The 57315-nt window shown below is 70.4% G+C and carries 54 protein-coding genes (1 of these 54 only partly in view); 26 read left to right on the forward strand and 28 right to left on the reverse strand.

The window, feature by feature from the left end; translation table 11 throughout:
- From H577_RS15605 to H577_RS0108095, 3 genes are all read left to right on the forward strand, one after another.
- A partial coding sequence (locus H577_RS15605) for an IS256 family transposase (RefSeq protein WP_036284210.1) occupies positions 1 to 267 on the forward strand: 267 nt, incomplete at its 5' end.
- Positions 268 to 587: 320 nt separating this feature from the next.
- Positions 588 to 1208 carry a trimeric intracellular cation channel family protein gene (locus H577_RS0108090; RefSeq protein WP_029145539.1) on the forward strand — a complete coding sequence of 207 codons (621 nt, stop codon included), beginning with the start codon at positions 588 to 590 and terminating at the stop codon, positions 1206 to 1208.
- 7 nt (positions 1209 to 1215) lie between these two features.
- On the forward strand, positions 1216 to 1938 hold the full coding sequence (locus H577_RS0108095) for a DUF72 domain-containing protein (protein ID WP_029145540.1): 723 nt from the start codon (positions 1216 to 1218) through the stop codon (positions 1936 to 1938).
- Positions 1939 to 1942: 4 nt separating this feature from the next.
- Here the strand turns inward: H577_RS0108095 and H577_RS0108100 are convergent, their stop codons facing one another.
- The 4 genes from H577_RS0108100 to H577_RS0108115 are packed head-to-tail and all read right to left on the reverse strand — an operon-like array spanning position 1943 to position 5860.
- A complete protein-coding gene (locus H577_RS0108100; RefSeq protein WP_029145541.1) occupies positions 1943 to 2359 on the reverse strand; it encodes an arsenate reductase ArsC in 417 nt (138 codons plus the stop codon).
- 53 nt (positions 2360 to 2412) lie between these two features.
- On the reverse strand, positions 2413 to 3057 hold the full coding sequence (locus tag H577_RS16990) for an SGNH/GDSL hydrolase family protein (RefSeq protein ID WP_051191866.1): 645 nt from the start codon (positions 3055 to 3057) through the stop codon (positions 2413 to 2415).
- 10 nt (positions 3058 to 3067) lie between these two features.
- Entirely contained in the window at positions 3068 to 4792 is a 1725-nt protein-coding gene (ctaD, locus tag H577_RS0108110; protein WP_029145542.1) for an aa3-type cytochrome oxidase subunit I, read from the reverse strand.
- A 39-nt stretch (positions 4793 to 4831) separates the two neighbouring features.
- Positions 4832 to 5860, reverse strand: coding sequence for a YeiH family protein (locus H577_RS0108115; protein ID WP_029145543.1), 1029 nt, complete (start codon positions 5858 to 5860; stop codon positions 4832 to 4834).
- 95 nt (positions 5861 to 5955) lie between these two features.
- Here H577_RS0108115 and H577_RS15615 point away from each other — a divergent pair, with 95 nt between their 5' ends.
- On the forward strand, positions 5956 to 6921 hold the full coding sequence (locus tag H577_RS15615) for a LysR family transcriptional regulator (protein WP_051191868.1): 966 nt from the start codon (positions 5956 to 5958) through the stop codon (positions 6919 to 6921).
- Between the two features lie 63 nt (positions 6922 to 6984).
- Here the strand turns inward: H577_RS15615 and H577_RS0108125 are convergent, their stop codons facing one another.
- Together H577_RS0108125 and H577_RS0108130 are read right to left on the reverse strand one after the other, a co-directional pair.
- On the reverse strand, positions 6985 to 7947 hold the full coding sequence (locus H577_RS0108125; protein WP_029145544.1) for an acetylxylan esterase: 963 nt from the start codon (positions 7945 to 7947) through the stop codon (positions 6985 to 6987).
- A 14-nt stretch (positions 7948 to 7961) separates the two neighbouring features.
- The gene (locus H577_RS0108130) at positions 7962 to 8672 is read right to left on the reverse strand and encodes a FadR/GntR family transcriptional regulator (RefSeq protein WP_245570362.1); all 711 of its coding nucleotides are present in this window, start codon (positions 8670 to 8672) and stop codon (positions 7962 to 7964) included.
- Between the two features lie 255 nt (positions 8673 to 8927).
- On the opposite strand from H577_RS0108130, the gene H577_RS0108135 reads away from it, so the two are divergent.
- The 7 genes from H577_RS0108135 (at position 8928) to H577_RS0108165 (ending at position 17146) form a co-directional block, all read left to right on the forward strand.
- Entirely contained in the window at positions 8928 to 10526 is a 1599-nt protein-coding gene (locus tag H577_RS0108135; protein WP_029145546.1) for an ABC transporter substrate-binding protein, read from the forward strand.
- 90 nt (positions 10527 to 10616) lie between these two features.
- Positions 10617 to 11573 (forward strand): ABC transporter permease, encoded by a 957-nt coding sequence (locus H577_RS0108140; RefSeq protein WP_029145547.1) that lies wholly within the window; start codon positions 10617 to 10619, stop codon positions 11571 to 11573.
- Between the two features lies 1 nt (position 11574).
- Positions 11575 to 13647 carry a dipeptide/oligopeptide/nickel ABC transporter permease/ATP-binding protein gene (locus H577_RS0108145; protein ID WP_029145548.1) on the forward strand — a complete coding sequence of 691 codons (2073 nt, stop codon included), beginning with the start codon at positions 11575 to 11577 and terminating at the stop codon, positions 13645 to 13647.
- On the forward strand, positions 13644 to 14450 hold the full coding sequence (locus H577_RS0108150) for an ABC transporter ATP-binding protein (RefSeq protein ID WP_029145549.1): 807 nt from the start codon (positions 13644 to 13646) through the stop codon (positions 14448 to 14450). Before H577_RS0108145 ends, H577_RS0108150 begins: the two co-directional genes overlap by 4 nt.
- An 87-nt stretch (positions 14451 to 14537) precedes the next feature.
- Entirely contained in the window at positions 14538 to 15470 is a 933-nt protein-coding gene (locus tag H577_RS0108155; protein ID WP_029145550.1) for a dihydrodipicolinate synthase family protein, read from the forward strand.
- Positions 15471 to 15479: 9 nt separating this feature from the next.
- The gene (locus H577_RS15620) at positions 15480 to 16460 is read left to right on the forward strand and encodes an ROK family protein (RefSeq protein ID WP_084515987.1); all 981 of its coding nucleotides are present in this window, start codon (positions 15480 to 15482) and stop codon (positions 16458 to 16460) included.
- Positions 16457 to 17146, forward strand: a complete 690-nt coding sequence (locus tag H577_RS0108165) for an N-acetylmannosamine-6-phosphate 2-epimerase (protein WP_029145551.1) — start codon at positions 16457 to 16459, stop codon at positions 17144 to 17146. The genes H577_RS15620 and H577_RS0108165 overlap by 4 nt, the downstream gene beginning before the upstream one ends.
- Positions 17147 to 17158: 12 nt before the next feature.
- Here the strand turns inward: H577_RS0108165 and H577_RS0108170 are convergent, their stop codons facing one another.
- Both H577_RS0108170 and H577_RS0108175 read right to left on the reverse strand, forming a co-directional pair.
- Complete coding sequence (locus H577_RS0108170; RefSeq protein WP_029145552.1) at positions 17159 to 17854, reverse strand: MgtC/SapB family protein; 696 nt, start codon at positions 17852 to 17854, stop codon at positions 17159 to 17161.
- 112 nt (positions 17855 to 17966) lie between these two features.
- Positions 17967 to 20183 (reverse strand): ATP-binding protein, encoded by a 2217-nt coding sequence (locus H577_RS0108175; RefSeq protein ID WP_156876590.1) that lies wholly within the window; start codon positions 20181 to 20183, stop codon positions 17967 to 17969.
- 410 nt (positions 20184 to 20593) lie between these two features.
- Here H577_RS0108175 and H577_RS0108180 point away from each other — a divergent pair, with 410 nt between their 5' ends.
- The 3 genes from H577_RS0108180 (at position 20594) to H577_RS16995 (ending at position 25120) form a co-directional block, all read left to right on the forward strand.
- Complete coding sequence (locus H577_RS0108180; protein ID WP_029145554.1) at positions 20594 to 24268, forward strand: DUF7507 domain-containing protein; 3675 nt, start codon at positions 20594 to 20596, stop codon at positions 24266 to 24268.
- 144 nt (positions 24269 to 24412) lie between these two features.
- A complete protein-coding gene (locus H577_RS0108185) occupies positions 24413 to 24703 on the forward strand; it encodes a hypothetical protein (protein WP_029145555.1) in 291 nt (96 codons plus the stop codon).
- 120 nt (positions 24704 to 24823) lie between these two features.
- Entirely contained in the window at positions 24824 to 25120 is a 297-nt protein-coding gene (locus tag H577_RS16995) for a hypothetical protein (RefSeq protein ID WP_029145556.1), read from the forward strand.
- On the opposite strand, the gene H577_RS0108195 is transcribed toward H577_RS16995, so the two are convergent.
- Positions 25117 to 26094: an FUSC family protein gene (locus H577_RS0108195; protein WP_029145557.1), complete on the reverse strand. Its 978-nt coding sequence runs from the start codon at positions 26092 to 26094 to the stop codon at positions 25117 to 25119. The genes H577_RS16995 and H577_RS0108195 overlap by 4 nt on opposite strands.
- Before the next feature lie 205 nt (positions 26095 to 26299).
- On the opposite strand from H577_RS0108195, the gene manA reads away from it, so the two are divergent.
- Together manA and H577_RS0108205 are read left to right on the forward strand one after the other, a co-directional pair.
- Complete coding sequence (gene manA / locus H577_RS0108200) at positions 26300 to 27460, forward strand: mannose-6-phosphate isomerase, class I (protein ID WP_036284215.1); 1161 nt, start codon at positions 26300 to 26302, stop codon at positions 27458 to 27460.
- Positions 27461 to 27691: 231 nt separating this feature from the next.
- The gene (locus tag H577_RS0108205) at positions 27692 to 28900 is read left to right on the forward strand and encodes an FAD-dependent oxidoreductase (RefSeq protein ID WP_029145559.1); all 1209 of its coding nucleotides are present in this window, start codon (positions 27692 to 27694) and stop codon (positions 28898 to 28900) included.
- Between the two features lie 22 nt (positions 28901 to 28922).
- Here H577_RS0108205 and H577_RS0108210 read toward each other — a convergent pair whose 3' ends face one another.
- The 11 genes from H577_RS0108210 to coaBC all read right to left on the reverse strand — a co-directional run bounded on the left by H577_RS0108210 (position 28923) and on the right by coaBC (position 35711).
- A complete protein-coding gene (locus H577_RS0108210) occupies positions 28923 to 29204 on the reverse strand; it encodes a hypothetical protein (protein WP_029145560.1) in 282 nt (93 codons plus the stop codon).
- Between the two features lie 177 nt (positions 29205 to 29381).
- The gene (locus H577_RS0108215) at positions 29382 to 29816 is read right to left on the reverse strand and encodes an Imm61 family immunity protein (protein WP_084515989.1); all 435 of its coding nucleotides are present in this window, start codon (positions 29814 to 29816) and stop codon (positions 29382 to 29384) included.
- Between the two features lie 82 nt (positions 29817 to 29898).
- Positions 29899 to 30150, reverse strand: a complete 252-nt coding sequence (locus H577_RS0108220) for a hypothetical protein (RefSeq protein WP_029145562.1) — start codon at positions 30148 to 30150, stop codon at positions 29899 to 29901.
- Complete coding sequence (locus tag H577_RS0108225; protein WP_029145563.1) at positions 30147 to 30587, reverse strand: glycohydrolase toxin TNT-related protein; 441 nt, start codon at positions 30585 to 30587, stop codon at positions 30147 to 30149. Before H577_RS0108225 ends, H577_RS0108220 begins: the two co-directional genes overlap by 4 nt.
- Before the next feature lie 32 nt (positions 30588 to 30619).
- The gene (locus tag H577_RS0108230) at positions 30620 to 30913 is read right to left on the reverse strand and encodes a hypothetical protein (RefSeq protein ID WP_029145564.1); all 294 of its coding nucleotides are present in this window, start codon (positions 30911 to 30913) and stop codon (positions 30620 to 30622) included.
- Between the two features lie 119 nt (positions 30914 to 31032).
- Positions 31033 to 31473: a hypothetical protein gene (locus H577_RS0108235; protein WP_029145565.1), complete on the reverse strand. Its 441-nt coding sequence runs from the start codon at positions 31471 to 31473 to the stop codon at positions 31033 to 31035.
- Positions 31470 to 32048 (reverse strand): hypothetical protein, encoded by a 579-nt coding sequence (locus H577_RS0108240; protein ID WP_029145566.1) that lies wholly within the window; start codon positions 32046 to 32048, stop codon positions 31470 to 31472. Before H577_RS0108240 ends, H577_RS0108235 begins: the two co-directional genes overlap by 4 nt.
- A gap of 6 nt (positions 32049 to 32054) precedes the next feature.
- Positions 32055 to 33497, reverse strand: coding sequence for an ADP-ribosyltransferase (locus H577_RS17000; RefSeq protein ID WP_029145567.1), 1443 nt, complete (start codon positions 33495 to 33497; stop codon positions 32055 to 32057).
- A complete protein-coding gene (locus H577_RS15635; RefSeq protein WP_036284217.1) occupies positions 33497 to 33814 on the reverse strand; it encodes a hypothetical protein in 318 nt (105 codons plus the stop codon). The genes H577_RS17000 and H577_RS15635 overlap by 1 nt, the downstream gene beginning before the upstream one ends.
- A 2-nt stretch (positions 33815 to 33816) precedes the next feature.
- A complete protein-coding gene (locus H577_RS15640) occupies positions 33817 to 34206 on the reverse strand; it encodes a YbaB/EbfC family nucleoid-associated protein (RefSeq protein WP_051191869.1) in 390 nt (129 codons plus the stop codon).
- A 296-nt stretch (positions 34207 to 34502) separates the two neighbouring features.
- Positions 34503 to 35711: a bifunctional phosphopantothenoylcysteine decarboxylase/phosphopantothenate--cysteine ligase CoaBC gene (gene coaBC / locus H577_RS0108260; RefSeq protein ID WP_029145568.1), complete on the reverse strand. Its 1209-nt coding sequence runs from the start codon at positions 35709 to 35711 to the stop codon at positions 34503 to 34505.
- 29 nt (positions 35712 to 35740) lie between these two features.
- Here coaBC and H577_RS0108265 point away from each other — a divergent pair, with 29 nt between their 5' ends.
- The 4 genes from H577_RS0108265 (at position 35741) to H577_RS0108280 (ending at position 41757) form a co-directional block, all read left to right on the forward strand.
- A complete protein-coding gene (locus H577_RS0108265) occupies positions 35741 to 36466 on the forward strand; it encodes an NRDE family protein (protein ID WP_036284219.1) in 726 nt (241 codons plus the stop codon).
- 283 nt (positions 36467 to 36749) lie between these two features.
- The gene (locus H577_RS17005) at positions 36750 to 39713 is read left to right on the forward strand and encodes an exo-alpha-sialidase (protein WP_051191870.1); all 2964 of its coding nucleotides are present in this window, start codon (positions 36750 to 36752) and stop codon (positions 39711 to 39713) included.
- Positions 39714 to 39896: 183 nt separating this feature from the next.
- Positions 39897 to 40646: a FadR/GntR family transcriptional regulator gene (locus H577_RS0108275; protein WP_029145570.1), complete on the forward strand. Its 750-nt coding sequence runs from the start codon at positions 39897 to 39899 to the stop codon at positions 40644 to 40646.
- 103 nt (positions 40647 to 40749) lie between these two features.
- Positions 40750 to 41757, forward strand: a complete 1008-nt coding sequence (locus H577_RS0108280) for a CE1 family esterase (RefSeq protein ID WP_051191871.1) — start codon at positions 40750 to 40752, stop codon at positions 41755 to 41757.
- A gap of 235 nt (positions 41758 to 41992) precedes the next feature.
- On the opposite strand, the gene H577_RS17010 is transcribed toward H577_RS0108280, so the two are convergent.
- Positions 41993 to 43087, reverse strand: coding sequence for a TM2 domain-containing protein (locus H577_RS17010; protein WP_084515993.1), 1095 nt, complete (start codon positions 43085 to 43087; stop codon positions 41993 to 41995).
- A 186-nt stretch (positions 43088 to 43273) separates the two neighbouring features.
- The gene (locus H577_RS0108290) at positions 43274 to 43906 is read right to left on the reverse strand and encodes a hypothetical protein (protein WP_029145572.1); all 633 of its coding nucleotides are present in this window, start codon (positions 43904 to 43906) and stop codon (positions 43274 to 43276) included.
- 188 nt (positions 43907 to 44094) lie between these two features.
- On the opposite strand from H577_RS0108290, the gene H577_RS17015 reads away from it, so the two are divergent.
- Genes H577_RS17015 through H577_RS0108305 form a run of 4 tightly spaced genes read left to right on the forward strand, consistent with a single transcriptional unit; the run spans position 44095 to position 49402 of the window.
- A complete protein-coding gene (locus H577_RS17015; RefSeq protein ID WP_051191872.1) occupies positions 44095 to 46137 on the forward strand; it encodes a hypothetical protein in 2043 nt (680 codons plus the stop codon).
- Between the two features lie 10 nt (positions 46138 to 46147).
- A complete protein-coding gene (locus H577_RS0108300; protein ID WP_029145573.1) occupies positions 46148 to 47788 on the forward strand; it encodes a class I SAM-dependent DNA methyltransferase in 1641 nt (546 codons plus the stop codon).
- Positions 47781 to 48896, forward strand: coding sequence for a restriction endonuclease subunit S (locus H577_RS17360; protein WP_084515995.1), 1116 nt, complete (start codon positions 47781 to 47783; stop codon positions 48894 to 48896). Before H577_RS0108300 ends, H577_RS17360 begins: the two co-directional genes overlap by 8 nt.
- 32 nt (positions 48897 to 48928) lie before the next feature.
- Complete coding sequence (locus H577_RS0108305) at positions 48929 to 49402, forward strand: hypothetical protein (RefSeq protein WP_029145574.1); 474 nt, start codon at positions 48929 to 48931, stop codon at positions 49400 to 49402.
- Positions 49403 to 49407: 5 nt separating this feature from the next.
- Here H577_RS0108305 and H577_RS0108310 read toward each other — a convergent pair whose 3' ends face one another.
- Entirely contained in the window at positions 49408 to 49821 is a 414-nt protein-coding gene (locus H577_RS0108310; RefSeq protein WP_029145575.1) for a type II toxin-antitoxin system VapC family toxin, read from the reverse strand.
- A complete protein-coding gene (locus tag H577_RS15665) occupies positions 49818 to 50105 on the reverse strand; it encodes a type II toxin-antitoxin system Phd/YefM family antitoxin (protein WP_036284222.1) in 288 nt (95 codons plus the stop codon). The genes H577_RS0108310 and H577_RS15665 overlap by 4 nt, the downstream gene beginning before the upstream one ends.
- Before the next feature lie 132 nt (positions 50106 to 50237).
- On the opposite strand from H577_RS15665, the gene H577_RS15670 reads away from it, so the two are divergent.
- The gene (locus tag H577_RS15670; protein WP_036284225.1) at positions 50238 to 53423 is read left to right on the forward strand and encodes a type I restriction endonuclease subunit R; all 3186 of its coding nucleotides are present in this window, start codon (positions 50238 to 50240) and stop codon (positions 53421 to 53423) included.
- A 106-nt stretch (positions 53424 to 53529) separates the two neighbouring features.
- Here H577_RS15670 and H577_RS0108325 read toward each other — a convergent pair whose 3' ends face one another.
- The 3 genes from H577_RS0108325 to H577_RS0108335 form a co-directional block, all read right to left on the reverse strand.
- A complete protein-coding gene (locus H577_RS0108325; RefSeq protein WP_029145576.1) occupies positions 53530 to 54102 on the reverse strand; it encodes an ATPase in 573 nt (190 codons plus the stop codon).
- 3 nt (positions 54103 to 54105) lie between these two features.
- Positions 54106 to 54465 carry a TA system antitoxin ParD family protein gene (locus tag H577_RS17020; protein ID WP_029145577.1) on the reverse strand — a complete coding sequence of 120 codons (360 nt, stop codon included), beginning with the start codon at positions 54463 to 54465 and terminating at the stop codon, positions 54106 to 54108.
- 130 nt (positions 54466 to 54595) lie between these two features.
- Positions 54596 to 55210, reverse strand: a complete 615-nt coding sequence (locus tag H577_RS0108335) for an FMN-binding negative transcriptional regulator (RefSeq protein WP_029145578.1) — start codon at positions 55208 to 55210, stop codon at positions 54596 to 54598.
- 291 nt (positions 55211 to 55501) lie between these two features.
- Between H577_RS0108335 and H577_RS15680 the strand changes: the two genes are divergently transcribed.
- On the forward strand, positions 55502 to 56713 hold the full coding sequence (locus tag H577_RS15680) for a cation:proton antiporter (protein WP_036284227.1): 1212 nt from the start codon (positions 55502 to 55504) through the stop codon (positions 56711 to 56713).
- A gap of 125 nt (positions 56714 to 56838) precedes the next feature.
- Here H577_RS15680 and H577_RS15685 read toward each other — a convergent pair whose 3' ends face one another.
- On the reverse strand, positions 56839 to 57315 hold the final stretch of the coding sequence (locus tag H577_RS15685; RefSeq protein WP_051191874.1) for an MDR family MFS transporter. 1158 nt of this gene lie beyond the right edge of the window; the window shows 477 of its 1635 coding nt (coding positions 1159-1635); the start codon falls outside the window, past its right edge; the stop codon is at positions 56839 to 56841.

A 57315-nucleotide genomic window follows, 5' to 3' on the forward strand; every position in this document is an offset into this window, starting at 1 on the left:
CTACCGCGCGAGCACTGGCAGAAGGTGTGGTCGAACAACCCGATCGAGCGCCTCAACCGGGAGATCAAGCGCCGCGCCGACGTCGTCCAGATCTTCCCCGACCGAGACTCCGTGACCCGCCTGATCGGCGCCGTCCTGCAAGAGCAGCACGAGGAATGGTCCTACGGGGAACGCCGCTACTTCTCCGACACCTCGATGCGCAAACTCGTCCACACCCTCCACGACCACGCCGAACCCGCACGCCCCGAGCTCTACCTCACCGCCTGACCACCACCCCCAGGAAGCAACCAAAATGACACCACCCCACGGGACTTGACCGCGAGATCAGGATGATTCCGCACAACGTCTCCTGAGCCGGCGATATCTCCTGTGCCCGTGCGTGCGCCGGGGGCCGGTGCTCGTGCGCGCAGCCGGTGCCGGTACCCTGCGGCCCGGCCGCGCGGGAACAGGAGGACACCGCGAGATCAGGACGATTCCGCGCAAAGTCTCCTGAGCCGGGGATGTCTCCTGTGCTCGTGTGTGCGCCCGGGGTCGGTGCCCTGCGGCGGGCCGAGCGGTCGGTACACTGCGACCGAGGGGGGTGGCGTGTGACGTGGGGGCTGGTGCTCGATCTGCTCGGCACGTTCTTCTTCGCGATCTCGGGCAGCCTGCTCGCCGCGCAGCGGGGGTTCGACATCGTCGCCTCGCTGCTGCTGGGGTCGCTGACCGGACTGGGCGGCGGCGTCATCCGTGACCTGATCATCGGCGTTCCGCCGGTCGCGTTCGCCGAACCCGTGCACCTGATCCCGCCGGTGGTCGCGGCGGTGCTGGTGTACTTCCTCAGCGGCATCGTGCAGCGCTACTCGCGCACGCTGCTCGTGTTCGACGCGGCGGGTCTGGCCGTGTTCTGCACCACCGGCACGGTCACCGCCTTGACCGCGCAGATGAACCCGATCGCGGCGGTGCTGCTGGGCGTGACCACCGGCGTCGGCGGCGGGCTGCTGCGGGATGTCGTGGCCAACCGCGACCCGCAGCTGTTCAACCCGCACGACCTGTACGCGGTGCCCGCGTTCCTCGGCGCCGCCCTCATCGCCGCGCTCGCCTGGGCCGGATGGCTGAACGTCGTGACGCTGTACCTGGCGGCCCTCGTCGTGTTCGTGTTCCGGGTGCTGTCGCTGCGGCATCACTGGCACATCCCCCACGCGCAGGGGCCGTGGCCCCGCGGATAGGTGCGACATGACGCACGTGCGGATCGGGACGTCGGGCTGGAGCTACGACCACTGGCGCGGCGTGCTCTACCCGCCCGGCACGGCGGCCGGCCGCCGGCTCGACGTCTACGCCGCCGAGTTCGACACCGTCGAGCTGAACGCGAGCTTCTACCACTGGCCGCGGGCCGCGACGTTCGCCGGCTGGCGCGACCGCGTGCCCGCCGGGTTCGTGTTCTCGGTCAAGGCTCCCCGCGGGCTCAGCCACGGGCGCGGCGACCCGGACGCGTGGCGCCCGCGGCTGGCCGAGGGCATGCGCGCGCTCGGCGAGGCCGCCGGGTTCCTGCTGATGCAGCTGCCGGCGCAGGCCGAGCGCGACGACGACCGGCTGCGCGCGCTGCTGAAGGCTGTGCCGCCCGGGGTGCGCGCTGCGGTCGAGCTGCGGCATCCGTCCTGGAACGTCGACGACGTCTACGCGATGTTGGAGCGCAGCGGTGCCGCGTATTGCATCACGCACGGGGCCGGCCTGCCGTGCGTGCTGCGGGTGACGACGGATGCCGTGTACCTGCGCCTGCACGGACCCGATCCGGAGCGGCTCTACGTCGGCTCGTATTCCGACGCCGAGCTGCGGCGCTGGGCGGGGCGCATCGACGAGTGGCGCCGGTCGGGCCACGACGTGTGGGTGTACTTCGACAACGACGGCGAGGGCGCCGCGGTGCGCGACGCGCGGCGGCTGCGCGAGCTCGTGGGGTGAGCCCTCATGCTGCCGGACCTGCGGGGAGGAGTTCTGCGATGAGAGTCTCGACACGGACACGGATCTCGTCTCGGATGGGTCGGACCTCGTCGATGCTCCGGCCGGCAGGGTCGTCGAGCTGCCAGTCCTCGTAGCGCTTGCCGGGGGAGACCGGGCAGGCGTCTGTGCAGCCCATCGTGATCACGACGTCGGACTGGCCGACGGCGTCGACGGTGAGCAGTTTCGGGGCGCGCCCGGCGACGTCGATGCCCTCCTCGGTCATCGCCGTGACGACGACCGGGTTGATCAGGTCCGCCGGCTCGGAGCCGGCCGAGAGCACCTCGACCCGATCACCGGCGAGAGCCTGCAGGTAACCGGCGGCCATCTGCGACCGGCCGGCGTTGTGGACGCAGACGAACAACACGATGGGCTTCTCGCTCATGACGGGTTTCGCCCTCCCTTTCTGAGGCAGCGCGCGACGCCGCATGACTGTCGTCAGGCCACGCCGAAGTGCGTGGCCAGCCGCGGTCCGATCGCATCAGCGAGGACGGCGTGGCCGGCGTCGTTCGGGTGGACGCCGTCCTCGCCGAAGCGCAGTCCGTCGTGCAGCGCCGGCGCGCCAGCGTCGATGAGCGGGATGCCGCGGTCCGCGCAGGCGGGAACGAGTTCTGCACGCACCCCCAACCATCCCGGCGGCTCGCCGTCCCCGGGCGGAAAGAGCCGGTACAGGTCGAGCACGGCCAGTCGCTCGTGTCCGAACCGGTCCAACAACAGGTCCAGGTCGCGCCTGATCGCCCGGCGTATCTGCGGCGCCCAGTGCTGTGCGCCGCTGTCGAGGCCCTCTCGGATCAGTGCCGAGTCGTTGCAACCGAGCGCCAGCACACAGGCTGCGGCATCCGACTCCAGCACGTCCCGCAGTAGACCGAGGGGCTCACCCGTGCTCTGCCGCATCTCGCCCTCGGCGGGCCGCTCGCCGCGCCAGCGCACGAAGCCCATCCCCCCGCGCGCGTGGTTGCGCTCGATCCACCCGTACCGGGCGCACACCCGCGCCGTCCAGCGCTTGTCGGGGGAAGTGATCGATCTCCACCCGGTCGTGATCGAGTCGCCGTAGAAGGCGATGGCGGCGTTCGGCGGCAGCACACTGCCGATCCTAGAGCGGCCCCGCGACAGTGCTCGGCACCGGCTCGTCCTGGGCGGCTTCGGGGTGGTTCAGGTCGAACGCGGGCCGCTCGCTGCGGATGCGCGGGATCGACGTGAAGTTGTGCCGCGGCGGCGGGCAGCTGGTCGCCCATTCCAGCGAACCGCCGTAGCCCCACGGGTCGTTCACCGTCACCTTCGGCGCCTTGCGCGCGGTGATCCACACGTTCAACAGGAACGGGATCATCGACGAGCCCAGCAGCATCGCACCGATCGTGGACACCTGGTTCATCCAGGTGAACCCGTCCGACGGGGCGTAATCGGCGTAGCGCCGAGGCATCCCCGCCACCCCGAGCCAATGCTGCACGAGGAAGGTGGTATGGAAGCCGATGAACAGCATCCAGAAGTGCACCATCCCGAGCCGTTCGTTGAGTATCTTGCCGGTCCACTTCGGCCACCAGAAGTAGAACCCCGAGAACATCGCGAACACCACGGTGCCGAACACCACGTAGTGGAAGTGCGCGACGACGAAGTACGAGTCGGTGACGTGGAAATCCAGCGGCGGCGACGCGAGGATCACGCCGGTCAGCCCGCCGAACACGAACGACGTGAGGAACCCGATCGCGAACACGAGCGGGGTCTCGAACGTCACCGAGCCGCGCCACATGGTGCCGATCCAGTTGAAGATCTTCACCCCCGTGGGGATCGCGATCATCATCGACATCAACGAGAAGAACGGCAGCAGCACCGCCCCCGTGGCGTACATGTGGTGCGCCCACACCGACACCGACAGCGAGGCGATCGCGATGGTCGCATAGATCAGCGTGCGATAGCCGAACACGGGTTTGCGACTGAACACCGGAAAAACCTCGGTGATGATGCCGAAGAACGGCAGCGCGATGATGTACACCTCGGGATGCCCGAAGAACCAGAACATGTGCTGCCACAGCAGCACCCCGCCGTTCGCCGCATCGAACACGTGCGCGCCGAGGATGCGGTCGGCCGCCGCCCCCAGCAGCGCCGCCGCGAGCACCGGGAAGGCCATCAGAATCAGGATGCTGGTGAGCAGGGTGTTCCACGAGAAGATCGGCATGCGCCACATGGTCATACCCGGGGCACGCATCGTGACGATCGTGGTGATGAAGTTCACCGCACCCAGGATGGTGCCGAACCCACTGATGGCAAGGCCCATGAACCATAGGTTGCCGCCCGCGCCCGGCGAGAACGTGGCGTTCGCCAGCGGCTGGTAGGCGAACCACCCGAACGCCGCGGCGCCCTGCGGCGTCAGGAAACCCGCCGTGGCGATCGTCGAACCGAACAGGAACAGCCAGAACGCGAACGCGTTCAGCCGTGGGAACGCCACATCAGGGGCACCGAGTTGCAGCGGCAGGATCGCGTTGGCGAACCCGGCGAACAGCGGCGTCGCGAACATCAGCAGCATGATCGTGCCGTGCATCGTGAACAGCTGGTTGAACTGTTCGGCCGTGGGCAGGATCTGCATGCCGGGGTCGAACAGTTCGGCGCGGATGATCAGCGCCATCACGCCGCCGAGCATGAAGAACATCACCGACGAGATCAGGTACATGTACCCGATGGTCTTGTGATCGGTGGAGGTGACCCACCGCACGACGATGCTGCCCTTGGGCTCGGTGCGGGTTTCGGTGAGGAGGGCGGCCTGGCGAGGCGGGAGAGGAGACGTCTTCGTGTCCGTCAGGTCGACCGGTGAGATGGTCGACATACTCGGATTTTACATGGTTTGCACAGTATGGGGAGGGGGTCAGCTCCCCAGGCCCCCCATCGCCCAGATGACCAGCACCGAGGTCACCGTCACCAGCACCCACAGGATCGCGCCGAGCGCCAGCGGTCGCCATCCGGCGCGGCGCAGGCCCGCGGCATCCGTCGACAGCCCGATGCCCGCCAGCGCCACGGCGATGAGGAACACGCTCGCCTGCACCAGGAACCCCTGGGCCGCCGAGGGGATCCAGCCGAGCGAGTTGACCACGGCGACCACGAGGAACCCGATGAGGAACCACGGCACCAGGTGCCCGATGCGCCGGGCGTCGATGCGGGTGTCGCCGACATGCCGACGCGCTTCGACCGCGGCGAGGGTCACCGTGATCGGGATGATCATGAGCGTGCGCACGAGCTTGACCACCACGGCGAAACCGAGCGCGGACGCGCTGAACACACTGGCGGTGGCCACCACCGAACTGGTGTCGTTGACGGCGGTGCCGGCGAACAGCCCGAACGTGTGCGGATCCATCTGCAGCAGGTGGCCGATCGCGGGGAAGATCAGCACGGCCAGCACGTTGAACAGAAAGATCGTCGAGACCGCGTAGGCGATCTCGGCGCTGACCGCCCCGATCACCGGCGCGACCGCGGCGATGGCCGAGGCCCCGCAGATGCCGGTGCCCACGCCGATCATGGTGCGCAGCCGTGGCTCGATTCCCATGAGTCGGCCGAGCAGCCATGCCGCCCCCAGGCACACTGCCAGCGACGACAGCATCACCGGAAGCGACTCCAGCCCGACCTGGAAGATGCTCACCAGCGACAGCTGCGCACCCAGCAGCACGACCGCGCACTGCAGCAGGAACTTCGAGCTGTACCCGATGCCCGCGCGCAGCCGCTCGGCCGGCCGGCGCACCAGCGCGACCACCACCCCGATCACGATCGCCGGCACCGCCGCGCCCAGCACCGGTACGAAATGACCGATGACGCTGGCGGCGACCGCGATCAGCACGCACACGACGACGCCGGGCCAGACCTCGAGGGCGCGGGTACCGAGGCGGTGGGGCAGAGTGGTCACAGGCGTCAGATGCACGGTGTCCATGCTGACGCACGGCGCGGCCGGCCCGGTAGCAGGCGATACGCTGTGGAGACACAAGCAGAGGTTGTGATGCGATGCACCGTCGAGTGCCCGACCTGGTGGGCCTGGAGATGCTGGATGCCGTCGCCCGCACCGGATCGATGTCGGCGGCCGCGCGGGAGTGTCGGGTGAGCCAGCAGGCGATCTCGACGCGCATCCGGGCGATCGAGCAACTGACCGGGGCCCGACTGTTCATCCGTTCGCCGCGTGGCGTGCGCATCACCGCCGACGGCGAATCGGTCGTGGCGTGGGCGCGCGACGTGCTCGCCGCCGCCGCGCGCATGGGCGCCGCACTCGACCTGCTGCACGGCACCGCCGCACGCACCCTGGTCGTCGGCGGCAGCCAGACCATCGCCGCCCGGCTGCTGCCGGGGTGGATGCTGCGACTGCGCGACGCGCAGGCGGCATCCGGGCGTCGCCCCACCACAGTGCGCCTGCGCACCGGCAACAGCGCCGAGATCGTGCGGCTGGTGCGCGAGGGGGTGCTCGACGTGGGATTCATCGAGAGCCCGGCGCTGCCCGCCGGACTGGGTACGGCGACGGTCGCCGCCGACCGGCTCGTCGTCGCCGTGCACCCCGAGCATCCGTGGACCGGCACGGTACCGCTGGGCGAGGTGGCCGCGACCGCCCTGGTGGCGCGCGAGCCCGGCAGTGGCACACGACTCGCCTACGAGGTCGCGGTGCGCGAGCAGCTGGCGGCCGAGCCTGTCGAGCCCGCGCTCGAGCTGTCGACGACGGTCGCCGTGCTCCAGGCGGTGGCGGGCGGGCTGGCACCGGCGGTGCTCAGCGAGTTGGCCGTGGCCGACGACGTCGCCCTGGGGCGGGTGCGCCGTGTCGAGATCGCCGGGGCGACGGTGACCCGTCCGCTCACCGCGCTGTGGCGCGGCGGCGCCGGCGACCTGCACGGCGCCGCGCGTGAGTTGGTCGAACTCGCCGCGGGGGCGGACCCAGGCGCATCCCGTCCAGAGCAGGACATTCCGGCCGCAGCAGGAGAATCCTGACGGGAATCTCCTGCGCTCGGCGGATTCTCCTGCGCTGGCCGATTTCCCGGGCCCAGGCGGGGCTCAGGTCAGCGCAGCGCGCATCCGGTCCAGGGCCAGCACGTCGTCGTCGACCCCGCCGCCCTCGTGGCCGTTGTAGGTCCACTCGGTGATCTGCTTCGGCCCGGCGTACGCGTTGAACGCGGCGTACACGGTCGACGGCGGACAGATCGGGTCCATCAGCGCGACGGTGAAGGATGCCGCCGCCTGCGCCCTGCGCGCGAAGTTCACGCCGTCGAAGTACGACAGCGTGCGCGCGACCTCGTCGGCACGGTCCCGGTAGTGGGCGAGGTACGCGGTGATCTCGTGGTAGGGATCACGGTCGGTGAGGGTGATCGCACGGGGAAAGTCGCACAGGAACGGCACCCGCGCCACCACCTGGCGCAGCTGCGGCACCAGGCCCGCCACCGCCAGCGAGATGCCGCCGCCCTGGCTGATGCCGTGCACGCCGACCCGGTCGGCATCGACCATCTCGAGGGCGCGGGATGCCTCGACCGCACGCACCGCGTCGGTGAACACGCGGCGGTAATAGTAGGTGTGCGGGTCACGGATGCCCCGGGTGACGAACCCCGGCATGTGCGACTCGCCCACGCCGGTGTCGGCGGTCGCCCCGCGCGAGCCGCTCCAGCCCTGCCCGCGGGTGTCGAGCTCGACGTGGCAGAACCCGGCCGACGCCCACAGCAGGTTCTCGATCGCGTCGCCGCGTCCGCGCCCGTAGCCGTGGAACTGCACGATCGTCGGCAGCGGCCCGGTGGCGCCGCGCGGGACCCGCACCCAGGCGGCGACCTCTTCGCCGTCGTACCCGCCGAAGCGCAGGTCGTACACGTCGAGCGTGGCAAGTCCCACCTCGACCGGGGTCAGGCTGCGCACCAGCGGGAACGTCCGCGCTGCATCGAGCGTGCTCTGCCAGAACGCGTCGAAATCGGCGGGGTCGGTCTGCGTGCTGCGGTGCGCGCGCAGCTCGTGAAGCGGCAGGTCGAGGAACATCGGCGCCTTTCGGGTCAGGATGCCTGTGCGATGGAGCGCTGCAGTGGGGCGTAGTGCTCGATCACGGCGGCGCGGTAGGCGTCCACGTCGCCGGCGCGCGCGGCGCGCAGCATGTCGCCGTGCGCGCGGGCGGTGTCGAGGATGTCGTCGGGCAGGGCGATGCCCAGTTGCGGGGCGACCGCGGTGTGCACGTCCCAGAACGCGCCCACCAGCTGACCGACCAGCCGGTTGTCGAGCGTGGCCAGCAGCATGGTGTGGAAGGCCCGGTCGGCCTCGAGGAACGTCTCGCCGCGCTGCGCACGCTGCTCCATCTGGTGCACCAGGTCGTCCAACTCGGGGGAGTCGTGCTCGGCGATCGCTTCGACGACCCGCTCGGCCAGGGCGAGATCGAGCGCGAGCCGCACCTCCACCACGTCGCGCAGGGCGGTGAACGCGCCGCGCGGGGCGAGCACGCCGCGGAACACGAGCGCCTCGACCATGGGGTCCAGCGACATCTGGCCGACGAAGGTGCCGTGCCCATGCCGCACGTCGACGATGTCGAGGGTCGACAGCGTGCGCATCGCCTCGCGCACCGACGACCGTGACACGCCGAGTGTCTCGCACAGCTCCGCTTCGGTGGGAAGGGGGTCGCCGGGGCGCAGGCCGCGCGTGAGGATGAGCTCCTTGATCTGATCCGCCACGGTCGCGCGTCGCATCCGCGTCGCCCGCGGGTCCGCTGTCGTCATCTGCACTCCGTTGTCGTGGGCGGGTTGTTGGGGCCGGGTTGTTGTGGGCGGGTCGTTGTGGCCGCGTTGTCGGGGCCGGGTCGTTGTGGCCGGGTCGTTGTGGCCGGGTCGCCGTGGCCGGGTCGTCAGGGGCGGGCGAGCCGGATGTCTCGATCCGGTCACGGATATTGTCTCGCGCTCCCGGGTGTGGTTATAGTACATCAGATGTCTGACGTCAGTCGATATCGTTCCCCATCCCACCTAGGACGGAAAAACATGTTCCAGCTCATGAACCGACGGCGCAGAGCAGCGCGCGTCAGCGCGGTCGCCGCCGGCGTTCTCGCCGCGGCCCTCGCCTTCACCGGGTGCTCCGGGTCGAGCACACCGACCGACACCAAGGCCGCCAGCGGCGACATCGACCCGAATGCCACGATCGAGGCGGGCATCTCGTACTCGCTCGGCGGCAGCTTCGACCCGATCCTCGCCTCGGGCGCGGTCACGGTCGCGGCGAACTGGCACATCTTCGAGGGCCTGCTCGACCTCGACCCGGTCACGCACAAGCCCGTCCTGGGTCTGGCCGCCGAGATGCCCAAGAAGGTCGACGACACCACCTACGAGGTCACGCTCCGCAAGGACGCGAAGTTCTCCACCGGCGACCCGGTGACCGTCGACGACGTGATCTACAGCATCGACCGCACGATGGATGCCGACAAGTCGGGCTTCTTCGCCAGCTTCGTCTCGTTCATCGACAAGGCCGAGAAGGTCGACGATTCGACCGTCAAGATCACCACCAAGTACCCGTTCTCGCTGTTCAACGAGCGTCTGGCCGTCGTCAAGGTGGTGCCGAAGGCGCTCGTCGAGAAGAACGCCGAGGACTTCGGGGCGCACCCGGTGGGCTCCGGCCCGTACACGCTCGAGTCCGCCGTGCCCGACGACTCGCTGGTGTTCAAGAAGAACCCGAACTACAACGGCACCCGCCCGGCCAAGGCCGCCGGCATGAAGTGGGACCTGCTGTCCGACCCGGCCGCCCGCGTGACCGCGATGCAGTCCGGCACCATCCAGGCGATGGAGGACGTGCCCTACATCGACATCGACACGCTCAAGAACAGCGGCGTCGACGTGAAGAGCGAGCAGTCGTTCGGTCTGCTGTTCATGATGTTCAACCAGGCCGTCAAGCCGTTCGATGACGTCCGGGTGCGTCAGGCGTTCTTCTACGCGCTCGACATGGACAAGATCATCAAGACCGGCATGCTCGGCAACGCCACCGCGGCCACCTCGTTCCTGCCCAAGAACAACCCGGGCTACCACGAGGCATCCACCGTCTACACCTACGACCCGCAGAAGGCCAAGGACCTGCTGAAGGCCGCCGGCGTGAACGACCTGTCGATCACGCTGCTGACCACCGACACCGGCTGGGTCAAAGAGGTCGCCCCGCTGGTCAAGGAGTCGCTGGACGCCGTCGGCATCAAGACCAAGCTCGACATCGGCCAGTCGCCCGCGCAGTACCAGAAGGTCGACTCGGGTGACTACCAGGTGCTGCTGGCCCCCGGTGACCCCTCGGTGTTCGGCAACGACCCCGACCTGCTGATGAACTGGTGGTTCGGTGACAACGTGTGGCCCACCACCCGCATGCACTGGGCCGACTCGCCCGAGTACAAGCAGCTCACCGATCTGCTCAACGCCGCTCAGCGTCAGTCCGGCGACGAGCAGCAGGCCACGTGGAACAAGGCGTACGATCTGATCGCCGAGCAGGTGCCGATGTACCCGCTGTTCCACCGCAAGCTGCCCACCGCCTGGAACAGCCAGAAGCTCGTCGGCTTCGAGCCGGTGAACACCACCGGTCTGTCGTTCCTCGACGTGGGCGTCGCGAAGTAGCAGATCGACCGCCGGGACGGGACCCGAACCCGTCCCGGCGGTTCCTCCCGCGCATCGCCGCGCGGACATCCCCCCAAGGAAGGAGGAGCGGTGTCGAACACGCTCCGCCTCATCGGCCGCAGACTGCTGCAACTGCCGGTGATGATCCTGGGCATCACATTCCTCGTCTTCTTCGTGATGTCCTTCTCGAACGTCGATCCGGCCCGGATCGCGCTCGGTGAGAACGCCGACCGCGCCGAACTGGAGGCCTGGCGCGACCAGCGCGGCCTCAACGACCCCCTGCTCGTGCAGTACTTCCGCTTTCTGGTGGGCCTGATCCACGGCGACCTGGGCACCTACTCGGCCCGCCAGCTGCCGGTCAACGACGCCATCGCGCACGCGTTCCCGATCACCATGCAGCTCACCCTGCTGGGCCTTGTCATCGCCGTGATCGGTGCCGTCGTGCTCGGCGTGGTCGCCGCCTTGTACCGCGACCGCTGGCCCGACCAGATCATCCGCATCGTCTCCATGGCATCGCTGTCGATGCCCTCGTTCTGGCTGGCGGTGCTGCTCATCCAGCTGTTCACGCTGCAACTGCACCTCGTCCCCGCATCCGGGCCGCTGCCGCATTTGACCGACGACCCCGCCGGCTGGTTCAACCGGATGCTGCTGCCGGCGATCGCGCTCGCGGTGCCGGTGATCGGCCAGCTCAGCCGGGTCGTGCGCACCGCGATGGTCGAAGAACTCGACCGCGACTACGTGCGCACCGCGATCGGCGCCGGCATCCCGCGCCGGGTGGTCGTCTCGCGCAACGTGCTGCGCAACGCCCTGATCACCCCGGTCACCGTGCTCGGCCTGCGGGTCGGGTACCTGCTCGGCGGCGCCATCGTCATCGAGGTCATCTTCGCCCTGCCCGGCATGGGCATGACGATCTTCCAGGGCGTCACCGCCAACGAACCGAATCTCGTGCAGGGCGTGACCCTCGTGGTCGCGCTGGCCTTCGTCGTGGTCAACATCATCGTCGACCTGCTGTACGTGCTCATCAATCCGCGGATCAGGTCGGTGTGACATGCGACGCAAACTGACTCAGAAGCTCTCCACGCCGGGCCTGCGCCTGGGCGCGCTGCCGGCATCCGCGTGGATCCCGCTCGCGTTCATCGTGATCGTGGCGCTGGTCGCGATCTTCGCGCCGCTGGTGGCCCCGTACGACCCGTTGCAGTCCGGTCCGCCGGTGCAGGCCCCGAGCGGCGAGCACCTGTTCGGCACCGACCGGCAGGGCCGTGACATCCTCTCGCGCCTGATGTTCGGTGCCCGCTACTCGCTGATCATCGGTCTGGGGGCGACCGCGGCCGCACTGGTGGTCGCAGCCCTGTTGGGTGCGATCGCCGCCACGGCGCCGAACTGGCTCAGCGAGACGATCATGCGCATCCTCGACATCGTCATGTCGTTCCCCGGGATCGCGCTGGCTGCCGTGTTCATCGCGGTGTTCGGCCAGTCGCTGCCGGTGTTGGTGCTGACCATCGCGTTCCTGTACACGCCACAGCTGACCCGCGTGGTCAGGGCGAACATCCTCGACCAGTACGGCGAGGACTACGTGTCGGCGGTCAAGGTGATGGGTGCGGGCACCTGGCGCATCATCACCAAGCACGTGGTGCGCAACTGCATGGCGCCGGTGCTCGTGTTCGCCACCATCCTCGTCGCCGACGCGATCGTGTTCGAGGCGTCGCTGTCGTTCCTGCAGGCCGGCGTGCCCGCCCCCGAGCCCAGCTGGGGCAACGTGATCGCCGACGGGCGCAACCTGGTCATGGCCGGTGCCTGGTGGGCCACGTTCTTCCCGGGCCTGCTCATCCTGGTGACGGTGCTGTGCCTGAACATCTTCGCCGAGGGTCTGACGGATGCCATGATCTCGCCGCGTGCGCGCAAGCTCACGCAGGATGCCTCCGCGGCCGACGAGGCCACCCACGACCTCGAGGCCGCGCAGGCGCCCCTGGTCGCGGGCGCCACGGGCGAGCAGGTGGCCGCCGGGGTCGACGAGCTCGCCACCGTGGACGCGGCGGCGGTGCCCGACGTGACGGCGGCGGTGCCGGTGTCGGTGCCGGTGGTGCCGCTGGAAGAGCGCCTGGCGCAGCTGCGCGAGCGCGAACTGAGCCGCCGCGACCGGCTGGTCTACACCGGCGACGACGCCCCGCTGCTGCAGGTCGAGAACCTGTGCATCTCGTTCCCGCGGCACGGCACCGTCGACGTGGTCGACCACGTCACCTTCGACGTGCGCCCGGGCGAGACGATGGCGCTGGTCGGCGAGTCCGGCTGCGGCAAGTCGATCACCTCCCTGGCGGTGATGGGCCTGCTCGACGCGAAGGCGAACGTGCGCGGCCGCATCCTGTTCGACGGGCAGGACCTGCTGACCATGTCGTCCCGGCAGCGCAACGCGCTGCGCGGCCACGACATTGCGATGATCTACCAGGACGCGCTCAGCTCGCTGAACCCGGCCATGAAGATCAAGGCGCAGATGAAGCAGCTCACCTCGCGCGGCGGCACCCGCAGCGCCGAAGAACTGCTCGACCTGGTGGGCCTGGACCCGCAGCGCACCCTGGCCTCGTACCCGCACGAGCTTTCGGGCGGGCAGCGGCAGCGCGTGCTGATCGCCATGGCGTTGACCCGCGACCCGCGCCTGGTGATCGCCGACGAGCCGACCACGGCGCTGGATGTCACCGTGCAGAAGCAGGTGATCGAACTGCTCGGACGGCTGCAGCAGGAGCTGGGCTTCGCCATGCTGTTCATCTCGCACGACCTTGCGCTGGTCGCCGAGCTCGCCCACCGCATCACCGTGATGTACGCGGGTCAGGTGGTCGAGCAGGCGCCCACGGCCGAGCTGCTCACGCAGCCGGTGCACGAGTACACCCGTGGCCTGCTGGGCGCGGTGCTCTCGATCGAGTCCGGTTCGGCCCGGCTGCACCAGGTGCCCGGGGTGGTGCCGTCACCGGCGGACTTCCCGCCCGGCGACCGGTTCGCGCCGCGGTCGTCGGACCCGGCGCGCAACGCCGGGGTCACGCCGGTGCGCCGACGCATCGACGGAACCGACCACTACTACGCGGGGCATCCCGACGACGCCCCCGTCGAACCATTGGGGGCCAGGCGATGAGCGACGTCGTCATCGAACTGCGCGACGTGCACGTGCGCTACAAGGCACGCACCTCGACGCTGTTCCACCGCCGGTACTTCGACGCCCTCGACGGCGTGAGCCTGCAGGTGCGGCGAGGACGCACCCTGGGCATCGTGGGAGAGTCCGGATCGGGCAAGTCCACCACCGCGAAGGTGCTCGTCGGCCTCGAGAAGCCCACCAGCGGCCAGGTGGTGTTCGCCGGCGACGAGGTGCGCTCGTTCACCCGGTCGGTACGCCGCCGCATCGGCCGCATCCTCTCGGTCGTGTTCCAAGACCCGGCCACCGCGTTGAACGCGCGGATGACCGTGCACGACACCCTGCTCGACCCGATGCAGGTGCACCGGATCGGTTCACACGCCCAGCGCGAGGCCAAGATCCGTGAGCTCATCGGGCTTGTCGGCCTGCCCTCGTCGGTGCTGGATGCTCTGCCCGGGCAGCTCAGCGGCGGGCAGCGGCAGCGCGTGGCGATCGCCCGCGCGCTGGCGCTGGACCCCGAGGTGATCGTCGCCGACGAGCCCACCAGCGCCTTGGACGTGTCGGTGCGGGCGCAGATCCTGAACCTGCTGACCGACCTGAAGAACGAGCTCGGCCTGGGCATGGTGTTCATCTCGCACGACATCCAGACCGTGCGGTACCTGTCCGACGAGATCGCCGTCATGAACGCCGGCCGCATCGTCGAGCGCGGCGAGGCCGCCGCGGTCTTCGACAACCCCACCGACGAGTACACGCGCAGCCTGCTGGGCGCCGCCCCGTCGCTGCTGCACCCGCACCTGGTGGCCTGACCCCGACACCCGCCCACACCCACACCACGGCCCACCCGGCCACACGGCTGGCCCGGCCGCCGCAAGACACACGGAAGAACGAACGACATGACCGCATCCACCCCCGCACTGTTCACCGGCGTCGTCCCGCCCGTGGCCACCCCGCTGCTGCCCGGCGGCGAGGTCGACACCGCATCGCTGCGCCGCCTGGTCGACCACCTGATCGCCTCGGGGGTCGACGGCCTGTTCGCGCTGGGCTCGACCGGTGAGACCGCCTACTTCACCAACGCGCAGCGGGTGCAGATCCTCACCACGATCGTGGATGCCGCCGCCGGCCGGGTGCCGGTCATCGCGGGGGCGATCGAGTTGACCGCCGGTCGGGTGATCGAGTGCGCACGGCAGCTGGTGGATGCCGGTGCCGACGCGATCGTCACCACCGGGCCGCTCTACACCATCAACTCGCGCGACGAGGTCGCCGACCACTTCCGCACGATCGCCGCCGCGCTGCCGGTGCCGCTGTGGGCCTACGACGTGCCGGTGCGCGTGCACTCCAAGCTGCCGCTCGAGATGGTGATCGAGCTCGGCCGCGAAGGCGTCATCTCGGGCATCAAGGACTCCTCGGGCGATGACGTCGGGTTCCGCCGGCTGATCGCCGCCAACCAGGCCGCCGGGCACCCGCTGCAGGTGTTCACCGGGCACGAGGTCGTCGTCGACGCCATGCTGCTGGCCGGCGCCGACGGCGTGGTGCCGGGCCTGGCCAACGTCGAGGCCGCCGGGTATGTGCGGCTGTGGCAGGCCGCGCAGCGCGGCGACTGGGAGACCGCGCGCACCGAGCAGGAGCGCATCAACCGGCTGTTCGAGATCGTGTTCCAGCCGCACGGCCGCTCGGGCGATGCGGCGGGGGTCGGCGCGTTCAAAACGGCGATGGCCGAACTCGGCCTCATCGACCACGCGGTGCTGGCCGCCCCCGTGCAGCCGCTGGACGCGGCCACCGTCGCCAAGGTGCGCACCATCCTGCGCGACCTCGAGCTCGTCGCCTGAGGGGGGCCGGTGTCCACTGATCCGGATGCCACGCCCCGGCCGGTCGCGTCGGAGCCCGGGGTGGTCGTCGCCGTCGACATCGGCGGCACCAAGACGGCGGTCGCGCTGGTCGACCGGTCGGGTCGGATCGTCGCCCGCGACGAGGCGTCGACGCCGGGGCAGGACGGCCCCGACGCGATCCTCGGCACCGTGCTGCGCCTGGCGCACGCGCTGATCGCCGCCGCGCCGGGGCCGGTGCGCGGGGTCGGCGTGGGCACCGCGGGGGTCGTCGACACCACGACCGGCCGCATCGTGTCGTCCACCGACACCCTCGCCGGCTGGCCCGGCACCGACGTGGCCGGGGCGCTGCGCGCCGGCCTGACCGCGGCGATCGGCCCGGTGCCGGTGCACGTGCAGAACGATGTCGACGCGTTCGCGGCGGGCGAGGTGCGGTACGGCGCTGCGACCGGATGCCGCAGCGCACTCGTGCTGGCCGTCGGCACCGGTGTCGGCGCGGCGGTCGTGCTCGACGGGCACGTGCGACGCGGCGCGCACCATGTCGCCGGCGAGATCGCGCACGCGCCCGTCGCCGGCGCCGACCACCTGCGCTGCCCGTGCGGACGGTACGGCCACCTCGAAGCGATCGGATCGGGCGTGGGCCTGCACCGGCACTTCGCATCGCTGGGCGGGTCGGCGGGCGACGGCCGCGAGGTCGCGCAGCGCGCGGCATCCGGCGACCCGCTGGCCGTGCGCGCCGTGACCGACTCGGGCGCGGCCGTCGGCCGGGCCATCGCGGCCGCGGTGACCGTGCTCGACCCGGAGTGCGTGGTCGTGTCGGGAAGTGTGGCCGTGGCCGGCTCGCTGTGGTGGGATGCGATGGATGCCGCGATGCGGGCGCAGCTGGTCGACGTGCTGCACGATCTGCCGCTGCGACCGGGTTCGCTGGGTGCGGATGCGCCGCTGCAGGGGGCCGCGGCATCCGTCTGGGACTGTGTGGAGGAGGACGCGTGAGGTTCACGCGGGAAGAGATCATCGCGCGGCTGCGCGGCGGGCTGATCGTGTCGTGCCAGGCGTACCCGGGCGAACCGATGCGCGACCCGCGCACGATGGCGCAGATCGCCCGGGCCGCCGTGATCGGCGGAGCCGCCGGCATCCGGTTGCAGGGCATCGCCGACATCCGCGAGGCCGCAGACCTCGACGTGCCCGTGATCGGGCTGTGGAAGGACGGCCACGACGGCGTGTTCATCACCCCGACGCTCGGACACGCCCGCGCCGTCGCCGAGGCCGGCGCCGACATCGTCGCCCTCGACGGCACACGCCGCCCGCGGCCGGACGGGCTGAGCCTCGCCGAGACGATCGCCGGGCTGCGCGCCGACCACGACGTGCTGGTGATGGCCGACTGCGGATCGCTCGCCGACGCGCGCGAAGCCGAGCGGGCCGGCGCCGACATCCTCGGCACCACCCTGTCGGGCTACACCGGCGAGCGCGAGAAGACCGCCGGCCCCGACCTGGAGCTGATCGGACAGATCGCCGCGGTGTGCCATGCGCCGATCGTCGCCGAGGGGCGCATCCATTCGCCGGCGGATGCCGCGGCCGCGCTGTCGGCGGGGGCGATGGCCGTGTGCGTGGGGACCGCCATCACCCACCCGACCACCATCACCGGGTGGTTCGTCGACGCTGTGCGCGCCGAGCGCTGACGCCGCGGGCGCTCACTCCAGCTCGTTCTCGCGGAACAGCTGCACGTCGCGCACGCCGTCGATGGCGCTGAGCTCGGCGACGATCCGCTGCGGGTCGCGCGCGCCTTCGAGTTCGAGCGTGACCGACACGGTGTCGCCGGTGTGCTCGCCGCGTTGCTCGGCGCGCTGCACCGACCAGCCATCGCCGGTCACCGTCGCCAGAACCCGGCGCAGCAGACCGCGACCGTCGTCGTAGACGACCTTCACCTGGATCTGTGCGTCGGCGCCGCCCGGCAGGTGCCGGCCGAGCAGCTGGAAGCCGAATGTGATCACGAAGTGCAGCACCGTCACCGCGACCGCCAGCACCCACAGTCCGGCGCCGGCGGCCATGCCGATCGCCGCAGTCTCCCACACCGATGCCGCCGTGGTCAGGCCGCGCACGGCACCGCGCCGGGTGAGGATGAGCCCCGCCCCCAGAAAGCCGATGCCGCTGACCACCTGTGCCGCGACCCGGGACGGGTCGAGCGTCACGTGCTCGCCCAGCACGTCGCCGAACCCGTACTTGCTCACCAGCACGAACAGCGCCGCCGAGGTGCCGACGATCGCCTGGGTGCGCAGGCCCGCGCTGTGCCGGCGCAGCTGCCGTTCCAGTCCGACCAGCGCGCTGAGCGCGAACGCCAGCACCAGCTCGCCGACCTGCAGCCAGCCCTGACCGGCGAACACGCTCATCGATTGCGGCATACCCAGGAACCTACGCCGGAACTCCCGGCCGTGCGAGAATCGCCGGCCACCGCCGCTGCGCCGCCGGCCACCGCCGGCTGCGCCGCGGGCGCCGCTCGAATCAGCGTGCCGGGCCGGACGCGGGCGACGTGAAGACGGCAGCCGGGTCGGGATGCGCGGCCCACGCGGCGATCTGCGCGCGGGACGAGACGCCCAGACCTGCCATCAGCCGGGCGATGTGCCCCTCGACCGTCTTGGGCGACAGGCCCAGTTCGACCGCGATCTGCTTGTTCGCCCGGCCGGCGCGGATCAGGTCCGCCACCTGCAGCTGTCGGGGCGTGGGCGCCCACCCGTTCGTGCGGCGTACCGCGAACGCGAGCGCCTCGCGCGCACTCATGCCCGCCCCCGTTCTCGCGGCCGCCGCGTACCGCCGCAGGCGTGCCACCGGTTCGGCGAGCTCGTCGGTGCCCAGCATCGCCGGCTGCAACCGCACCCGGTCGGTGGTGCCCGCGGCCGCCATCAGGGTCGCCGCCACCTGCGGATCGCCCCAGCGCTCCTCGATCAGGCCGGCCACGCGCAGCAGATCGGCGTTCTCGGGCCGGTCGGCGAAGTCGATGCTGCCGTGCAGAGCGCGATCCAGGTGTCCTCGCGCGGCCTCGGCGTCGCCGCGGCGCCAAGCACGCAGCGCGAGCATCTGCTCGGCGAAGGCGCGATAGTAGTCCTCGCCGGCGTGCTGTGAGATCGCGAGCATCTCGTCACAGGTCTCGGCCGCGTTGCGGCGCAGCCCGTTGCACGCGAACACGAGCAGCTGCCGCGACCGCAACTGCATCCGCACGAGCGCCGGCTCGGCATCGGCCACGGCGATCCCCGCCCGCAGCACGTCGACCGCCTGCTCGAGCTCGCCGTGTTGGATGAGTCCGAACCCCGCCGCGAACGCCCGCGCGCCGACGGCGTAGGCGCCCGGCAGCGCCAGCGCGTCGAGCTCGGCGAGGTACGCGTCGCCGTCGTCCAGCTTCCGGGCCGCGTACGCGAACGTGGCGGCGAGCATCAGCAGACGCCCGCGCAGACCGTCCGGCTCCCGATGCGCGCCGAGCGCCCGGGCCAGCCAGTACCCGCCCTCGTCGATGCGGCCGGTCGTCCACCACAGCTCAGCCGCGGGCAGCGCCACCAGGTCGTGCAACAGGTCGGTGTGCCGTCCGCTCGAGATCACGTGGTCGGCCGCCGCCCGCAGGTTCGCGATCTCGGCATCCGCGCGGCGCAGCCGCTCGGCCTGCCCCGGCCCCACCCAGCCGAGCTCGAGATCGGCGCCGATGCGCGCATACCAGCGTGCGTGCGCGTCGCGCACGGCGGGCTCGCGGCCGTGCCGGGCGAGCTCGGCTCGGCCGAACGCGGCGAGCGTCGCGAGCAGCCGGTAGCGCATGGCACCCTCGCGGGGCACGGTCATCAGGATGGACTGGTCGACGAGGGCGCCCAGAAGCGCATGCGGCTCGCCGTCGGCTGCGCTCGCAGCCAGAATCATGGATGCCTCGTCGACGCCGAAATCGCCGGCGAAGACCGACAGCGCCGCCCAGGCTTGCTGCTGTGCGGGCGTGCACAGCCGGTGACTGGCGGCGATGGCGTCGGCCAGCGGACGCTGTGCGAGCCGGGCACGCTTGGGAGCATGAGGCAGCGCCTGCAACGGCTCGTCGAGCAGACGGGCGAGACGCTCCACGCCGAGGTGGCGCACCTGCGCCGCCGCCAGCTCGATCGCCAGCGGCAGCCCGTCGAGCTGCTGGCACACGGCGCGTGCGGCGTCGCGTGTCGCCCGATCGTCGTCGACGGCGGCGCCGTCGGAGCGTGCCCGGTCGAGGAACAGCGCCACCGCCGCGCCGTCGACGTCCAGGGGCGTCAGCGGCAGAAGGTGTTCGCCGGCGAGGCCGAGGCTGACCCGTGATGTCACGAGAACGTGCAGTCCCTCAGCCGCCTCGGTCAGACGCAGGACGATCTCGGCGGTCGCCTCGCGCACCTGCTCGCAGTTGTCGAGCACGAGCAGCGCACGGGCGCCGCCCAGGCGCCGCGCGAACACGGCGGCGGCCTCGCCGTCGAACACGGCGGAGTCGACGGCGGCCAGCACGGTGGTCTCGACCAGGGCCGGCGCCGACACGGCGGTCAGGTCGACGAACCAGCATCGACCGTCGAACGCGGCGTCCAGGTCGGCGGCGATCTCGACCGCGAGCCGGGTCTTTCCGACACCCGGCGGCCCCGTCACCGTCACGAGGCGGTGGCTCGAGACCTCGGCGCATCCGCGGCGGCGTTCGTCTTCTCTCCCGATGAACGAGGTGAGCGGGCGGGGGAGCATGATCACCTCGCGGTCGGTCGTCCTCGCCTCGGGTGGCGATCCGCCAGACGCCGAGCGCACCACCGGCGGTGGCACCCCCTCAGCGTACGACCGCTCGATCGGTCGGACGTGATCGGCCGGGAACGTTTCGACGGCTCCGGCGACCGTGACGACACGTGACGACACGCGATGACACAGGGGAATCCCCCGTTGAATCGCCCCGATGACGCGTGCAGGATGGCGGGACGGGATTGTGTGCACGTCTCGGTCGTGCGCGCCGTGTGCGCGGTGTCGGACGCGCCGCGTGCGCGCGATGAGAGGAGAAGCTCATTTCGCAGCTGCAGCGCGCGGCGGACCGGTTCCGCCGCGGACGGAACAGACGTCCGGCCGGGGCGCACCGCCGCCGCATCCGCATCGGCGGGCCGGCCGCGGTGCTGGCCGCGATCTGCGTCATCGCCCTCGGACTGCCGGCGGCACCGGCCGTCGCGGCCGAGCAGGCCGACCTCGAACTCACCCAGACCGCCACCCCCGACCCGGTGGGGGTGGGGATGGACCTGACCTGGCACATCGTCGTCGCCAACAACGGCCCCGGCACCGCGACCGGCGTCGCCGTGAACGACAACTTCAACGAGTTCGGCACCACGACCCAGTTCGTCTCGCTCGAGATCGAACGCGGCAGCTGCACCCACACCGACTCCACCTTCTACTGCGAGATCGGCACCATGTCCCCGAACACCACGGTCGCAATCGACCTGACGGTCACGGTGCGCAAGACCTCATCGATCACGAACGTCGGCGACGTCAGCAGCGGCACCGGCGACCCGGACTGGGGCAACAACCACATGGTCGGTACCGTCGAGTCGGGCCGAGCCACCGACCTCATCCTCGCCAAGACCGCCGACACCGCCGAGGCCGCCCCCGGCGACCGTGTCTCGTATACGCTCACCGCTCGCAACGACGGCCCCGAGGCCGCGGCGGGCGTGGTCATCGCCGACCGCCTGCCCGCGGGTCTCGTCGACGTCGCGGCGGACCCCGCCGACGACTGCACCGTGACCGGCTCCGTCGTCTCCTGCACAGCAGGGTCGCTGACCCCCGGTGCCCAGTTCACCGCGACCGTGACGGCGCGCATCGATCCGGCCTTCACCGGCGACACGCTCGTGAACACGGCGACCGCCACCATGACCACCCCCGACTCGAACCCCGCGAACAACACCGCACAGACGACGATCGCCGTGGCCGCGGCATCCACCGACCTGTCGGTCGTGACGACGCTCGACACCGCGCCGGTCGCCGGCGAGCCGGTGCGCTACACCCTCACCGTCGCCAGCGCGGGGCCGGGCGACGCGGCCGACGCGACGCTCGACGACACCCTGCCCGCGACGATCACCGACCCGGCGGTGAGCACCGAGTTCGGCGCGTGCGAGCTGACCGGCAGCACCGTGCACTGCGGGTTCGGCACCGTGCCCGCCGGTGCCCGGTTCACCGTCACGGTCACCGGCACACTGGCGCCGGATGCCGCGGGCACGCTCACGAACACGGCGACCGTCGCCACGACAACCGCCGACACCGACCCCGCCAATGACACGTCGACGGCCGCCGCCACGATCGGCCGGCACGCCGATCTCGCCCTGCTGAAGACGGCCACGCCCGCCGACGCGCACAGCGGCGAGGCGGTGCAGTTCCATCTGCGCGTGGTCAACCACGGCCCGTCCGACGCCGCCGGCGTGGTCGTCGAAGATCCGCGGCCCGCCGGCCTCGAGGTCCCGGGCGCGTGCACGACCCCGCAGGGCACGTGCGCGATCGACGCCGCCGGCACCGTCACCTTCGCGCTGGGCACCGTTCCCGTCGGCGGTGTCGTGGACGTGGCGTTCACCACCGCCGTCGCCGCAGACGCCGGCGACGCGCAGATCGTCAACACCGCCACCGTCCACCACGACGGCACCGACCCCGAACCGGCGAACGACACCGCCTCGTACCTCGTGAACAACAAGGGCGGTGCCGACCTCTCGCTCACCAAGACCGTCGCCCCGAACCCGGTGATCGCGGGCGGCACGGTCGCCTTCACCCTCACGGTGCACAGCGCCGGGCCGGGCACCGCCACCGACGTCACGCTCGACGACACCGTCCCCGACGCCGTCGACGTCACCGCGGCCACGCCCGCCGGCGGCGACTGCACCGTCACCGGCCAGACGGTGTCGTGCACGCGCCCCGAGCTGGTCCCGGGCGCCGACTGGACCGTCACCGTGACCGGCACCGTCGCCGCCGACACGCCGCCCGGCCTCGTGCGCAACACCGCCCGCACCGGCAGCGCCGTCGCCGACCCGACCGCCTCGAACAACCGCGACACGGCCGTGGTCCGCGTCGTCGCCCGCGCCGACCTCGACCTCGCCAAGACCGGTCCGGCCACGGTGGTCGCCGGTGAGCGGATGACGTACACGCTCTCGGTCGCGAACGCCGGACCGTCCGCCGCGCACGACGTCGTCGTGCTCGACGAGCTGCCCGCGGGCGTGCGGTTCGTCTCGGGCGGGACGCCCGGCATCCCCTGCGCGGCCGATGACCGCACCCCTCGCCTGGTGCGCTGCACCCTCGGCACGCTCGCCCCCACCGCGTCCCCGCTCACCGTGCCGCTGACCGTCGCCGTCGATCCCGCCGTGCCGGCCGGTACCACCCTCGTGAACACCGCGGGCGTCTCATCGACCACCCCCGGGGTCGCGGCCGGACTCGTCGCCTCGGCGAGCACGACCGTCACCGCGAGCGCCGACCTCGGCGTCGTCAAACTCGTCGAGCCCGGGGCCCTCGTCGCCGGAGGACCGGTCGCCTACGTCATCCGCGTGCACAATTCCGGGCCGTCGGATGCCGCCGACCTGCGCGTCGACGACGACCTGCCCGCCGGGGTGCACATCGACGACGCGCTCCCCGCCGGTGGAGAGTGCACGCTCACCGCCGACAGCCTCGTCTGCACCCGGGCGGCCCTGGCCGACGGTGCGACTTGGACGATCGTGCTGCACGGCACCGTCGACCCGGCGCAGAGCACGCCGGTGACCAACACCGTTCGGATCAGTGCGGGCACCGACGACCCCGATCCGGGCGACGACAGTGCCTCGGCGACCGCGCAGGTTCAGGCATCCGCCGACGTCGGCATGATCAAGACCACGCCGTTCCCGCAGCGATCGGCCGGGCAGAGCACGGTGTTCTTCCTCAGCGTCGTCGGACGCGGCCCCTCGACCGCCACCGACGTGAGCGTCACCGACGTGTTCCCCGGCGGGGTGATCCCGACCGCGGTCACGCCGTCGGCCTGCCGCATCCAGGGTCAGCGGGTGCTCTGCGCATACGACGCCGTCGCCCCCGGCCAGGTGCGCACCGCCGTGGTCACCGCCACGGTCGCCGCCGACCCGCCCGCCGGGCGGGTGGTGAACACCGCGACCGTGTCCGCGGCCACCTCCGATCCCGAGCCGGGCAACGACTCCGCGTCGGCCGCGGTGACGCTGACCCCGGTCGCCGACCTGTCGCTCGGCAAGCAGATCGACCCCGCCGCCGCGCACCGGGGCGACACCGTCACGGTCACCCTCACGATCGACAATGCCGGGCCCTCCACCGCCCGCGACGTCGAGCTCACCGACCCGTTCCCGGCCGGCCTCGTGCCGCAGGCGGTGACCGCCGACCCCCCGCTGGACTGTGCGATCACCGGACAGGCACTGCGCTGCACTGCGGCCGCGCTGCCGGTCGGCTCCAGCCGGGTGCGGGTGACGGCACGGGTGGATGCCACGCCCGGAACCCTCGTGAACACCGCCGCCATCGCCTCCACCACCGACGACCCCGACGATGCCGACACCGCCGCCTCCGCCCGGCTCGAGGTGCGCGCGCCCGAGCAGCCGCTGCCGCCCGAGCCCGGCCCGCCGGAGCCCGGACCCGGAGGCAACGGCGGCACCGGACCCGGAGGCAACGGGGGCACCGGCGGCAGCACCGGCCCGGGCCTCGCGTTCACCGGCGGCGGCGTGTCCGTGGCCGCGGCGCTGCTCGGGGTCATCGCGCTTGCCGCGGGCCTGGTCGTGGCCGCCGTCGACCGCAGACGGGCGGCGGGCGCAACCGAAAAGACGCCCCGGTGAGCGGCGCACCGGCCCGCGGCCGGGCGCCGAGCCGGTGCATCGCACCCTGAGCAGGCGGTGGGCACGGCCTCTCCGATCGTGCCGGCGGCCGCCGTGCGAGAATGACCTGACTGCGGCATCCCGCCACCCGAACCGAAGGTGCACATGATCGACACGCTGTCCCAGGGACTGATCGCCCTGTCGACCTGGGCGTGGCTCGAGGTGCATGCCAGTTCGTTCGCGATCGTGCTGGCGACGCTGCTGGCCGTGGCGGTGCTGGCCGTGGTGGCCGCAGCGCTGCTGGCGACACTGCTGCGGCGCTGGGGCGCGGCATCCCTGCCGTTCCCGGTCCGTGCGCCGGCCTTCGCGCTGGCGACACCGCCGCGGACGGTGCCGCGACCGGTCGGCGGACGCGGCCCCCGGGCGCCGGAGGCGGCTTTCGGCCGCCTCGCCTGACACTTCTCGACCACACGACGAGGCGGCACACGTTCCCGTGCCCGTGCTCACGAAAGCCTCGTCATGCCTTCTTCTCGTTCCGTTCGTCTTGTTCGTCTTGTTCGTCTTGTTCGTTTGTGGATGCTGCGCACCCGCCGCCGTGTCCGGTTGTGGGCCGCGCCGCTGTGGCGCCTGAACACCTGGATGCTCCTCGGCGCCGCCGCCGTGGTCGGCTTCGAGGGCCTCGAGGCGCTGCTGGGCACCTTCCTGATGGCGCCCGAGCTGTTGCCGTTCGCTCTGCTCGCGCTCGCCCTGTACTGGGTGTTCCGTGAGCGCGTCGTGCGGGGCGTGCGGCGCCTGCGCATCCGCATCCGCGCCGCCCGGGCGCGCCGGTGCATGAGACGAGCGGATGCCGCGGCGACCGCGCCCGGCGATTAGTCGTCCGGCAGCGGTGCCAGGCGGGAGACGGCCCACGTCACGGCGGCGGTCACGGCCGCTGCGATGAGCGTGATGACCACCCGCTGCACGTCGCCGGCCAGGGCCGTGTCCGCGTCGAACGTCAGCAGCACGACCGAAACGGTGACCGCCGCGGTGTACAGCCAGTAGGCGGTGCCGCCGAGCAGGAGGAACACCGAGGCGAGGGTCGCCGCGACCCCGAGGAGCGTCGCCGCCGCCGTGCCGGGCAGCAGTCCGGCGACGAGCGCCGCGACGGTGCCGCCGACCACCGTGCCGACGATGCGCCCGCCGAGCTTCTCACGGGTGTCGGCGCCCGTCGGCTGCAGGATGAGCGCCACGGTCATGACGGCCCACCAGGCGTTCGTGCCGCGGAACCACACCAGGCACACGAGCGCGAAGGCGCCGCAGAGCACGGCCAGCAGCAGCCCGTACGGCAGGGTCGCCGGCTGTGCGGGCACGGGCAACGTCACCCCGCGCAGCAGCAGGCGGGCGATCAGCAGCACCCACGCACACGTCACGAGCACCGCCGCGGCGACGAGCCCTGCCACCGCGGGAACGGTGGCCACGGCATCCAGCACCGACAGCACGAGCGACGGGTCGACCAGCACGTAGGCGGTGAACGAGATGGTCGCGGCCCCGATCGGGTGAAGCCCCCGCGGCGAAAGGCTTCCGGTGAAAAACGCCAGCACCACGACGATGCTGGTGCCGACGGCCGGAAGGAGCGGTCCCGTCGCGGATGCCAGCACGGCGAGGGCCGCGATCACGGTGCTGGCAGCGCCGGCCGTGAGCATGGCGCGCCGGCCCGACGGCACCGCGGTCAGCGTCGGCAGGATGCCCAGCACCAGCAGACCGGTCGCGGCATGCCACGGTGACAGCGACAGCGCGACGACCGGCGCCAAGGCCAGCAGGATGGCGGCCACGATCCGCACGAGAAGACGGCGCGTGCCCGGTTCCATGCGGCCAGGGTATCCGCCCGGGTCAGCGCTGCGGTTCGACCACGCTCTTGATCCCCTGGCGCCAATGCGTGCATCGACCCGGCGCGGTTCGCGCGTGACCCGACTGAAAGTTCCGCCGCGCGTACGTACCCTGACCCACCGACGTCGGTACACACGCATGTTCCGATCCGCCCGCCCGTACGCTGGACGCGGACGAAAGGATGCCATGGCCGCTCTCATCCCGCTGACCAACACGCCCCGCGACTACGCGTGGGGCGCGACCGACGGCGTCGCCCGCACGCTCGGCTGGACGCCGACCGGCGGGCCCGAGGCCGAACTGTGGCTGGGTGCGCACCCGCTGTCGCCGAGCCGCCGCGCCGCGCCCGCCGGCGACGCCGCGCCCACCTGGCACGACCTCGCCGAATGGGAGCAGCAGTCGGGCGTCGCCCTGCCGTACCTGCTGAAGCTGCTGGCTGCGGCATCCCCCCTCTCGCTGCAGGCGCACCCCACCCCGGCGCAGGCGGCCGAAGGGTTCGCGCGTGAAGAGGCGGCGGGCATCCCGCTGACCGCCCGCGAGCGCAACTACAAGGATCCGCACGCCAAACCCGAGCTCATCGTCGCCGTCGACGACGGGTTCGAGGCGCTGTGCGGGTTCCGCCCGGTCGCCGAGACTCTGGCGCTCGTGGATGCGCTGGCCGCGGCATCCGACACCCCCGAGGCACTCGCCCCGTGGCGGGATGCCGCAGCCGCCGGTGTGCACGAAGGCTTCTCGTGGCTGCTGTCGGGCGCCGACGAGGTCGACGCCGCGGTGGCCGCCGCGTCGCTGACGGCGCAGCGGCATCCGCGCCGCTTCGAGCTGATCGACCGGCTGTCGCGGCAGTACCCGGGCGATGCGGGCATCCTTGTCGCGCAGATGCTCAATCATGTGACCCTGGCCGCGGGTGAGGCGCTGTGGCTGCCGGCGGGCAACATCCACGCGTACCTCCGCGGCACCGGCGTCGAGCTCATGGGCCCGAGCGACAACGTGCTGCGCGGCGGACTGACCCCCAAGCACGTCGACCGCGACGAGCTGCAGAAGGTGCTCGACTTCACACCCGGTCCGGCGTCGCGGCTCGAGCCCGTGCCGGTGTCGCCGCACGTGGTGTCGTACCGGCCCGCATCGGTGCCCTCGGGCGCCGGCGTCGGGTTCGAGCTGCTGCTGGTCACCGGCGACGCGACCGTGCGCACCGGATCGGCGGCCATCGCACTCGCCATCGACGGCTCGTTCACCCTGTCGGTCGACGGTGTGGATGCCGCGGCCCCGCGCGGCGCCGTCGTCTTCGTCGACGAGCCCGCCGAGGTGCGCGCGGCCGGCTCGGGCCGGCTGTTCGTCGCCACCGGGGTCTGACCAGGCCAGGGGCGGGTGCCCAGGAACCGTCCGGAAGGGACGGCGCGCACCGGGGGAGTGTCAGAACTCCTCCATTTCGGGCGGATCGGCGAGCGCATCCCGCGGAAAGACGCGGGCGTGTGGCCGCCACGCGCACGGAATGGAGGAGTTGAGACGCCGCAGTGAGGTGAACCTGCGCCGCGAGGCCCCGCTCACCGTGCACCGACCGCCGCCGCGGCGTAGTCTGCGTTCGTGGCGACGCAGCGCACCGAGGTGTGCATCACCGGCGGAGGGCCCGCCGGTGTGATGCTCGGCCTGCTCCTGGCCCGGGCCGGCATCGACGTGGTCGTGCTCGAGAAGCACGACGACTTCTTCCGCGACTTCCGCGGCGACACCGTGCACCCCTCCACGCTCGACCTCATCGACGCGCTCGGGCTGCGCGCGGCATTCGACGCTGTGCCGCACACGCCGCTGCGGCGACTGGATGCTGTGATCAACGGCATCCGGATTCATGCCGTCGATTTCACCGGCCTGCCCGGACCGAACCGGTTCGTCACCCTGATGCCGCAGTGGGACCTGCTCGACCTGCTCGCCGAGGCAGCGGCACGGTACGCCTCGTTCCACCTGCGGATGGGCGCCGAGGTCACCGGCGTGATCGAGCGGGACGGGCGCGTCGTGGGCGTGCGCACCGCCGCGGGCGACGAGGTCGAGGCGCGGCTGGTCGTCGCCGCCGACGGGCGCACCTCGACGGTGCGTACGGCGCTCGGCTTCACGGCCGAGGGGGCACCGGTCGGCACGGATGTGCTGTGGTTCCGGGTGCCGCGTCCGCCCCAGCCGCTGCCCGACACGCTCGGATGGGCGAACGCGGCGGGGGTGGCGATCACGATCCCGCGGCCGGAGTATCTGCAATGCGCGCTGCTGGTGGGCAAGGATGAGCATGTCGACACGGTCGAGGGGTTCCGCGACCGGGTGGTGCGGGTCGTGCCGCGCCTGGCCCCGGTGATCGATGCGGTCGCCTCGGTCGACGACGTCAAGCGCCTGAACGTGCAGATCGACCGACTGCCCCGGTGGTGGCGGCCCGGCGCGCTGTGCATCGGCGACGCCGCCCACGCGATGTCGCCGGTGTTCGGCGTGGGCATCAATTACGCGGTGCAGGATGCTGTGGCCGCCGCGCGCCTGCTGATTCCCGCGCTGCGGCCACGGGGTTCGGTGAAGGATGCCGGTGACCTGGCCCTCGATGTCGCCTGCGCGGCCGTGCAGTGGCGGCGCGAGCGCCCGACCGCGATGATGCAGGGTATCCAGCGGCGTGCACACGTCTTCTTGGGTACCGGTCGTGTGGCGCAGCTGATCGACAATCCGCCCACGCGTCGACAGCGCGCCGCGCTGCGGCTGCTGCTGCCGATCCTGCGGCGAGTCGCGGCACGGGTGGTGGGTTACGGGTTCCGGCCTGAGCGACTGTGAGGGATGTCGCGGCCGCTCGGCCTCAGGGAAGCGGCACGTCAGGGGGTTCAGGAAAATCGATGCCGAGTGAAGCTTCCACGGCATCCAGGTCGGGGAGCTCGCGGCGTGCGTGCTCCCGCGAGATCACCTGCGGGTTGCTGAATGCGCCGACTTCCCAATAGGTGCCGCAGCGGCGGCAACGGCGGACCTCCGCCATGAACTCGTCACTCTTACCGAGCGTGACGGCCCGGGCTTGAGGCGCATAGTTCATCCAGTAGCCCGCACAGAACTCGCATGCCCCGGGGTATGCAGCGTTGCCGGTCATCTCGCGCCAATCCCGTCGACCACAAGATGATGATACGAGAGCATGTCAGCCCGGAAGCGCGTCGTCGTCCTTCCAATTCGCGGTGGGATGGGATGCTCGGTGAGGTGCGCCCCGACGGACGCGGCCGTCAGGTCCGCAGCATCCGGAATCTCAATGTCCATCGATGCACTCCTTGAGTCATGCAACGTCGGAGGACAGGGGCTGGCCGTCTGCGCGGAGGAACGCATCGCGGATCTCTGCGGGGGAGAAACCCGCGAGCTGCGAGAATCCCGCGGCGCCGGAACCGCCGTATTCGCGCGCAAATCGTGCTGTGACATCGAGACCGGATGCGCTACGGAGCATGAACCCGCCCTCGGGTGCCGCTTCCACGCTGAAGCCTCCCATTGCCTGCGCGGGCGTGAAGGGCCGAGCAAGGTGCGGGAGGCCGAGACGCGATCGAAGATCGACGCCGATCAACCCGGTCACCATCCGTTCGATGTCGGTGAGGTCGAGTGTCCACATGACTGATTGCTCGCCCTCGCCCCGCTCCGCACGAGAGAGAAGCCAGGAATCGGGCGATGGGTGACGAATGGTGTACCGGATCTCGCCGCCGGGATCGTGCGGCCGGACCAGAAGACATGGCCGTCTGCTGGGATGCTGAAATCAACGGTGGAGGGATGATGCCGCGGCCGATGCCTCGACCTGAGGCACGGCGTCAACGCACGCCGGTGATGCGGTTCCAGACATCGACCCGGTGGGCGAAGTCGGCCAGAGCGCTCTGTTCGTCCGCGAACTCGCGCACCGACGGGGGCAGTACTTGTGCACGATCGTCCTGGATGTAGGTGACGAACCCGGCACGACCCTGCGCGATCACGACGACGTTCGTCTTCGATCGCGGATCATCGAAGAGCACATACCCGGTGTATCCGCGGGCGGCGAGGTCGCTCGCCACGGTGTCCCGGTTCATGACGCCCTCCCCAGGTCGAGCTCGCGGACAAGGCCCAGACGCAGATAGAACTCCAGGGGGAGCGGGAGGGTGAGCCCCGTGGCGCCGCCGGGATCGCCGAATGCCGGGGCGACGGGACCGGCGAAGATCGGCGAGTCCCAGACGTAATAGCCGATCTCCACGAGATCTTCGAGATCGCGTCGCAGTGCGGTGTCGGTCGAGCGCACGTAGGCGTCGTGAATGCGCCGGCAGTCGCCGGTCACGAGGATCTGGTGGTAGGCAGCGGGATTCTCCTGCCACGGGAGAGAGCGCGTCTCATAGGCGGCAGGGGTGCCGTTCTCCACGAGGTACACGTACCGCGTGCGCAGGCTCCCGTACAGGTCCCACACCTCGGCACCGGCGGGCACCGGTTCGCGGGGGAGCTGTCTCCCCGACTCGTCCACCCAGAATCGCGTCATTGAATCCGGTCTCCCCTTCGTCATGTTCGCTCTCATGCGCCACGCGACGACGAGCCGCGCATCTTCTGATGCCAGAGCGCCCTGCGCAAGAACGCTTCGACGGCCTCCTGCTCAGATGTGGTGTGCAAGGTCATGCCGTCGACGATTCCCGCACGCTCGTCGGTGTCCCACACGCGCCAGCCCGATCCGTCTGAATCGATCCACGTCGAGAGCGCCCGTCTCCCGGTGGGACCGAACCAGTTCGCGGTCGGCATCGGGTGCTCGGTGAGATACGCCCCGACGGATGCGATCGTCAGGTTCTCGGCATCCAGGTTCTCAATGTCCACCGGTGACCTCCTTGACCAGACCCAGCTTTTCCAGAACGCTCACGCTGATGGGTTACGGGTTCCGGCCTGAGCGACTGTGAATGACATGCCGTGCCATCACGCGGCTTCGTTCACTTCTGTCAGCGCGGGTAGAAACGTCCGGGGCTGGTGACAGTGAACGGTGCGGCGGCGTCGGCGCTGGCGAGGATCGCCGCGAGCGCATCGTCTTCGGGCAGAGTCGGCAGAGGCCGATCAGGAATCGTTTCGATGAGGACCTGCACCTGGTGCTTTCCGACGGGGTGGATGCCGGTGGCCGGGCTGAGCACGGAGCCGGGCAGCAGGGCCACTTCTTCTTCCGCTCGATTGCGCGACAAGGGGCCCACGTCACGCCCGGCGATCGAGACGATCGCATACAGGTAGGGGGCGGCGAAGTTCTCGGATGCGACCCGCGGGTTGCGTGACGTCGGCAGTGGCGCATGCAGGGTGATCGGCATGGTCACTTCGAACGTGGCGCCGTTCCATACGATCCCGTTGTAGACGGGAAGCTTGCTGAGGATGTCGGGAATCGGTTGTGTGCTCATGAGTGCTTTCGCATCCTCTCGTACAGCCTGGCGATCTTCTTCGGCCCCAGCGCTTCTGCGCGGGCGGCGCGGAGTGCGAGCTCTTCGGTCTTCGCTCCTGTCCACGGGCCTGGGACGGCGGGGTTCTGCGCGATCCATGGAAACTCGCGGTCAACATCGGCCTGGACGATCGGGCCGGTCTTCGGAGCCCTCGCCGCAACGAGATGATCCCACTGGTCGCCCCACCGGGCGTGGCCAAGAGCCTCGGTGACGATCGCCGCAGCGAGCGGTCTTCGTGCAGCGCGCCACAAGACCGTCCCGTGCGACGCGATCTTCACCTCACTGAGGTCGAATCTGAGCGAAACACCATCCGGATACAGCAGAACAGGTTCACCGGAGGAAGCGAGCGTGACGTCGCCCGGAACAACGGCGCCGATCACCCCCCTGGCCTGCTCGACCCAGTACTCGCCAGCCTTCTGCTCGTCGGGTTGATGAAGGAACTTGGCCATGCTCACGTAGGGACCCGTGCGCTTCTTCACCTCCGCTACGACCGCGTCCCACAGAAGAGCCAGGGTGGCGTCCGGCAGATCGCCCATAAAGCGCTACCGGACTTCTCGAAGATGGATACGCCAGGTGCCCTGCGCATCCTGGACTTTCGACACGACCTCGAACTCGGTGCCGCGTTGGTAGAGGACCTCTCCCTCGTTCTGGTAACGGGAGAGCGCCGTGACGTCGCTTCCGTTGAGGCCGTCGACAGTGATGATTCCCGGCACCTCGCCCTTCGCGAACGCCTCCTTCGCGAAGTTGTCGGCCGTGCTGCCGTCTTTCGACGTGCTCATGAAGGAATCGTCGTGCCACTTCTGGCCCGGCTGGAACGTGTTCAGGAAGTCGTCGTTGAGCGTCACACCACGGTAGGTGCGCCCAGGCTCGGCGGGAAGATTCGCGATGCCCGACGATGTGTCGTTGATGCGATCATGCAGCCCCGGCAGATCGGCGGGGTCTGGTTGGGTATGGCCTCTGAGGAAGGGGTTCATCGCTTCATAACCCGGATTGGTCGTGTAGTCGTAGACGCCCTTCACATCGGACGGGGTCAGGCCGGGATATTCGTCGGAGACGGCCTGCGCCCACTCATCCAGTCGGTCTGGATCCACCGAACCGTCGGGGAGGCGGTACTCGGCGTCGATCTTCGACAGATCGGGTAGTTGTGGAGCATCCGCTCCCTGGTGCGCGGGCGGGTCGCCCAATTCCGGCTTGCGTCCCGATACCGGCACGTCCTCCTTCGGCGCCTTGCCGTGGAGGAGTTTGGCGAACAGGTCGCTGGCTTTGTCGAGGAGGGGTTTGAGTTCGTCGAAGTGTCGGACCAGGGATTTGATGGATTCGAGGAGGTTGGTGACGAACTTGCTGACGCGTGCGACGAGGGAGGAGACGCGGGTGCTGACTTGTTCGATGATCCAAGGGGTGGCAAGGCCGAGACTGAGCGCGGCTTCGCCGGCCCACGAGATCGCGGAGCCGACCAACTGGGAGAGCACGTCGCGGACCAGGTCGTGCACGGCCTGGACGATCATGGAGGCGATGTTCAGCCCGGTCGAGAACGCGCCGGCCCAGGTGCCGGCCGCACTCAGGTGCGCGGCCGTGTCTTTCTGGAACCTGCGGTAGGCGTCCATCGCCTCGCCGGTGAGGTCGTCGACGTCGCCGAGCACGCGTTGCAGTTCGGTGCCGGCTGCTTCCATCTGGTGTTGGATGTTCGCCCAGGTCTGCGCGAACGCTTGGACCTCGGAGGCGTTGCCGGTCAGGTCGTTGAACCAGCCTTTGAGGGGTTCGACGTGGTCGATCAACCACCCCAGGCCGGCTGCGATCAGGGTGCCCAGTGGGTCGGAGACGGCGGCGGCGGTGTCGAGCACCGCCGAGAACGCGGCCATGCCGCCCGAGACCCAGTCGCCGGAATTGATCGCATCGACCAGGCCGGCGCCGTCTTCGAGCAGCAGGGTGCCCGCGAACGGGGAGGTGTGATCCTGCGCGGTAGCGACCAGCGGGTTGGCCGCCATCAGCCCAGGGCGCTTTCGATCTGCCGGATCGAGACGGCAAGCTCTTCTTCGAACGCGGCCATGTCGTCGGCGACCCCGCGCAGCTCGGTCGCCGACCGGTCCACCAGACCCTGCGCGGACGCGATCGCGGCCGAAGCCGCCGTGGCCACCAGGGTGGCCGGTGCGACCAGGAACGCACACATGACACCGAACGCGCCCCCGGACATGTTCGTGGCCGAGGCGGCATCCCGCGCGACCTGCACGTCGGAAGACACCTGACGCACCCGGGCCGCATGGGCGATGATCAGGTCCTGGTCGATCGTGATGTGACCACCCACGGCTACTGTGCCCCGTCCTCGCCGGTGCGGGCCTGGACTTCGTCGCGCAGACGTGCGACCACCGGGGAGTCGTCACCGAACGCGGCGGCGGCCAGGTCGACCGCCTGCTGCCCGGCGTCACGGGATGCGGCCTGTGCGGTCGAGACGATCATGCGCGACAGGTCGCGCGCGCCCAGATTCAGCGCGGCATCCGACAACTCCACGTCAACGAGCCGGCCGGACGCGTCGACGGTGACCGACAGTTCCCGGCGAGGCGATGACGCGGTGCCGCGCACTGCCTCAACCTGCGCCCGCATCTGCTGCGCCGCCTGCGCACGCTGCTGCGCGGCCGCGACCTGATCGTGCACCCGGGCGATCAGAACATCCGGATCCTCAGCCACGAAACCATCCATCCCGACGATGATACGAGACCGGTCGACACCACTGCCAAATGAGCGGTGGCTGCGGCATCCGTCATCGCCTGCAGCATCTCGGCCGCGGTCGTCGCTGGCCAGATCAGCTTCTGTACGGGGTCACAGAGTTCTCCTCACAGTGTCGATGATCGCGTCCGCTGCGGTCTCAGCTCGTCTGGAGGCCATAGTTGCGCTTTTCGGCGCGGAGCTTCGTGCAAGCTCGACCCGCCGTCGTCGTCGGCCATCAATTCACCGGGATCCATGTGCAAAGCGAGGCGTCTCAGGTTTCATGGCCGTCAGCGCGCGGCGGCGCGGACGGCGACCACGGCGTCCCACACCGCGTCGGCCACTTGGCGCTTGGTGCCGGATGCCTCGGCCACCACGTCACCGCCGGCGCGCAGCACGATCACCTCGTTCGCGTCGGACTCGAACCCGTGGTCCCACCCGACGGCGTTCACGACGAGCAGGTCACAGCCCTTGCGGTGGAGCTTGCGCCGCCCCCGCTCGAGCAGATCCTCGCCGTGGGCGGTCTCGGCGGCGAACCCGACGATCGTCTGACCGGGCCGACGGGAGCGCACCAGGGTCTTCAGCACGTCCTCGGTCTCGACCAGTTCGAGCACCCGCCCGGGCCCGTCGGCGTCTTCTTTCGTGAGCTTCACATCGGCTGCGGCATCCGGCCGGTAATCGGCCACCGCGGCGGCCATCACCGCGATGTCGGCGGTGGCTGCGGCATCCGTCATCGCCTGCAGCATCTCGGCGGCGGTGCCGGCGCGCACCACCGTGAGCCCGGCGGCAGAGGCGAGCACCCCGTCGTCGGTGTGCGCGGCCACCAGCGTCACGTCGGCGCCGCGGTCGGCCGCTGCGCGGGCCAGGGCCACGCCCTGCCGTCCGCTGGAGCGGTTGCCGATGAACCGCACCGGGTCGATCGGTTCGCGGGTGCCGCCGGTCGAGATGACCACGCGCACCCCGTCGAGGTCACCCGGATGCACGAGCGCCAGCGCCTGCGCGACGATCTGTTCGGGTTCGACCATGCGCCCCGGACCGACATCGCCGCCGGTCAGCTCACCGTCGTCGGGGCCGACGATGTGCACGCCGCGGGCGGCGAGCGTGGCGATGTTGGCCTGCGTGGCGGGATGCCGCCACATCTCGGTGTGCATCGCCGGGGCCACGACGACCGGTGCCGTGGTGGCCAGTAGGGTGGTGCCCAGCAGGTCGTCGGCCAGCCCGGCGGTCATCTTCGCGAGGGAGTGGGCGGTGGCGGGAGCGACGATCACCAGGTCGGCCTGGCGGCCGAGCGCGACATGGCGCACCTGCGGCACGTCGTCGTGCACGCTGGTGGTGACCGGGTGGCGGCTGATCGCCTCCCAGGTCGGCAGCCCGACGAACCGCAGCGCGTCTTCGGTGGGGATGACGTGGACCTCGTGACCGGCCTTCACCAGCAGCCGCACCAGGTGCACGGACTTGTACGCGGCGATGCCGCCGGTCACTCCCACGACCACGAACATGGCTCGATCCTCCCACGGGCGGATGTCACATGTGCACGGTGATCGTGCGGGTGCCGGCCTCGTCGCACGAGCCGGTGCGGCTGCTGGCGGTGCGCGACGAAGATCCGACACGGCCCTGGCAGCCGCTCGGGGCGTGGTGGCCCGATCGCCCCGGCGTGGTGGGCGTGCGTGACGTGCGTGCCGGCGGGGCGTGGCTGGCGATGGATGCCGCGGGCCCGAGGCTCGCGGTGCTGCTCAACCGGGCGAGCCCACCGGTGCCCGACGGCGTGACGCAGCTGTCACGGGGCGGGATCGTGCTGGATGCCGTGGCCGGGCGGTCCCCGCATCCGTCGCCTGCGGTGCTGGGATTCAACCTGGTCGAGGTTGCACCCCAGGGCGTGCGGGTGCTGACCTGGGACGGTGTGTCGCGGAGTGAGACGTCGGTGCCGCCGGGTGTGCACATGATCGCGCACGACGATCTCGACGACCAGCGCACACCGCGCATCGTCGCCTGGCGCGACGCGTTCGCCCAGGTCGCCGACGAGCCCGACTGGCAGCGGGCGTGGCTCGACGTGCTGGGCCGGTCGGCGCGGCTCGGCCCCGACGACGACCGTGCGATCATCCGCGACAACCGCGCCCACGGGTACCCCACCCAGTCGCTGTTGCTGTGCACCGCGACGATCGGTCGGGACGGCGCCGAGGTCAGATACGGCGAGTTCGCCCGGCCGGGGATGTGGAACGAGGTCGCGCTCGTCGCGCCCCTGGCCGCGCGCTGAGCCGGTCGCGCGCGGTAAGCGCAGGAGATTCCGGCGAGAGCAGGAGATTCACGCGCGATTTCTCCTGCTGTGGGCGGATTCTCCTGTCGGGGACGTGGCGGACCAGGATGCCGCGTCGAACTGCCGCGCGGGCGAAACGCATCCTTGACCCCTCGGAACGGGAAGGGGTAGGGTCCCTGGACATAGGACATCCGACGTCCTATGACCAAAGGTGCTCCTCGAAAGGCAGACAATGGCCCGTCATGCCCGACCCCGTCCCCATCCCTTCTCGTCGCGGCCGCCGGTGACCTCGCGGCGGCCGGCGACCTCCCGGCCATCGGCGATCCGCCGGCCATCGGCGGTCCGCCGGCCATCGGCGAAAGCCCTGCTCGGCGGGCTCATCGGTGTCGCACTCGTCCTCGGCGGGGTCACCGCGGCATCCGCCGCACCGCTGCCCCCGTACGTCGACGACCCGACGCAGCCCCCGGGCACGTTCACGACGACCAACATCGCGAGCGATCGCACCGCGAAGAACTTCTACTACCGGATCCCCGCCGTGGCCTCCGTCGGCGACGGCGTCGTCGTCGCGGTGTGGGACGGCCGGCCGAACAGCGCGGGCGACGCCCCCAACCCGAACTCGATCATGATGCGCCGCTCCACCGACAACGGTCAGACCTGGGGTCCGGTGCGGGAGATCGCCGCCGGCCAGGTCGCGAGCGCGCAGCACGGCTACTCCGACCCGAGCATCGTCGTCGACCACGACACCGGGCACGTGTTCGTGTTCTCGCTGTACTCCAAGAACCAGGGGTTCTTCGGCAGCGTGTACGGGAACGACGACGCCGATCGCAACGTCATGAGCGCCGCGGTCACCGAGTCGCCCGACGGCGGCGTCACCTGGAAGGCGCCGCGCCTGATCACCGCCGACGTCAAGCCCGCGAACGGCAGCGTCGTCGACGGCACCTACGTTCCGGTGGCCGGCGACGTCAAGGGCGCGTTCGCCACGTCGGGCGACGGCACGCAGCTGCGCTACGGCGAGCACGCCGGCCGGCTCATCCAGCAGTACGCCGGCATCGTGCGGCAGGCCGACGGCTCGGAGCCGATCCAGGCGTACTCGGTGTATTCCGATGATCACGGCGCCACCTGGCAGATGGGCACCCCGGTCGGCGACCTGATGGACGAGAACAAGGTCGTCGAGCTCTCGGACGGAAAGGTCATGCTCAACTCGCGCGATCACGGCAACGGGCATCGGCGCAAGGTGGCCGTGTCGGATGACGGCGGTCAGACCTACGGCCCGGTCACGCGCGATCCCGCCCTGCTCGAGCCGACGAACAACGCGGCGATCATCCGGCTGCATCCGGATGCCGCCGAGAACAGCGCCGACGCGAAGAAGCTGCTGTTCATCAACTCCAACAGCACCAGCGGTCGGGTGGACGGCGCCGTGCGCGTCTCGTGCGACGACGGCAAGACGTGGCCCGGCGTGCGGCAGATCAACAAGGGCGGCACGTTCGGCTACGCCAGCGCCACCGTGCTCGACGACGGTGACATCGGCGTGCTGTGGGAGAAGGACTACGTCTCGAACCTGCAGTTCACGACGTTCGACGAGGCCTGGATGAAATACGTCTGCGCTCCGCTCACGCTCGGGTCCGCCACGGTGCACGGCACCACGCCGACGAGCATCCCGGTCACGGTCACCAACCAGGAGCAGACGCCACTGTCGGGCGAGGTGACGTTCTTCACCCCGGACGGCTGGAGTGCGCAGCCCGCGAGCGTGCAGAACCTCGCGCCCGGCGCCTCGACCACCGTGGACGTGACGCTGACCGCGCCCGCCACCGCGGGCGACGCCACCGGCATGACGATGGCGTTCACGGCATCCGACGGACGCGTGAGCCAGAGCCAGATCACGATGCACGCGACGAACCCGGTGAACCTGGGGGCGACCCTCGCCGTCACGAACACCAGCCCGGCGCGGGATGTCGCGACCGACCCGTATCGGGTGGGCGACACGCTCACCTTCACGGTGCGGGTCACCAGCAGCTCGAACGTGGCGACCGTCGTCGAGCCGACGGACGCGAACTTCACCGACGGGTTCGCTCCGACGAAGTGCCGCTACGGCAACCTGCCCGCCAAGGGCGCGTACAACTGCGCGTACCCGACCCGCACCCTCACCCAGCAGGACATCGATCGCGGGTGGTTCCAGCCCCGGTTCGGCTTCACCATCGCCCCGACCACGGCGCCGCAGAACACGGTGCCGGTCTCGCTCACCGGGTCACCGGTGCTGCTGAGCGACCAGGCGCTGTCGGCGGTCGTCACCGGCGAACGAGGGGATGCCGCGCGTGACCTCGCGACGGACCCGTACGCGGTGGGGGACCAGGTGCCGTACACGTTCCACGTCGAGAACACCTCGCCGGTGACGACCCTGGTCGCCCCGACGGCGGGGAACTTCGCCCCGTTCGTGCCGCCCGGCCCCGGCAACTGCCGCTACAGCGCGCTGGCCGGGTTCGCCTCGTACGACTGCGCCTTCCCGCGGCACACGGTGACGCAGGACGAGCTCGACCAGGGCTTCTTCGTGCCGCAGAGCACGTGGTCGCTGTCTGCCGCCGGGCAGGCCGCAAAGACCCTCACCGTCACCGGCGACGAGGTCGATGTGCGCGTGCGCGATCCGCACCTGAGCGCGACGGTGACCGGCACCTGGCACGACGTCGACGGCAACGGCGTCGCCACAACCGGTGACACCGTCACCTGGACGAGCACGCTCGGCAACGACGGCAACGTCCGGCTGGATCAGGTGGCCGCGGGAGGTGCGGCTGTGGCATCCCTCGCCCCCGGCGTTCACCAGGCGGTCGCGACCGACACCGTGACGCTGACCGCCGCCGACGTCGCCGCGGGGTCGGTCGCCGGCCCGGCGCTGCACGGCACCGCGCACAACGGCGCCCGCACGGTGAGCGCGGATGCCGCGGCGGCGGCCCTGACGCTGAAGACCGCCCCCGCGTGGGATGCGGTGACGACGTACGACGACGGCGACCTGGTCGGCTACGCCGGGTCGTTGTGGTCGGCGATGTGGTGGACGAAGAACCAGAAGCCCGGGGACCCGTGGGGTCCGTGGCAGGAGATCGCCACCACGGCGACGGGCGAGGCGCTGTGGACCCCCTCGCGCGTGTTCGACGCCGGCGACGTGGTCTCGTACCACGGCACCCGGTACGCGGCGAAGTGGTGGACCCGCAACCAGGCCCCCGGGGATCCGTACGGACCCTGGCAGCCGCAGGGCTGAGCCCGTCGCATCCGGTCCCGCGCTCCGCCCGGTGTGCCCTCGGGCGGGGCGCGGGATCTTCGCGCGGGGGTCCGCAGGAGAATCCGGCGAGAGCAGGAGATCTGTGCGCGGATTCTCCTGCCGCGGGCCGATTCTCCTGCCGACGCCGGGTGGGGCCACCTCCACCGCCGATACAGTGAGGATGTGGCACACCCAGGCGGAACGGCGACCTCGGACCCGGCCGATCTTCCGCCGGCCAGTCGCGCGGCGCAGCGGCGGCTGCGTCACCTGCAGGACGACATCATGGACCTCATCCTGGAGCGCGATCTCGATGTCGGCGACCCGATGCCGACCGAGTCCGAGCTGTGCCGAGCCCTCGGCGTCGGCCGCAACACCGTCCGCGAGGCGCTCAAGGTGCTGCAGGCGTTCGGCGTCGTCGAGATCCGCCACGGCTTCGGCACGTTCGTGGCCTCGACGAGCTTCGACGCGCTCACGGCGAGCCTGACCTTTCGCGGCCGGCTGTCGCTGCGGCACGGCGGACGCGAGGCGCTCGAGCTCGTGGACGTGCGCCAGGCGCTCGAGGCGGGGCTGGTCGGGCTCGCCATCGACGTCATCACCGAGGCCGAGCTGGCGGAGCTGGAGGCGTGCGTGCGCGCCATGGAGGACTCCGCCGCCCAGGGGCGCGCGTTCCTCGAGGCGGACCAGGAGTTCCACCGGGTGCTGTACGGATCGCTCCACAACGACCTGCTCACGAGCCTGCTCGAGGTGTTCTGGACGGCGTACGGCCGGATCTACCGTGAGGCGTCGCCGAGTCCCGCGGACCTCGTCGAGACCGCGCACGACCACCGGCTGATCCTCGACGCCGTGCGCGCGAACGACCGGCAGCGGGCCGCGGAGCGGCTCACGGTGCACTTCCGCGGCATCCGGGAGCACCTCGCGCACCTGGGCGGATGACGGCGGTGCCGCCTGCGCGCGTGCGGCGGTGCAGCGATGTCGCTGGGCTTTCGCATAGCGGATGCATGGTCGGCTCCGACGCCGGCGGCCTACCGTGACGGCCATGCGCAGGGGCATGATCGTGGGACTCGGCGTCGCGGCTGTCATCGTCGTCGCGCTCGGAGTGGTGTGGGCGCTGCGGCCGGTTCCGGCGCCGTCGGGCGCGGCGCCCGGGGGCTCGGCGACGAGCCCGAACCCGACGCCGAGCGCGTCCGCGCCGGGCGGGGCCGCGGCATCCCTCGCCGTCGGGTCGCACGCCTACACGATCGACTCTGGCGGACGCGAGCGCACCTATCGCGTGTACGTGCCGAGGGCGCTGCACGGGCCGGCGCCGCTCGTGGTCATGCTGCACGGTGGCGGGGGCAGCGGCGCGAACGCCGAGAAGTTCTACGGCTGGGATGCCGCGGCCGCCGCCGGCGGGTTCGTCGTGGCCTATCCTGATGGGCTCGGGCCGCAGGTGTCCGCGTGGAACGTCGACGGCGGGGGATGCTGCGGCTATCCGGCGCGGGAGGGCGTCGACGATGTGGGGTTTGTGACCGATATGGTCGCGGCGATCGAGAGGGCCGAGCCGATCGACACGGCGCGGGTGTACGCGGCGGGGATCAGCAACGGCGGGATCCTGGCGTACACGCTGGCCTGCGAGACCGACCTGTTCGCGGCGATCGGCGCGGATTCGGCGACGATGCTCGACGGCTGCGCGCATCCGCAGCCGACGTCGGTGCTGCACGTGCACGGGCTGGAGGACACCACGATCCCGTTCGACGGCAGTCCGGGCACCGGGCCCGGCCGCATCGACGGTCCGCCCGTCGATCAGGTGATGGCGCGGTGGCGCACCGTCGACGGGTGCGGCGCGGAGACGACGACCGTCGCCGGGGTGGTGTCGACGTCGCTGTCGGTGTGCCCCGAGGGGCGTGCGGTCGAACTGATCACGATCGCCGACGCCGGACACGGCTGGCCGGGAGCGCCGCTCAAGTCCGGCGCGGGCGCCGACCGCAAGCAGCCATCGCAGGCCGTGGACACCACCGCGGTGATGTGGGACTTCTTCGCGGCGCACCCGCGCACCGGGAGCTGAGCGGGTCTGGGCGAGCGCCCCGAGGGGAGTGCCCGGGGGTGAGCGCCCCGAGGGGACGGGCCGAGGTGGGCGCCCCGACGTGAGCGCAGGAGAATCCGGCGAGAGCAGGAGATTCCGGCGCCGATTCTCCTGCTGTGGCCGGAATCTCCTGCTTCCGGTGGAAGCGGACCCGGCCTTCCTCGGGTCCCTGAGCGAGCGCAGCGACCCGAGTCGCTCGGGATACGCCAAGGACGAGTCAGCCGGCCTTCAACGTCCACGCCCCGTCTGCCTGCACCGACAGGATCGACGGTCCCGCAGCCAGTGGCACGGTGCCGGAGTACGCGCCGATCTCGTTGATGAGGAGGCCCATGTGGAATGTCTGATCGGTCTTCTCATAGACGACGAAGTTGGCACTCCCCTTGTGCGTGGCGGTGAGCGCCGCCGCGTCTCCGGGATACAGCAGGACGGCGTCGCCGGTGCCCCGAGCCGAGCCGGTGAACTTCTTCGCGGTCGACAGCGGCGCCAGTGTGATCGTCCAGGCGCCCTCGGCGCTGACCTGCAGGCGAGCGCCTTCACCGAGGGCGGCCATGCCCCACGCGCTGGTGCCCGAATAGTGACCGATCGTGTTGACGAGCAATTCGCCCGTGGACGTGTTCGACGCGTCGAGCACCGAGATCGCGAAGTTACCCTGCCCCGTATACGCCGCGGTCACGAGACCGCCCGTGGCACCCTTCGGCAGGGCGATCAGCGAGTCGCCACGGCCAGATTTCTTGACCACCGCGAACGTGCCGAATGTGTCGTCGGCCCACGTCTTCGAGACATCCACGGGCTCGGCGGGTGCGACGGCTTCGGGGGCGGATGCTTCGGCCCCGGGCGACGCGGCATCCTTCGCCGGTGTGTCGTCGGTCGCGACGCTGCTCGGCGTGGACGGAGCGGTCACAGCATCCGGCGTGTGTGATCCGGCCGTCGCCCCGCCGACCGAGCCTGCGACGATGCCGACGACGACGAGCACGGCGGTGACGATCCAGGCGATCACCTTGTATCGGTCGAATCCGACCAGCGGCCGACCGGCGCGGTCGCGCATCGCGCCGGCGAGGATGAGGATCAGATCGACCAGCCACCAGATACCCGCACCGCCCAGGGTGAACAGCTTGAGCAGGCCGGTGCCGACCTTGCCCAGATAGAAGCGGTCGACACCGAACACACCGAGAAAGTAAGAGAGCAGCCAGGCGGCGAGGAACTGCCGCCCCTCGGCAGGTGTCGGCGTGGAAGCGGGCTTCGGCGGGGTCGGAGGCGCGGATGCCGGTGCACCGGGCGACGTGGATATCGGTGCGGAGGGCACGTTCGACATCGGCACCGACGGTGCACTGTGACCGGGAGCGGACCCCGGTGTCGGTGTGCCCGATGCAGCCGCCGTCGGTGGCTGGGCGTCGGGGGAGGTGGGGTCGGACCCGGGCCCGGGTGAGACGGGAGTGTGGGAATCGGTCATGAGAAGTGTCCTTTCAGAACTGTCGTTTCGGGGGTCGGCCGGGCGGGATCAGTAGTCCCACTCCCAGCCGGTGGCGCCATAAGGGGCGAGCACCACGGCGCCGTGGGTCGTCGGGACGTCGAGCACGATCCATCCCGACACGCTCTGTGCGGGCCCGATCTCACCCGGCAGTTGCTCCGAACTCGCCAGGCACGTGAACGCATTGCCGAGCGGGTCGTTCACACGCGTGCCCTTCGCGTCGTAGGCCTGCCAGTAGCCCGCGTCGAAGCCGACCACCGGGTAGTCCTCCTTCGCGAGATCCTTCGTGGTCTCGACGTTCAGGTGCACCGCGACGTAGTGGCCGTTCTGCGGCTTCTCGGCGAACTCGTCGGTGCACTTGCGGTCGACCACGATGTCGGTCACCGCGAACGTCGAGGTGATCACATCGGGGTCGTCGACCGATCCGGTGCCGGCGATCTGCCCGATCTTCTTGACGAGATTGCCGCGGTCGTTCGTGACCGTGTCGCCGAACAGCGACGAGTTGCTCGGTGTGGGCGAGGGCGCGGTGGCGGCATCCGGCGTCTGCACGCTGTCGGTGTCGGGGAGGCGTGACGGTGTCGTCGCGTCGTCGGGGATCGCACTGCAGCCGCACAGGACGGCAACCACCGCAAGGGCGGTGCCGGCGGCGAACAGGTGTTTCATCTGTCGACCTCTTCTCTTGGGTTGGAGGGGCGGGCGTCTCGTCCCCAGGCCGTGACGCCCGCTCACCCGGCGAACCGTCCAGCCACACGGTAGGAGAGGCCGCCGACACCCAGCACGGTGCGCACTGATAAGTGGGATTATCAATGTTTATGCTGGCTCGGACCATCGCAGCGCGATATTGTCATCGCATGTCCACCGCGCCCGCGGCCACGCAGCCGCTGCTCATCTCGCTGGCGGGCGTCGCCGAGCTCGCTCGGGTGCGGCGCCCGGTCGCGTCGATGTGGCGCGCGCGGTTCCGTGAGGCCGACACGCCGTTTCCGCCCGCTTCGGCCCACGACGGGCGTCGCGAACTCTTCGACGCCGACGCGGTCGCGCAATGGCTGGTCGTCACCGGGCACGGCAACAATCCCGACGCGGTCGCGGATGCCGCAGCCGTCGCCGAGCCGGTCGGGCTCGACATCGCCCGACCCGACGACCTCGCCGAGCTCTCGGCGCTCATCGCGTTGCGTGCGGGCACGGGCGAGCCGCTGACGACAAAGCGCGATGCCCTGCGCGAGCGGGCGCATGCCCTCGACCCCGACGACACGCACCTGACACGTGAGATCGACCGGCACCTGCAACGCGGCGCCCCCGCACTGGATTACGTCGACCGGCTCGTCGACGCCCGCTATTCGCCGGCCGCGGCGCTTGAACACCTGCAGCGCCGGGCGACGCGGATGCGGCGGGCCGCGGCATCCGCGGGAGAACCGCACCACGATCTGCTCACACTCACCGCGCGCCTGGTCGCGGCGCTCGCCGATCCCGAAGCCCCGCGGCTGCGCGTCGGGCCGGGGGTGGATGCCGCACTGCTCGACGCTGCGTCCGATGCCCTCGGCGACGACGCTGACGTCGAGTGGCCGGGGGGTGCGGCGGATCGCGCGTTGCGCCGCGGCCGGCTGTGCCGGGGGCTGCCGGCGGACGATCCGCTGCCCGCCGACGGGGCCCGCACCGTGATGCTGGCGCGGGTACCCACTGCGCCCGGCGCGACGGTCACGCAGACGCTCGACGAGGTCGACGACGTCGTGCTGCGGCTCGATGCCGACGACGTCGGGGTGCTGATCGGCCCGGCTCGGGTGCTCGTCGACGCTCTGCCGGCGACCGCCGCCGACGTGCGCGCGCTCACGCTGCGCACCGGCCGGGTGCGCGCGATCGTGCGGCTCGACGCCGGCCTGGTGCCGACGGCGGTGCGCGAGGCGCAGGCGCTGTGGGTGTTCGGACCCGAGGCGTCGATCGCGCTCGGTGACCGCGTGATCGCGCTGGCCGACCTGACCGGGGTGGCACTCACGCCCGCTGCGGCGGCCGATCTGGTCAGCGACGTCGTCGCCAACCTCGGCGGTCCGGCGCAGGCGACGGCGCACACCTTCCGCTTTGCCCGGCTGGCGCGCACCTCGTCTGTGCTCGCACGTGACGGGGCTCTGGTGGCGGATGCCGCGCCCCGGCGTCGCGGCGAGGGTGTGGCATCCCGCGACCTGCCCGCGCTGCTCGACGTCGCTCTGGGCGCCGCGGCGGGCGACGCACCCGCGGTCGAGGTCATGCCCCGGGCCGACGCCCTGCCGCAACCCGACTCGATCCGGCTCGATGCCGCGGCAGCCGCCGGGCACGTGCGCGTGCTGCCAGGCACACGGCTCGACGCCGATGAGCTCGGCGACACCGGTCTCGTGGTGGTCTCTGCCGACGATCTCGATGACCCCGACCGCATCGGCGGGCGCCGGGTCGACCATCTTGCGTTCGCGCAGCGGCATCCGCATGCCCAGCTGACCCGCCCCGACGACATCGTGTTCCGCACCGCACCCACGCCGCGGGCGTGGGTCGACACCGCAGGGTCGCATGTCGTGGCGAGCCCGGCGCGGGTGCTGCGGATCGACCCGCACGATTCGGTGGGGCTGGTGCCCGAGCTGATCGCCGCCGACATCGCGGGCGGCGCCGCGGGGCCCGGTGCATGGCGACGGTGGATGCTGCGTCGGGTCGATCCGGTCCAGGTCGCGCCGCTGCGCGCCGCGCTGCATGAGGCGGCGGCGACACGGGCCGACCTGCACCGCCGTATCGACGAACTCGACCGGCTCACCGGCATCCTGTGCGACGCCGTCGCCGTGCGCGCGGTGTCTGTGCAGGTGCCCGAGTCGGCACCGCCGCGGCCGGGCGCGGGACCGCCGGCTGCGGCATCCGACCCTCATGACCGACCCGACGAGTGAAGAAGGACCCATGCCCAGAACCCCGAAGAACGCGGCTCCGCAGGCGCCGTCGACGATGAAGCAGCTGAAAGACACATTGTGGAAGGCGGCCGACAAGCTGCGTGGCTCGATGGATGCCTCGCAGTACAAAGACGTCATCCTGGGCCTGGTCTTTCTCAAGTACGCGTCGGACGCGTTCGATGAGCGGCGCGGCCAGATCAGGGCCGAGCTGACCGCCGACGGATACGACGACGACCAGATCGCCGAGTTGATCGACGACGTCGACGAGTACACCGGCCGGGGCGTGTTCTGGGTGCCGGCGCACGCGCGGTGGTCGTACCTGGCCGAGCACGCCAAGGGGCTGTCGCTGGACGGGCCGCAGAAGACGATCGGGCAGCTGATCGACGAGGCGATGGATGCCTTGATGCAGGCGAACGCGGGTCTTGCGGGCACTCTGCCGCGCATCTACAACCGCGACAACGTCGATCAGCGTCGGCTCGGTGAGCTGGTGGACCTGTTCAACTCGGCGCGGTTCGCCGGCCAGGGACAGGCCGGTGCCGATGGGCGGCGGGCGCGCGACCTGCTGGGCGAGGTGTACGAGTACTTCCTCGAGAAGTTCGCCGCGGCCGAGGGCAAGCGGGGCGGCGAGTTCTACACGCCGGCCGGCGTGGTGCGGGTGCTGGTGGCGATGCTCGAGCCGACGCACGGGCGCGTGTACGATCCGTGCTGCGGGTCGGGTGGCATGTTCGTGCAGGCCGAGAAGTTCATCGACGCGCATCACGGCGAGGGGTCGGACATCTCGATCTATGGCCAGGAGCTGAACGAGCGCACCTGGCGGATGGCGAAGATGAACCTGGCGATCCACGGGCTCACCGGCAACCTGGGGCCGCGGTGGGGCGACACGTTCGCGCGCGACTTGCACCCCGAGCTGCAGGCGGATTTCGTGATGGCGAACCCGCCGTTCAACATCAAGGACTGGGCGCGGTCGGAGTCGGACCCGCGCTGGCGGTACGGGGTGCCGCCGGCCGGCAACGCGAACTTTGCGTGGATCCAGCACATCCTGTCGAAGCTCGCTCCGGGCGGCCAGGCCGGCGTCGTCATGGCGAACGGGTCGATGTCGTCGAACTCGGGCGGCGAGGGCCAGATCCGTGCCGAGATCGTCGAGGCCGACCTGGTGTCGTGCATGGTGGCGTTGCCCACGCAGCTGTTCCGGTCGACCGGGATTCCGGTGTGTGTGTGGTTCTTCGCTCGTGACAAGGGTGAGCGGGCCGGCGAGGTGCTCTTCATCGACGCGCGCGGACTCGGTCACATGGTCGATCGCGCCGAGCGCGCACTGTCTGACGACGACATCGCGAAGATCGCCGACACCTACCACGCCTGGCTCGGCCGCGATCCGGTCGTTGAGCGGGGCGGCGAAGCCGCCGAGTCGAAACGCCCCGACTCGTACGAGAACATTCCCGGCTTCTGCTACTCCGCGACCCTCGCAGAGATCAAGGCAGCCGACTACGCTCTGACGCCCGGCCGCTACGTCGGGGCCCCCGAGGCCGAAGACGACGGCGAGCCGATCGAAGAGAAGCTCACGCGCCTGCGCGCCGAGCTCGAGGCTCAGTTCGCCGAGTCGGCCCGCCTGGCCGACGTCGTGCGCGAGCAACTGGGGAGGGTCGATGTCTGAGTGGCGGACTGCACCACTCGGGGACCTCGTGCAGTTCCAACGAGGGGTCGATATCACTCGTGCAGCCCAAGTCGACGGAAACGTCCCGGTCGTATCATCTGGAGGAGTATCGAGTTTCCATAACGAGGCCATATCTGACGGCCCTGGAGTCGTGATCGGTCGAAAGGGGACTCTCGGCAAGGCCTTCTTTCTGCCTGGTCCCTTCTGGCCGCATGACACGACGTTATGGATTCGTGATTTCGGAGGAAACGACCCGAAGTTTGTCTACTACTTCATGTCGAAGTTTGACGTGTCATGGCTCGATGCCGGCTCTGCGAACCCGACCTTGAACCGCAACCACCTTCATCCCATCGCCGTGACGTGGCCACCCGTCCCCGAGCAGCAGGCGATCGCCGAGGTCCTGGGCGCCCTCGACGACAAGATCGCCGCCAACACCAAGCTCGCTTCTGTGGCCAGCGATCTAGCCGAGCGTGAATACGAGCGCGCGACCCAAGCGTGGCGGAGAGTGGCAATATCTGAGGTGCTGGACCCGATTCTCGGCGGCACGCCGTCGCGCTCTGTTGCGGGTTATTGGGATGATGGTGTACTGCCCTGGGTCTCAGCGAGAGACGTCTCCGGTGCATCTTCGAGGGTGATTCTTGACACAGCCGAGAAGATCACCGCGCTAGCGGGAGAAGAAACAAAGGCAAGACCGCTTCCGGTCGGATCAGTGATTCTTACGGCGCGAGGAACTGTGGGCGCCGTCGCACGCCTTGGAATCGCGGCATCCTTCAACCAGTCCTGCTATGGCTTCGTGCCAGGTGCGGTCCCCGCGGCATTGCTCTACTTTTCAGTACTCAAGGCAACAGAGCGGGCCAAGGCGATCGCACACGGCTCCGTGTTTGACACGATCACGAAGGCTACATTCGATGATCTCGAGATGTCGTGGGACGCTGACTCCGCAGGCGAAGCCGAGTCAGTGCTATCTGCATTGCTCGGAACAGTTGATCAATGCATGCGTGAGAACCGCACGCTCGCGGCAACCCGCGACGCGCTGCTGCCCCAGCTGATGTCAGGCAAGCTGCGGGTTCGGGATGCCGTGGCCGCGGCGTCACGAGTCGGCGTCTGATGTCTGAACAAACGAATCGAAAGAGAAGCACCATGAACACCAAGACCTTCCTCGCCACTGCCGCGCTCGTCGTTGTGGCATCCCTCGGGCTGGTCGGCTGCACCGGTGGTGGCGGCGGCCAGGTCGATGACACCGCTGGGGCTTCGGCATCCACGACGCAGGCACCGACCCCGCAGCCGGTGAACCTCGACGGCACGTGGAAGCAGACGAACGCGAAGAGCGACACGAACTATCAGCAGGCCACGATCTCCGACGGCGTGATCTCGATCGACTGGGTCGCCGACAGCGGCGACTCCACCTCGATCTACTGGGTCGGCTCGGTGACGCTGCCCAGTGACGCCAGCACGACGTTCACGTGGGAGTCGACACGCGATAAGGCCAAGACCGAAAACGCGCTGCTCGCGTCAAGGGACGACACCAAGACGTTCACATACGCGGACGGCGAGATCAGCTACAAGGTGACGGCGCTCGGCACGACGACCACGGTGCGGCTGGGACGGCAATGAGCGCGTCACACGAGGTCGTCGGGATACACGACGTCGATCTCGGAGATATCGCGCGAGAAGTCTTTGCGGTTGTTGGTCAGGAACACGTCCGCGCCGGCCGCGACGGCCGTCGCAAGGTGTGCAGCATCGGCCACGCGAAGCCTGTATGCGACAGCGAACGTGAGAGCGAGCCGCGCCGTGGGCTCGTCGAGCGCACGGAGATCCAAGCGGCTGAGCAGACTCGCCAGCGCTGTGACTTCCTCAGCATGTGGGTCGGTACGCAGCGGCTTGGCAAGCACCTCGGTCAGGAGGAGTACCGACCCGATGCCGGCGGGGCCATCGCTCTCATCGAACAAGGCCGCGATCTTCGTGCCGAGCGGGTTCGCAGCATCCGCGGTGTAGATCAGCACATCGGCATCGAAGGCGACCAGGCCACTCATCGTGCGTCGCGCTCGCGTCGCACCTGTGCCACCAGCTCTTCTGCCCGGCCCGGAGACATTGCCGCACGACGAATCGGCTTGTCGCGGGCGGCCTCAAGCATCGCACCGATCTCGTCGGCCCTCTGCCAGGCCCCCCGAGCGCGTCGCGCGGCCAGTGCGCCGGGGTTCACGATCACTGCCACGACGCGGCCATGGCGCGAGATCTCGATCTCCTCACCCTTGTCGACACGGTCCAGCAGCGCCGGAAGCGTCTGCCGGGCATCCGTTGCACTCACCGTAGCCATGGCTCAATTGTACAGCAGTGTACGCATTCGTACGTTTATTGACTGTCGCAGTGCGTCACTCATCACGCAATGCGTCGGGTCCATGAGCAACGCGGTCAAGACACCCGCAAGACATCACGAAGGAGCCCAGGCATGAGCGGCATCCCCGAATCGGAATGGGAGCGCATGGCGCTCGAGACCCTCGCCGAGCCGCTCATGTGGCGTCCCCTCGCCGGCGAGAAGATCGCGCCCGGCACCGGCGAGCGCGACACGTGGGACGAGCTGCTCATCCGTCCGCGCCTGCTCGCCGCCATGCAGCGGCTCAACCCCGATGTGCCGGTGCACTACCTGCAGCAGGCGCTCGGCGAGATCGCCGCGCCCCGCTCCCAAGACGCGATCACCGAGAACCACCGCATCCATCGCTGCCTCGTCGACGGATACCCGCTCAGCTACATCGACGCCGACGGCATCGAGCAGAACCCGCGCATCCGCCTGATCGACACCGACCCCGCGCAGAACGACTGGCTCGCCGTCAACCAGGTCACCGTGCGCGACCGCGAGTCGCATCGCCGCTTCGACCTGGTCATGTATGTGAACGGGATGCCACTGTCCATTGCCGAACTGAAACGCGCCGGCTCTGCGTCGGCACGCGTCGAATCGGCCGTCGACCAGCTCGCCACCTACGTGCGTGAGCTGCCCATGGCCTTTCGCTTCTGCGTGTTCACCCTCGCCAGCGACGGCACCGACGCCAAATACGGCACACCGTTCACCCCGCTCAACCACTACGCGCCGTGGAACGTCGACGACGACGGGCTGGCCCTGGAACAGCCGCGCTTCGAAGACGGCCAGAGTGTGCAGCCCCTCGACGACGCACTGCTCGGCCTGTACAACCAAGAACGCTTTCTGCAGCTGCTGCGCAACTTCACCGCGTTCGACGAGGGCCCCGACGGCCTCGTCAAGCGCATCGCCAAACCGCACCAGTACTTCGCCGTGACCAAGGCCGTCGGCCGCACCGTCGAAGCCGTCGCCTCGAACGGTAAGGCCGGCGTCGTCTGGCACACCCAAGGCTCGGGTAAGTCGATGGAGATGGAGCTCTACGCCAACCTCGTCTCGCGACGCCACGAACTGCGCAACCCCACCCTGATCGTCGTCACCGACCGCAACGAGCTCGACGGGCAGCTGTATCAGACGTTCGACCGCAGCCTGCTGCTGCCCGAAAAGCCGGTGCAGATCCACGAACGCGCTCAGTTGCGCGACGAACTGGCCGCACGGCTGACCGGCGGCATCTACTTCACCACCCTGCAGAAGTTCGGACTGTCGAAGGCCGAGAAAGACGCCGGGATGCGGCATCCTCTGCTCACCGACCGTCGCAACGTCATCGTCATCGTCGACGAGGCGCACCGCAGCCACTACGACGACCTCGACGGCTACGCCCGCCATCTGCGCGACGCCCTGCCGCACGCCACGCTCATTGCGTTCACCGGCACGCCCATCTCGCTCGCCGAGCGCGACACCCGTGCGGTGTTCGGCGACTACATCGACATCTACGACCTGACCCGGGCCGTCGCCGACGGTGCCACCGTGCCGGTCTCGTTCGAGCCGCGGCTCATCAAGGTCGCGCTGGCCGACGGCGTCACCGACGAGCAGATCGACCGAGCAGCCGACGAGGTCACCACGGGCCTCGACGACACCGAGCGCGCGCGGGTCGAGGCATCCGTCGCCGTCGTCAACGCCGTGTACGGTGCACCCGAACGACTCGACAAGCTCGCCGCCGACCTGGTCGCGCACTGGGAGGAACGACGCGCGCGCATGCGGCCGTTCATCGGTGGGCCCGGCAAGGCGCTGATCGTCGGCGGCACCCGTGAGATCTGCGCGCGCCTGTACCGCGCCATCGTCGCGCTGCGACCCGACTGGCACTCCGACGCGCTCGACGCCGGCACGATCAAGGTCGTCTATTCGGGCACCACCGCCGACCAGCCGCCGATCAGCGACCACGTGCGCCGCGACTCTGCGAACGCCGCGATCAAGGCGCGGCTGAAAGACCCCGACGACGAGCTCGAGTTGATGATCGTCAAAGACATGATGCTCACCGGGTTCGACGCGCCGCCGCTGCACACGCTCTACCTCGACCGGCCGCTCAAGGGCGCCCTGCTGATGCAGACGCTCGCGCGGGTGAACCGGACGTTCCGGGGAAAGGAAGACGGCCTGCTCGTCGCCTACGCACCGCTCGCCGACAACCTCGCCCGGGCGCTCGCCGAATACACCGTCAAAGACCGACAGAACAAGCCCGTCGGCCGTGACGTCGACGAGGCCGTGGGGATCGCTCGCGAACTGGTGGGCGAGATCCGTGTGATGCTCGCCGACTGCGACTGGCGCGCGATGCTCACCGCCGGCGGATCGCGCGCCCAGCTGAACGCGGTCACCCGCGCGGTGAACTTCTTGCGCGACCTGCAGAACCCGCTGAACGCCCCCGAGCTCGGCGCCGAACGGCTCTCGGCCCGCTACCGCGCGAAGAGTTCGGCGCTGTCGCGGGCGTGGGCCCTGGCATCCCGCCGCCCCGGCCTGATCGAGTTGCACGACGAGATCGCCTTCTACGAAGAGGTGCGGGTGTGGATGGCGAAGTACGACGCGGCCGAGCGGCAGGGGCGTGACGAGCCGCTGTCGGACGAGATCGAGCGGCTGCTCGGCGAGCTGATGTTCGAGTCGCTGGCCAGCGGCGAGGTGCTCGACATCTATGAGGCGGCGGGTCTGCCCGAGGTGTCGCTCGACGAGATCGGGCCCGGGTTTCTCGCACAGGCCGAGAAGGCGCGCAACCCGCAACTGGCGATCGAAGCGCTGCGCGCGAGCCTCGTCGGTTCGGCACGGGCGGCCACCCGCGGCAACCTGGTGCGGCAGCAAGCTTTCTCAGACCGGATCGGCGAGATCATGCGCCGGTACACGAACCAGCAGCTCACCGCCGCCGAGGTGATCGCCGAGTTCGTGGCGATGGCGAAGGATGTCTCGGACGAGGCGTCGCGCGGGGAGCGCTTCTCACCACCGCTGTCGCAGGACGAGCTCGCCTTCTATGACGCCGTCGCCCAGAACCAGTCGGCGGTGGACGTGCAGGGCGAGGACACGCTCGCGCAGATCGCCCGCGAGCTGGTCGCGGTGATGCGCCGCGACGTGCGCACCGACTGGACCGTGCGCGACGACGTGCGCGCGAAGCTGCGGTCGTCGATCAAGCGGCTGCTCGTCAAGTACAAGTACCCGCCCGACCGCCAGCCCGGTGCGATCACGCTGGTGATGGACCAGATGGAGGCGCTGGCGCCGCGGTACGCCGAGGAGCGACGCGGCGAGTAGCGGCGCAGTGGCGGCGCGGCGGCGGTGACACGCTGTCGCCGGGCAGCGACGCTCAGCCACGAACAGACGGCGCTGATGGCGCCGCTGTTCGCCGAGCACCTCGGGGTCAGGGTCGACGGATGAGCACGGCCGGTGCCCATGCCGGCCACGACGCGGTGCCCACCGGCATCCCGTGCTCATACACGGCGACCCGCCGGAACGGTGTGCTCGCCGCGCTGTTTTCGAAGAACTCCGTGCGGTCCGCGAGCGCGCGTGCACGGGCGACGAGATCCCACAGTCGAGCATGGCGTTCGCGGATCTTCTGCTCGGGAACGGCATGCCCGCCGTGCGCAATGCGGTCAGCGACGCGGGTGACCGAGAGCTCGACCGGAACCAGCATCACGTGCAGCTGCACCAGATAGTCGTGGGCGAGCGCGTCCTCGACGAACTCCACCTTGCTGGGGTGGCTGAAGACGGTCTCGGTGATGAATGAGACGCCGGCCGCCATCAGGCGGGAACACTCGGCGGTAGCCACGCGTGAGGCCTCGTACGCGTGCTCGGCGGCGGAGTCGGACCAGCGCTCGGCGGCGATGATGGACGCGTTGACGAACGGCAGGTGCGTCACCGGCTGCAGGATGCGCTCGACGTAGGTCGACTTGCCCGAGCCGTCAGGCCCGGCCAGCAGGTGCAGAACGGGCACGCGTCAGTCGTCCGACCCGTCTCGGACGACGACGTTCCCCTGCTCGTCGGCCTCCGACCACGAGCGACCCTCGCGGGTGAATTCGTCTGCGAAGTCGAGCCGCGCACGGCGGGCATCGATCCGCTCGTCCCAGATCGCCCGCACGACGGCCTGCCCGCGCTCGCCGAGCTCGTCGTACGACGAGTCGCCGGCCAGCACGCGCAGCACATCGCGATGGCTGACGGTGGGAGAGGCCTCGAGTTCGCGCCCGATTCGTGCCGAGTGGGTGATCTGCTGGGCGGCGCTGCGGCTCGCGGCGGCACCGGCCGACTTCGCGACCTCGAAGAGGTCGCCGTCCACGCGCATCGGCATCGTGCTGGCCATGCCGCAAGTGTAGCAAACAGCTACAGCTGTGGGTGCCTGGGTGGGGTCGGTTCGACTCGCCGCCGGCTCGCTCAACGACCGGGGGAGGGCGCTCGCTCAACGACGGGGGGCCCGGCGGCCGGGTGCCGGGTCAGAGGCTGCCGTCGCGGACGCGGGCCGCGGCATCCGGTCGGCCCTCGGTCTCGAACCCGGCTGCGACGCCCGAGCGGTCGGCATCCGACCGGTTCTGGCTCCACTTCGCCTTTGCATCGACCCGCTCCACGCGCATCTCGACGCCGACGATCGCGCGCAGCTGGCCGTGGACGTACTTGTCGGGCGCATCAGACACGGCCCACGGATGCTGCCGCCCGGCCTCATGCCGGTCGGTGAGCGCCGTGACGGCCTCGTCCAGCCACGCGGCATCCTCATACACTGTCACCGGCCCCCGCAGCTGCACCGCGGAGTAGTTCCACGTCGGCACGACCTTTCCGTGCTCGGCCTTGGCGGCGTACCAGGTGGGCGTGACGTACGCATCGGGTCCGTAGACGACGAACAGGCCCGGCGCGCCATCGGCGATGCGCTTCCAGTGCTCGTTCGCGCGGGCGAAGTGCGCAATGACCCGGTCGCCGTGCCACAGGATCGGCAGCAGCGTGGCGTCCGGCGCACCGTCAGGGCCGGTCGTGACGAGCGTGGCGACGGACGCCTCGTGCACGAACGCACGGGCGGCGTCGAGGTCGTCGATCCGGTTGAAGTGGGGAACGTACATCGTCCGAGCGTACGTCCCGGGCTTCGCCTCGGCCTCCGGTGCCCACATCCGGTGCCCACGTCCTGGGCCCGCATCCGGGGTCCGCATCCTGGGCCCGCATCCTGGGCCCCGAACCCAGAGCCGGGCCGATCCCGTCGATGACGCAGGCGGGTCAGGTGGCGGGGTGCGAGCCGAGCGCAGGAGAATCCGGCGGGGGAAGGAGAATCCGGCCCGGATTCTCCTGCTGCGGGCCGATTCTCCTGCTGCGGGCGGATTCTCCAACTGGAGCCATCCGCCCACTACCCTGATCGCGTGGATGTGAGTCTGGTGCTGATCCCCCTGATGGCCGTACTGGCGCCGCTGGCGGCGCGGGGGCTCGGTCGGTGGGTGCGCATCCCCGTCGTCGTCTTCGAACTCGTGCTCGGCATCGTGATCGGACCGTCGCTGCTGGGGTGGGCCCACCCGTCGGCGTTCGTCCAGACGCTGTCGCAGTTCGGGCTGGCGATGCTCTTCTTCGTCGCCGGTACCGAGATCGACCCGACCGCCCTGCGCGGGCGCACCGGCTCGCGCGCGCTGTGGGGATGGCTCATCAGCCTCGCCGCGGGCGTGCTCGTCGGGCTCACGGCCGCGCCGGGCGAGGGTGCCGTGATCGTGGGCGTCGCACTGGCATCCACCGCACTGGGCACACTGCTGCCGGTGCTGCGGGATGCCGGTGAGCTGGGCACCGGGTTCGGACGAAGCGTCAGCGCCCTCGGCGCGGTGGGCGAGTTCGGCCCGCTCGTGGCGATCTCGGTGTTCCTCGGCAGCCGCGCGCCCGGACCCGCCACCATCGTGCTCGGCGTCTTCGCCCTGCTGGCCGCCGGCGCCATCTGGTATGCGTTCGCGGTGCCGCGCGGAGCCCTGCACCGGGTGGTCGGTGCCACGCTGCACACGTCGGGCCAGTTCGCGATGCGCGTCGTGCTGCTCATCCTCGCCGCCCTCGTCGCGCTGAGCGTCTTCCTCGACATCGACATGCTGCTGGGCGCCTTCACCGCCGGCATCGTGTGGCGTGTGCTCATCCGCGACGCCGCCGAATCCGACCGCCGCGAGGTCGAGAGCAAGATCGAGGCGGTCGCCTTCGGGTTCCTCGTGCCGGTCTTCTTCATCTACACCGGCATCACCTTCGACCTGCGCTCGCTCATCGCGCAGCCGATGCTGCTGCTGCTCGTGCTCGCGACCCTGGTGATCCTGCTCGTGGTCCGCGGCATCCCGTCGCTGCTGGCGGCCCCGCCCGGCTCGAGCCGACGCGACCGCCTTGCCGTCGGCCTGATGGGCGCCACCGGGCTGCCGATCATCGTCGCGGTCACGGCCATCGGCGTCGACAAGGGCATCCTCGCCGGCTCGGGCGCGGCGGTGCTGGTCGGGGCCGGGATGCTGTCGGTCCTGCTGTTTCCGTGGTTGGCGACGACGATCCGCCGGGAGCCGGCCGGGCGGAGCCGGTTGGGATCTCGGGAGCATACCGAACCAGGCTCGGGTGAGGGGTGAGCCCACCGCGGCCAGAGCAGGAGATTCCGGCCGGAGCAGGAGATTCCGGCGAGGATTCTCCTGCTGCGGGCCGATTCTCCTGCCGCGGGAAGGTCGGGAAGCCGGAAGCCGGAAGCCGGCCGGGCTCAACGACCGGCGTCGGGCGCGCCGCGGATGATGATGTTGCCGGTCGTGGTGGCCACCGCGTTCGAGCCGTCGATCTCGAGGCTCTCGGCGGCGATGTCGCCGCGGTCGATCGTCTTCTTCAGCGGCACTTCCTTGACGAAGCACACCAGTACCGTCGCGATCACCACGAGCGGCACGATGTACAAGAAGATCGGCGTGAGAGCGTCGTTGTACGCGCCCACCACGATGTCGCGGATCGGTCCCGGCAGGTCCTTGACCACCTCGGGTGTCAGGCTGTTCGTCGACTGGCCGGCACCGGTGCCGCCGGCCGGCAGCCGCTCGGTCAGCAGGTGCACCAGCCGCGTGGTGAACAGGCTGCCCACGATCGCCGATCCCAGCGACGCGCCGATCTGCCGGAAGTAGTTGTTCGTCGACGTGGCCACGCCCACCTCGGAGTTCGGGAACGTGTTCTGCACGACCAGCACGAAGATCTGCAT

The sequence above is a fragment of the Microbacterium luticocti DSM 19459 genome, assembly GCF_000422405.1.
Taxonomy (GTDB): Bacteria; Actinomycetota; Actinomycetes; order Actinomycetales; family Microbacteriaceae; genus Microbacterium; species Microbacterium luticocti.

Coding starts and splice junctions, on each gene's coding strand:
- H577_RS0108095 (WP_029145540.1), top strand. CDS start 1,216: ATGACGCACGTGCGGATCGGGACGTCGGGCTGGAGCTACGACCACTGG.
- H577_RS0108100 (WP_029145541.1), bottom strand. CDS start 2,359: ATGAGCGAGAAGCCCATCGTGTTGTTCGTCTGCGTCCACAACGCCGGC.
- ctaD (WP_029145542.1), bottom strand. CDS start 4,792: ATGTCGACCATCTCACCGGTCGACCTGACGGACACGAAGACGTCTCCT.
- H577_RS15615 (WP_051191868.1), top strand. CDS start 5,956: ATGCACCGTCGAGTGCCCGACCTGGTGGGCCTGGAGATGCTGGATGCC.
- H577_RS0108125 (WP_029145544.1), bottom strand. CDS start 7,947: ATGTTCCTCGACCTGCCGCTTCACGAGCTGCGCGCGCACCGCAGCACG.
- H577_RS0108130 (WP_245570362.1), bottom strand. CDS start 8,672: ATGACGACAGCGGACCCGCGGGCGACGCGGATGCGACGCGCGACCGTG.
- H577_RS0108135 (WP_029145546.1), top strand. CDS start 8,928: ATGTTCCAGCTCATGAACCGACGGCGCAGAGCAGCGCGCGTCAGCGCG.
- H577_RS0108145 (WP_029145548.1), top strand. CDS start 11,575: ATGCGACGCAAACTGACTCAGAAGCTCTCCACGCCGGGCCTGCGCCTG.
- H577_RS0108150 (WP_029145549.1), top strand. CDS start 13,644: ATGAGCGACGTCGTCATCGAACTGCGCGACGTGCACGTGCGCTACAAG.
- H577_RS0108155 (WP_029145550.1), top strand. CDS start 14,538: ATGACCGCATCCACCCCCGCACTGTTCACCGGCGTCGTCCCGCCCGTG.
- H577_RS0108170 (WP_029145552.1), bottom strand. CDS start 17,854: ATGAGCGTGTTCGCCGGTCAGGGCTGGCTGCAGGTCGGCGAGCTGGTG.
- H577_RS0108175 (WP_156876590.1), bottom strand. CDS start 20,183: ATGCTCCCCCGCCCGCTCACCTCGTTCATCGGGAGAGAAGACGAACGC.
- H577_RS0108185 (WP_029145555.1), top strand. CDS start 24,413: ATGATCGACACGCTGTCCCAGGGACTGATCGCCCTGTCGACCTGGGCG.
- H577_RS16995 (WP_029145556.1), top strand. CDS start 24,824: ATGCTGCGCACCCGCCGCCGTGTCCGGTTGTGGGCCGCGCCGCTGTGG.
- H577_RS0108195 (WP_029145557.1), bottom strand. CDS start 26,094: ATGGAACCGGGCACGCGCCGTCTTCTCGTGCGGATCGTGGCCGCCATC.
- manA (WP_036284215.1), top strand. CDS start 26,300: ATGGCCGCTCTCATCCCGCTGACCAACACGCCCCGCGACTACGCGTGG.
- H577_RS0108210 (WP_029145560.1), bottom strand. CDS start 29,204: ATGACCGGCAACGCTGCATACCCCGGGGCATGCGAGTTCTGTGCGGGC.
- H577_RS0108220 (WP_029145562.1), bottom strand. CDS start 30,150: ATGAACCGGGACACCGTGGCGAGCGACCTCGCCGCCCGCGGATACACC.
- H577_RS0108225 (WP_029145563.1), bottom strand. CDS start 30,587: ATGACGCGATTCTGGGTGGACGAGTCGGGGAGACAGCTCCCCCGCGAA.
- H577_RS0108235 (WP_029145565.1), bottom strand. CDS start 31,473: ATGAGCACACAACCGATTCCCGACATCCTCAGCAAGCTTCCCGTCTAC.
- H577_RS0108240 (WP_029145566.1), bottom strand. CDS start 32,048: ATGGGCGATCTGCCGGACGCCACCCTGGCTCTTCTGTGGGACGCGGTC.
- H577_RS17000 (WP_029145567.1), bottom strand. CDS start 33,497: ATGGCGGCCAACCCGCTGGTCGCTACCGCGCAGGATCACACCTCCCCG.
- H577_RS15640 (WP_051191869.1), bottom strand. CDS start 34,206: ATGGATGGTTTCGTGGCTGAGGATCCGGATGTTCTGATCGCCCGGGTG.
- coaBC (WP_029145568.1), bottom strand. CDS start 35,711: ATGTTCGTGGTCGTGGGAGTGACCGGCGGCATCGCCGCGTACAAGTCC.
- H577_RS0108265 (WP_036284219.1), top strand. CDS start 35,741: ATGTGCACGGTGATCGTGCGGGTGCCGGCCTCGTCGCACGAGCCGGTG.
- H577_RS0108280 (WP_051191871.1), top strand. CDS start 40,750: ATGCGCAGGGGCATGATCGTGGGACTCGGCGTCGCGGCTGTCATCGTC.
- H577_RS17010 (WP_084515993.1), bottom strand. CDS start 43,087: ATGTCGAACGTGCCCTCCGCACCGATATCCACGTCGCCCGGTGCACCG.
- H577_RS0108290 (WP_029145572.1), bottom strand. CDS start 43,906: ATGAAACACCTGTTCGCCGCCGGCACCGCCCTTGCGGTGGTTGCCGTC.
- H577_RS17015 (WP_051191872.1), top strand. CDS start 44,095: ATGTCCACCGCGCCCGCGGCCACGCAGCCGCTGCTCATCTCGCTGGCG.
- H577_RS0108300 (WP_029145573.1), top strand. CDS start 46,148: ATGCCCAGAACCCCGAAGAACGCGGCTCCGCAGGCGCCGTCGACGATG.
- H577_RS17360 (WP_084515995.1), top strand. CDS start 47,781: ATGTCTGAGTGGCGGACTGCACCACTCGGGGACCTCGTGCAGTTCCAA.
- H577_RS0108305 (WP_029145574.1), top strand. CDS start 48,929: ATGAACACCAAGACCTTCCTCGCCACTGCCGCGCTCGTCGTTGTGGCA.
- H577_RS0108310 (WP_029145575.1), bottom strand. CDS start 49,821: ATGAGTGGCCTGGTCGCCTTCGATGCCGATGTGCTGATCTACACCGCG.
- H577_RS15665 (WP_036284222.1), bottom strand. CDS start 50,105: ATGGCTACGGTGAGTGCAACGGATGCCCGGCAGACGCTTCCGGCGCTG.
- H577_RS15670 (WP_036284225.1), top strand. CDS start 50,238: ATGAGCGGCATCCCCGAATCGGAATGGGAGCGCATGGCGCTCGAGACC.
- H577_RS17020 (WP_029145577.1), bottom strand. CDS start 54,465: ATGGCCAGCACGATGCCGATGCGCGTGGACGGCGACCTCTTCGAGGTC.
- H577_RS0108335 (WP_029145578.1), bottom strand. CDS start 55,210: ATGTACGTTCCCCACTTCAACCGGATCGACGACCTCGACGCCGCCCGT.